Below are 56706 nucleotides of genomic sequence, written 5' to 3' on the forward strand. Positions count from 1 at the left end.
CCATGGCCGCCCCTCGCCTCAGAGCATGGGCGGTTCTCTCTCCAGAACTTTTTGCAGAACCTTCAGGACACTATCCCCGATAACCCGCCGCGGCATGTGCCGGAAGGCCAGCGATCTGGAATAGAGCCGTCGAGTTCCTTCGCACCCCCCTCTGGCCTGCCGGCCATCTCCCCCGCAAGGGGGGAGATCGGCAGTTTCGGCGCTCCGCGCAATTCGCAACGGTGGAGATTTGAGTAAAGCACCTGTGCGCGCGTAATCTCCCCCCTTGCGGGGGAGATGCCCGGCAGGGCAGAGGGGGGTGCTGTCCCTCCAGCGCTGCGGGACATCCCGCGCCGTATTGGGGCTCACAGTTGAACCGCCCGGACCGGGCTCGCCAACGTCAGTCTCCCCATGCCTCGTCGGTGAATGCCTTCATGTCGAAGTTGGGGTCGGATGGCCCCAACGCGGCACACTTCTCCTGCCACACCGCAATCCTGTCACGCAAAGGCTTGCGGGCGTGGTTACGCTCAAGTTCATGCAAGAGTGCAATCCGCACTGCTTCCGTTTTACTGGCAGCGTTGATCTCGCACTGCAATTTTGCGGCCAGCGCATCCACTTCTTTGTCGCGAATATAGATAGGCACTTTTGAATATCTCCTGCTGAACCTTCAACTATTCCATTTTATTGGACATTCAAACAGACGATCCCTTAGGTTCCTCTCGCCGCTCTTGTCAGCAGCCGCTGGTAGAACAGGCCGATGCCGATCAGCACCGCGCCGAGGCCGATGAAGGACAGCGCCCTCAGCACGCCTTCCAGTTCCGACATGTCGAAGAGGAACACCTTCAACACCGCGACCGAGATCAGGGCGGCCGACGCAACGCGCAGCACCTGCGACTTCAGCCAGACGCCGGCGGTTAGCAGCGCCACGCCGATGATCAGCCACAGCGCGGAATAGGTGTAGGTCTCGAGCTGGCCGAGGCCGCTCCACAGGCCGATGAACTCGCCCTTGAACAGCCGCCGCACCGACAGCGTCGCATAGACGAAGGCGAGCAGCGCCGCCACCAGCGCCAGCATCGCGGCATACCATTTCGGCCGCTTGTCACGGGCGTAGAGCGCGAGCCCGCCGGCAGCGAGGGCCGGCAAGAGATAGGCGAGGAACAGCAGGTTGAACACCGGGACCCGGCCGGTTGATTCGTCGGTAAACAGCGGGTTCAGCGCCACAAAATGCTGGATGACGATGAAGGCGACCGAGACGACGCCCGCGGCAAGCGAACCATAGCGCAGCACCAAGCTTGGCGAGCGCATGTCGACGGCGACCAGGATGGCGCCGGCGCCGATGGCGATCAGCGTGTAGATCGCCTGCTCGGCGAGCGTCGCAGCACCCATGTCGATGACGCCGCCATGCATGGCATGGCGCACCAATATGGCAACCGTGAGCACTGCAAACAGTGCTGCGCCCGCTTCCATGGCGAGGCGTGGCCGGCCATTTGTGGTGTGGGCGAGTTGCCAGGCGGCAAAGCCGAAGGCAAGCGCCGGCACGCCGTAGCCCGGCAGCAGCCAGTTGAACACCGGCGTCCTCGACAGGAATTCAGCGCCGACGATTGTCGGATCGAAGGCGATGCGGCCGAGCACCGCGATGACCGCAGCGACCGAAATCCAGCCGAGCACCGGGTAGGCGCGCCAGCGGGTGGCCAGCGCCGGCACGATGGCCGCGGCACCCAGAAGCATGGTCGTCCAGCCGGATCCAAAGGCCATGTAGAGCATCAGCAAGGCAGCGACTGCTGCCCCGCCAAGCGCGAACGAGACGGCAGCACCGCCCTGCAGCGGCGGCTGTTCACCGCGCGCAATCCACTCGCCGCCGGTGGCGAACACCACCACCAGAAGGGCTGCAACCGCCGCGTAGACAAGATCGCGGTCGAGATTGCCGAAGGTGAACCAGAGCGCCAACAGAGTGACCAGTGGTGCGACAACGCCCCATGCTGCCCATGAGGCGGCGCGGATGTGAGCCGATGCAGCAAATTTGCGCGCTGCCCAAAAGCCGGCTGCGATGAACACAAGTCCGAGAAAGATGCCGATCCTGAGCATCAGCGTATCGGCAACTGCCGCCGGCAGGCCATCGACGCCGAGAGCGCCACCCGAAAAGTCTGAAACGACAGAGGTTGGCGGAATGATGCCGAGATAGACCAGAACCGTCGCCAGCCCTGCGGCGTGCAGAAGCGCCAGCGCCAGCGGCCGGTAGAGCGCTACCGCGACCAGGGCTGCGATAAGGGCTGCTCCCGGCAGAGCATCGCCGGCAGCGTATGCGGGGTCGACGAACAGCGCCATCGCCGAAAGGCCGACGAAGAAGCCAGGTGCGATCGATGGCCAGTCGAAGCCCCTGGCGGGTCCTGCTTCGCCACCGCGACGGCCGAGCCAGACGAGGGCGAGCACGGCCAGGGTCACCGCGTTGATAAAGAGGACGACAGGCAGGTTGGTGCCCGGCGCATCGGTCATGTAAAGAATGGTCCACAGGCCAGTGCCGGCGAACGCTGCCGCCATTAGCAATTTCCAGTCGCGCAGGCGGGCGATCACGCCGGTAGCGGCGAGCACAATCGCCAAATAGCCGAACAGCGCCCAAGGATTCGGTGCCTGCGAGGCGACCAGCATGGGCGTGACCACCGCGCCGAGCAGGCCGACGCCGGCCAGTGCCTGGCCATGGACGAGAGCTGCTGCGATCGTCGCCACACCGATGGCGCCGAGCAGCGTGAAGGCGAGCGCCGGCCCGATGAAGCCGTAGACGCCATGCGCGGCATAAACCGTGCCGAACAGGATGAAAGCACCGGCCGCCGTCAGGATCGCCGGAATATAGGCGCCGGCGACGCCCTGCACCGGCACCTTGAAGCCGGTACGGCGGATGAATTCGCCGACGACGACCAGCACCAGCCCGAGCATTGCTGCCATGCTCAGCCGCACGCCGGGACCAAAAATGCCGGCCTCGATGGTGTAGCGGATCAGAAACAGCCCGCCCAGCGCCAGCGCGATGCCGCCGACCCAGACCGCCCAGCGGGTGCCGAGCGCCGTTTCAATATCGGGTTTTTGGGCCGGTTTCGCCGTCGCGGCCTCCGGTTGCGCAGGTGCAGGCCCCGCCGGTGCCGCGTCGCCCGCAGCCCACGGTCCGGATGCAGCCTCCCCGGCTTCAACCTGCGTGGGCGGCTTTTCCTCAGCCTCGCCCGCCGCCGATGGCGGGGCGATGTCGGTCACGGCCGCAACTGCCGCGTCTGCCGGCGTGCTGTCGTTTGCGGCCTGTTCTACCGGCTTGGCCTGCGGCGGGCCAACATCGACACCCGAAAGCACGAGGCTGCGCAGCGCACCAAGTTCGCGCTCGATCAGGCCGATGCGGCTCTGCTGGCGCCAGATAATGACGAACAGCGCGATGATCGCGACGAGGCCGATCAGGCTTTCGAACATGGCGGTTCCCCCAAACCAAGCCAGTAGTGACCGACAAATACGGCGACCAGACGGCCAGCCGAGTCAGCGCGCCGCCAGACTGGCAGCCGGAAAGATCGAGCATGTTTCGGTGCCGAAAGCCAGCGGCGGCGCCTTGTATTTGCTGTCGATAATGCGCTGGAGCAATTCCAGGCCGGTATATTCAGCGATGTCGGCGTGCGAAATGGTGCCGAGGCGGAGCGGCGACACCCGGCCGGGATAGAGTTCCACTTCGCTCATGTAATGGTTTCTCCGGCGATCTCGTTGCCCGCCGCGTGGTGCTTGCGCAGGGCGGCGAGGAAGCCGGCGCGAGCGCCGGGCGCCTCGATACCGCGCGGCTCGTAGACATGGCGGGAAAAAAAGAAGCCGGTCAGCCGGAAGGCGTCCTCGATCGCCGCCGGATCGGCGCGCAGCCCGGAGCCGCGCTGCAGGAATGCAGGGAGCACCAGCATCTTGTCGCGCCATGGCGCGCCTGCGGCGCGCGACACGGCGCGCCCGGACTTCGGCGAGACATAGGCAAGGTCCTGCCTGGCGCCGGTCGCGGCACACTGGCTGAGATCGAGGCCAAAGCCGAGTTCGTCGAGAATCAGCAATTCGAAGCGCGCCACCAGCTCGCCAGCGGCGTCCGCATCGTCGAGATAGGCGATCATCACGGCCAGCGTCTCGTAGAGGCCGTCATGGGCGTCGCGCTCGGGCAGCAGGCGCAGATGCGCCGCCATGGTCTGCAGCCCATAGATGGCGACGGCGCTGTCCATCAGCCGGGCGGCGTTCATCTCGATCGCCTCAGCCTGGAAGGTGCCCAGATGCTCGTCGAGTCGCGCCCGCCACAACAGGTCGACGCGGTTGCCGGGCTGCAGAACCGGCTGCTGCTTGCGCGAGCGGCCGCCGCGCACAAGGCCGAGGTGGCGGCCGTGCGCACGCGTCATGACCTCAAGAATGGCGCTGGTTTCGCCATGCTTGCGGGTGCCGAGAATAATTCCCTCGTCGCGCCATTCCATGAACGCAGCTTGTCACCGCTTCGGTGGCGAAATCAAGTTTTTCAGGCGCTGTGTCGGTGCCCTCCGCGGCGGTCCGCGCGGAGGTGATCGGCAAGCACTTCATCGATCACGCGTCGCGACTTTTCAACCTCAATTGGATTGATGTCTATATGGCCGGCGACCGTAATAAGCGCTTTCCATAGCGTCCAGCCACGGCCTCGCGCCCAGGTTGCCTCGTCGGCCTGAAGACCGGCGCGAAACACCTCTCGGCTTTTGCCTTCGAAGAGCGTCCACGCAATCGCCAAGTCGCACGAGGGATCGCCCACGCCCGAAGTCCCGAAGTCGATCACCGCGCTCAAGGCACCTTGCCTGACCAACAGGTTTCCCCAACTGACGTCGCCGTGGAACCAGACGGGCGCGCCGTGCCATGTCGCGGCAAGCGCTGCTTCCCACACCGCGCTCGCGGCGACCGCGTCGATCCTGCCGTCGAGGGCTGCTATTGCTTGCCGGGTCTCACCGTCGTAGACGCTCAGTGGTCCGCCGCGAAAAAAGTTGTGCTGCCCTGGCGCCGGTCCACCGGCGGGATCGACCCGTTGCAGGGCGACCAGGAATTGGGCCAGGCCGGCCGCGAATTGCGGCAGGCTGGCAATACGCTCCAGCGTCGCCGTCTCGCCTTCGATCCACCGGTAGACGGACCAATGCCAGGGATAGTCGTCGGCCGGGGCTCCCATCGCCAGCGGGACAGGGACAGGCAGCGGCAGCAGAGGCGCAAGCCTTGGCAGCCAGCGATGCTCCTTTTCGACCTGCAAGGCATAGGTCGCCGCACTCGGCAGCCTCACCAGCATATGGTCTCCGAGATGAAAGGTCCTGTTGTCCCATCCGCCTGATGCAACCGGCCGGACAGCAAGATCCTTCCATCGAGGAAATTGCGTGGCGACCAACCGGCTCACGAGGGCTGTGTCGATAGTGACTTCTTGTTCAAGCATGATCTTTTGCGAAAACCGGGTCCCACTTTTCGGGACCATGCTCTAATGCGGAAACTCCAGCCCCATCTCGCGATAGCGCTCGGGGTCGTCGCCCCAGTTCTCGCGCACCTTGACGAACAGGAAAAGATGCACCTTCTGTTCGAGGATACCGGATATCTCCATGCGTGCCGCCTGGCCGATGGCACGGATCGTCTCGCCCTTGTGGCCGAGCACGATCTTCTTCTGGCTGTCACGCTCGACATAGATGGTCTGGTCGATGCGCACCGAGCCGTCCTTCTTCTCTTCCCATTTCTCGGTCTCGATATGGGAGGAATAGGGCAGTTCCTGATGCAGCCTGAGATAGAGCTTTTCGCGGGTGATCTCGGCCGCCAGCTGACGCATCGGCAGGTCGGAGATCTGGTCTTCCGGGTAATACCAGGGGCCGGCAGGCAGGGTTTCCGAGAGATAGTCGAGCACGTCCTTGCAGCCCGACCCGGTTAGCGCCGAGACCATGAAGGTGCGCTTGAAGGGCACCCTTTCATTCGCTGCCGCGGACAGGGCCAGCAGCGCCTCGGGCTTGACCCGATCGACCTTGTTGAGGATCAGCACCATCGGCTGGCGGACATCCTTCAGCCGTTCGAGGATCGCGTCGGCGTCGCCCCTGATGCCGCGCTCGGCGTCGATCAGCAGCAGCACGATGTCGGCGTCCTTGGCGCCACCCCAGGCGGTCGTCACCATCGCCGTGTCCAACCGCCGCTTCGGCCTGAAAATGCCCGGCGTGTCGACGAAGACGATCTGTGCGTTGTTGTGGATGGCGATGCCGCGCACGATGGCGCGCGTCGTCTGCACCTTGTGGGTGACGATCGACACCTTGGCGCCGACCAGTTGGTTGACCAGCGTCGATTTCCCCGCATTGGGCGCGCCGATCAGTGCGACGAAGCCGGAATGCGTGGTGGCAGCTTCTGTTGCCGGCGGGACGTCTTCGGTGGCGGTCATGCCGCGCTCCCCTTGTTTAGCCAGACGCCTTCGCGCAACAGCAGCGCAGTCGCGGCGGTTTGCTCGGCCTCGCGCTTGGAGCGCCCGCTGCCGCTCGCCGGCGGATAGGCGCCGACCTTGACGCTGACGGTGAACAGCGGATCGTGGTCCGGTCCCTCGCGGCTGTCAATTATGTAGACCGGCACGGCGCCTGCCGCCTGATGCGCCCATTCCTGCAGTTCGGTCTTGGCATCGCGGCGGGCGGCGCCGATGGCCTGCGAGCGCGGCCGCCAGTATTTGTGGATGAAGGCGCGGGCCGCCTCCAGCCCGCCGTCGAGATAGAGCACGGCGATCAGCGATTCCAGCGCATCAGCCCGCAGATTGACGCGTTTGCGCCCGTCCAGGCCGCGTACGTCCGAGCCGGCACGGATCAGCTCCGGCAGGCCGATCTCCTCGGCGATCTCGGCCAGCACCTCGGCATTGACCAGCGCGTTGAGCCGGAGCGACAGCTCACCTTCGGCCGCGTCCGGATACGCCGCCAGCAGCATGTCGGCGACGACCAGGCCGAGGACGCGGTCGCCCAGGAATTCGAAACGCTCATAGTCGATGCCGGCATGGCTGCTGCGGGCGCTGGCATGGGTCAGCGCGCGCTGCAAGCGCTGCCGATCGGCAAAGGCGTGGCCGGTGCGCTCCATGAGCGCTTCGGCGAGCGCGTCGACGGTCAGCCGTTTTGTCGCCACCATGACCTATCTGACGAAATGGAGCAGGCGCGACGCGCGCATCTGCGACGGCCATTTCCAGATTTCGAGCGGGCTGGCGCTGCCACCGATCGAGAAGAAGATGAGGTTGGCGCGACCGACCAGGTTCTCGTCGGGCACGAAACCGACGGTGAAGCGGCTGTCCGAGGAATTGTCTCTGTTGTCGCCCATCATGAAATAGTGGCCGGGCGGCACGTCGAATTCCTGGGTGTTGTCACCGATCGAGTTGGGTATCAGGTCGAGCGTGTCATAGCTGACGCCATTCGGCAATGTCTCGCGATAGACGTCGACCGGCCCGCTCTCCTCGGTGATGTCGCGATTGTCGATCTGCCCGACCTTCTGGCGCTGCACGCCGACGCCGTTGATGAAGAGCTGGCCATCCTTGACCTGGATCTTGTCGCCCGGCAGGCCGACGACGCGCTTGATGTAGTCGACGGAGGGGTCCGGCGGGAACTTGAACACCGCCACGTCGCCGCGCTTCGGCTCGGCGCCCCAGATGCGGCCCGAAAACAGGTCCGGCCCGAACGGCAGCGAATAGCGCGAGAAGCCATAGGACCATTTGGTGACGAAGAGATAGTCGCCTTCGAGCAAGGTCGGCCGCATCGACCCGGACGGGATAGAAAATGGCTGGAAAAAAAGCGTGCGGATGACCAGAGCGAGCAACAGCGCCTGGACGATGACGCTGACGGTTTCGCCAAGCCCGCCGGATTTCTTCTGGGATTTTTCAGCCACGCTCATGTCGTCCTCGATTATGCGTTGGTTGGTATAGAGTCTCGGCGCGCGCTGGGCAACGTCATGCCGGTGGTCAGATGCGATCAATATGGCGCTTATTCGACGGGCATCGCCTCGATTATCACAAAGGCTTGAGCAAGCGGAAAATCATCGGTGATGGTGAGGTGGATCGCGGCCCTGTGCCCTTCAGGCAGGATCTTGTCCAACTGCGCCGCCGCCCCGCCGGTCAACGCCATGGTCGGCTTGCCGCTGGCCAGATTGACGACGCCCATGTCGCGCCAGAACACCCCTTGCGCCATACCGGTGCCCAGCGCCTTGGCGCAGGCCTCCTTGGCAGCAAAACGCTTGGCATAAGAGGCAGTGCGAGCGCAGCGGTTTTCGGAGCGCGCCTGTTCGACCTCGGTGTAGATGCGCTGGATGAAGCGCTGGCCATGGCGCTGCAGCGATTTTTCGATGCGTCTGATATCGATCAGGTCGCTGCCGATGCCAATGATCATTGGGCGGGAACTTCCCGTCCGGCCGTTCCAGCTCTGTTCGTCAGGCGCATGGAGCGCGAGAAACAGCGGCGTGGCCACACATGGAGACGCACCCGGTCGAGAAGACCATCAGGCTTGCGGCGTCGAAAAAGCACTCTGTCCCTGTCCTGATCCAATACGCCGGCCCGGCCACCCGGTGCACGCCGGAAGGCAATCAAGGCTTCGATATAGCGACACCCAAGCCCCAAGACAACGAATCGCTGCCGCGATGGTCTGCCACAGGAGGTAACCAAATGCGACGGGTTCGCCTTGCCCCGAAGCAGCAAGTTGCATGGATGTCAGCTTGCGAGCGCCAAGCTTCAGCCGCAATCCTATAGTGCGCGGCCGGCGTTGCCGGTCTCGAAAACCCAGCCGTCGGGGTAATCCTCGGCAAAGCCAGCCTCGGGAATGAGCAGCGTAGCACGGTATGGCACTGTGGGAGCCTCGTAGATGTACTCGGTCTCACTCACACGATGGTAGGTTTGCGGCAGAACAACCAAACTCGACACGCCAGCCACCAGCCAGGCCACCGGAAAATCCGCCTTGTCGCCGACCTTCAGGTTCATTCTGCGAATTTGTTGCAGGTTCGTCGCCGGCGTAAAGCTGTAGTCCAGGTCCACCATCGACTGAACCGCCGGCTGCCGCTGCCCATTGACAGTCCAGCCGGTCTCGTTGCGGATGCCGGTCTCGTTGCGGATTATTGTGAGATCGACTGACTGGGAACCGATGAACCCGCGAACGCTGCCGGATTTGGTCGTCCAATCTTCGGCCAGTTGCACAGTGTAGTCCAAACGTGCCGGGCCCGCATCCGACAGGTATACAGCGGCTCCATTCAAGTGCCAGCCGAGGTCTGTCTGCTTTAGCTGCACGACATCGTGCCCTGGTTCGTCCGTCCTGCGCCAGATAGCGAGTAGAGACATGCTCTCACCTCTCGATTCGTTGTTCATCACCACGATCATTTTTTCGGCCGAGGTTGGATACGAGTTGCTGAAGGCTGCTCCCCAATATGACCAGGCTCACTCCGAGCAAGGCGACATCCTTGATCAGAAAGGCACCTAACCCATTGAGGAAGGGAAACCCTCCGGAGCCCGTTTCCCAGATCGGCAGGGTGAGCATTGTCGAGGATGTCAGCGCGAAGATGACTGAGCCGATGGCACCCCCCACGAGGCCGGCCCAAACGCTGCGGACAGATGCTATCAGCAGAAGCGCTGTGACCAGTTCGACCACGCCCAGGAAGTAGGAGGCTCCCGCAGATCCGAACGCGGGATAGAGCCATGCCAGCCAAGGCGTATTCTCGATGAATGGCCTAAGCGCCTCGATCTCGATTGCAGTAAATTTCAAAATGCCGATCAACAGCAGAGGGAGCACCACCCCCAGAAGGGTTACCGCGCGACCGACGGCAGCAAGGTGGTAGCCAGCTTGATTGATGCGCGCCACGAACGGAGCGTTGGCGGTTGCAGAGGTAAACATGGCCTTCTCCTTTCGATTTGTATGCTCAAAGCATATAATAATTCGACCTTGATGTATATGCTCCGAGCATATATTTTTTGGCGATGACCGATTCCAGGATTGAAAATGTGATTGGCGCTCTAGCGCTCGCCTTTGCGGACATTTTGCAGCGGGACGCTCAGGCCAAAGCACCGGAGCCCGGCCCAGCGGCTTCCGCGATCACCCTCATTGGCCACGTACCGGGCCTGTCGATCGAGAGGCTGCGCCGCGCATTGTCACTGTCCCATTCGGGCACCGTCAGGCTGGTCGATCGACTGGTCGCGGAGGGATTGGCGGCTCGGTTCTCGGCGCCTGACGACCATCGCGCGGTAGCGCTAAGGCTCACTCCTTTGGGCGAGACGACCTGCAGTGCTATTCTTTCCGCTCGCCAGAAAGGGCTCGCGTCAGCGCTCGCTGTTCTAAGTCAGGAGGAGCTGCAGGAATTCGGTAACCTTGCCGCCAAGCTGTTGCGTGGGCTCGTCAGCACCGAGGACCATGCATATCGTATTTGCCGGCTCTGCAACTATACCGCTTGCCTCGACTGCCCTGTGGAGGCGGAACTGGCCTGAGCTATGGCTTTGGCAAACTAAAGCGCGTCGCACCTGGACGATGGCTGCGGCAGGCGTGAACACGGTTGCCCGCAAGCCGACCTTGCCAATGCACTTCGTTTTCGCCGAAAATCCCGGTTACCTGTTGTACCAGCTGATCTCGACGAGATTGCCGTCCGGATCGCGGAAATAGACCGACATCATCGGGCCACGGGCTCCGATCCGCTCGACCGGCCCGACTTCGACCGCAACGCCGTTGGCAGCCAGGCTGGCGCATACCTCTGCGAGCGGGCGCGCGGCGACCAGGCAAAAATCCGCGGAGCCCGGCGTCGGCGCCTTGGCCTTCGGCTCGAAAGTGTGGCCTGCCTCATGCACATTGATCTTTTGCGTTCCAAACAGCAGCGCCGTCGGCCGGTCCGGCTCGTCGAGGCGATTGAAGCCGAGCACGCGCTGATAGAAGGCGCAGGTGTCCTCGACGGAGCTAACCGTCAGCACGAAATGATCGATACCGGCAATCAACGTAGCGCCTCAGTTAATGTTTGTTTTGGCAGGTCGTGTCCCCAAACCGCTGCGCACCCTCGGTTCAAGCCCCGTTCAAGCCCAAGGAGGGCATGCTTTTGGGCGACATGCCTTATATGTTGCGGCTGCCCGGCTTGACCGGCGGTATGGCGGCAAGCTCGGGCGGCAGCCTGTCGGCCGGGTAGGCCGGAACCTCATATTCGGCGAGCGCGATCAGCGGCACGCCGACATCGGTCTTGCCGGCCGAGCGGTCGATGATGCAGGCAGCGGCAACCACCTCGGCGCCAAGCGCGCGCAGGCAGTCGATGGTCTCGCGGATCGACAGGCCGGTGGTGACGATGTCCTCGACGATGACGACGCGCGAACCCCTGGCGATCTCGAAGCGGCGGAGCCTGAACTCGCCCCCTTCCCGCTCGACCCAGATTGCCGGTGCGCCAAGATGGCGCGAGGTCTCGTAAGCCGGGATCAGCCCGCCAATCGCCGGGCCGACGACGTAATCGATCCTGCCGGACACAGCAGCGCGGATTTTTTCGGCCAGCGCCTTGCACAGGCGCTCGGTCTTGTCGGCATGCATGAAGACCCGCGCCTTCTGCAGGAAGACCGGGCTACGCAAGCCCGAAGTCAGGATGAAATGCCCCTCGAGAACGGCACCGGCCTCACGGAAAACGCCCAGCACTTCGTCGGTGTTCATTGTTCGCTCCGTGTGGATGGTGGTGAATGGTGAATAGTCAGTAGTCAGTAGTCAGTAGTCAGTAGTCGGTAGTGAGAGCCAACTTCTTTCACTATTCACTATTCACTATTCACTATTCACCATTCACTATTCACCATTCACTACTCTCACCATTCACCCATTCACGCGCCGTGCATCGCTGACGCTCGAATTGTCCTTGAGCTGCGACAGCAGCCGGTTCAGGTGCTTCAGGTCCCAGACTTCGAGATCGATCAGCATTTCGGTGAAATCAGGCGCGGTGCGCACCATCGACAATGTATGGATGTTGGCATCGTTGGATGCAACGACCTGCGCAATGTCGGCCAGTGAGCCCGGCGCGTTGATGGCGGTGACCGAGACTCGCGCCGGAAACCGCTCCTTGGTGCGCTCGTCAATGTCCCAGCGCACGTCGATCCAGCGTTCTGGCTGGTCGTCAAAGGCCTGCAGCGCCGGCGACTGGATCGGATAGATGGTGATGCCGGTCCCCGGCTGCACGATGCCGACGATGCGGTCGCCGGGCACAGCACCTTCCGGCGCGAAGCGCACCGGCAGGTCGCCGCGCACGCCGCGGATCGGTACGGCGCCGTCCCTTGGCTGGTCCTTGTCCTTGCGTGCGGCGCGGCCCGGAATCTGGAACAGCATGCCGGCGGCGTTGCGGATCTTCGACCAGCCCTCCTCGCGCTGCTTGGGCGCCGCCAGCGTGATGCGCTCGTCCTTGTAGTCGGGAAACACCGCCTTGATGACATCGGTGGAGGCAAGTTCGCCGCGGCCGACAGAGGCCAGCACATCCTCGATGTCCTTTCGTGCCAGCCGATGCAGTACCGATTTCAAGCTTTCCTTGGTAAAAATCTTGCCTGACCGTTCGAAGGCGCGTTCCAGTATGCGGATGCCGAGACCCGAATACTGCTTGCGGATGGCATTCTTGGTGGCGCGGCGGATCGCCGAGCGCGCCTTGCCGGTGACGACGACCGATTCCCACGCCGCCGGCGGCACCTGCGCCTTGGAGCGGATGATCTCGACCTCGTCGCCATTCTTCAGCTCGGTCATCAGCGGCATGATGCGGCCGTTGACCTTGGCCCCTACGCAGGTGTCACCGACATCGGTGTGCACCGCATAGGCGAAGTCGATCGGCGTGGCTCCGCGCGGCAGCGCGATCAGCATTCCCTTGGGCGTAAAGCAGAACACCTGGTCCTGGAACAGCTCGAGCTTGGTGTTTTCGAGGAAGTCCTCGGGATTGTCGCCTTCGGCTAGCTGCTCGATGGTGCGCCGCAGCCAGGCATAGGCGTTGGTCTCCTTCGAGATCGCGTGGGCGGTGCCGTTCACCTTGCCGCCGCTGTCCTTGTAGATCGAATGCGCGGCAACGCCATATTCGGCGATCTTGTTCATCTGATAGGTGCGGATCTGCAGCTCGACGCGCTGCCGCGACGGTCCAACGATGGTGGTGTGGATCGAACGGTAGTCGTTCTGCTTCGGCGTCGAGATGTAGTCCTTGAAGCGGCCGGGCACCATCGACCACGTGGTGTGGATGGCGCCGAGCGCCCGGTAGCAGTCCTCGACGGTATCGACGACGACGCGAAAGCCGAAAATGTCGGACAGCTGTTCGAAGGACAGCGCCTTGGCCTCCATCTTGCGGAACACCGACCACGGCTTCTTCTGACGGCTCTTGACCTCGGCCTTGATCGCATATTTGTCGAACAGCGTGGATAGCGCCTTCTCGATCTCGGACAGCACATCCTTGTTGCGCTCGAAGATTTCCGCGAGCCGCGCGGTGACGGCGCGGTAGGCTTCCGGATTGATGAAGCGAAAGGCGATCTCCTCGAGCTCCTCGCGCATGCCTTGCATGCCCATGCGCCCGGCCAGCGGCGCATAGATATCCATCGTTTCCTCGGCGATGCGCAGGCGCTTGGCTTCGGGCACATGGTCGAGCGTGCGCATGTTGTGCAAGCGGTCGGCAAGCTTGACCAGAAGCACGCGAACGTCTTCCGATATCGCCAGCAACAGCTTGCGCAGGTTTTCCGCCTGCTCGGCCTTCTTGGAGACGAGGTCCAGTTTCTTCAGCTTGGTCAGGCCTTCGACCAGCTTGCCCATTTCCGGACCGAACAGCTCGTCGATCTCGGCCCTGGTCGCCGTGGTGTCCTCGATCGTGTCGTGCAGCAAGGCAACCGCGATGGTCGCCTCATCCATGTGCATTTCGGTGAGGATGGCGGCGACTTCGAGCGGATGCGAGAAATAGGGATCGCCGGAGGCGCGCTTCTGGTGACCATGCTTCTGCATGGCGTAGACATAGGCCTTGTTGAGCAGCGCCTCGTTGACGTCAGGCTTGTAGCGCTGGACGCGCTCAACAAGCTCATACTGACGCATCATGGGCGGGATCTCGCAGTGCTGAAATGAATCATGCGCCGCACTGGCGTACGGCGCATGTCATAGATAACCACGAAACCGCCGGCGCGAAAGTGTCGGCGGCCGGTGGGAAGATCAATAATCGTCGCTTTTTTCCGGCGGCACCAGACCTTCGATGCCGGCCAGGAGGTCTTCCTCGGTCATGCGGTCGAAGGTGATGTTGTCCTCGGTGTCGTCGGCGTCGGTTGCCGCAGCGGCGGTACCGGTCTGGTCGGCGATCGCCTCGCCGTCGGCTTCCGGCTCGTCGACCTCGACATGCTTCTGCAGCGAGTGGATCAGGTCTTCCTTGAGGTCGTCGGGCGACAATGTCTCCTCGGCGATCTCGCGCAGCGCGATGACCGGATTCTTGTCGTTGTCACGAGGAACGGTGATCTGCGCGCCCTGGCTGATCTGACGGGCGCGGTGGCCGGCCAGAAGCACGAGCTCGAAGCGGTTGTTGACCTTGTCGATGCAATCTTCAACGGTTACGCGGGCCATGAGCTGCCCCTTTCATGCCTGGATTTGATGGAAAACAGGCGCGGTCCATAACCCGAACGCCGCCAAAATACAAGCTTTTTGGCAGTGCCGGACAATGCCGGGCCTGGGGGCCTTGGCCCCGGGTCTGGCCAAGGCCAGTCTGGGTGCGCGCCGCCTGCGACATACGGCACCGATCACAATTGCTTGCTATGTAGCATCATACCCTTGGATTGCCGTAAAACCGGCGTTATCTCGAATGACGAAGGTCAGCCGGTTATTTCAAGCCGACCGATAGTCACGCGCATTTAGACGACCGCTTATTTTCGAAAAGGAATATTTCCATGTTCGACCCTCGTGAGAAAATCGCTCTTTTCATCGACGGTGCCAATCTTTACGCCACCTCGCGTGCGCTCGGCTTCGACATCGACTACCGCAGGCTTTTGTCGAACTTCCAGAAGCGCGGCTACCTGCTGCGTGCCTACTACTACACCGCGCTGGTCGAGGATCAGGAATATTCCTCGATCCGGCCGCTGATCGATTGGCTCGACTATAACGGCTTCAAGGTGGTGACCAAGCCGGCCAAGGAGTTCACCGACTCGACCGGCCGCCGCAAGATCAAGGGCAATATGGACATCGAGCTGACCGTCGATGCGCTGGAACTCGCCGATGTCGTCGACCACTATGTCATCTTTTCCGGCGACGGCGATTTCCGCACGCTGGTCGAGGCGCTGCAGCGGCGCGGGCGCAAGGTCTCGATCGTCTCGACCATGGCTTCGCAGCCGCCGATGATTTCCGACGATCTGCGCCGCCAGGCCGATCATTTCATCGACCTGATTACCTTGAAGAGCGATGTCGGCCGCGATCCGTCCGAGCGGCCGGTGCGCCGACCCGAACCGGCCGAAGTCGACGAGGACGAGTATTGACGGCGGCGGTCTTGACCGCTCCCCTGGTCGCGTCCTCCGAGCCCGACCGCGATTGCCCGCTCTGCCCGCGGTTGCATGATTTTATCGCGCAATGGCGGCAGCGCGAACCGTCCTGGTTCAATGCACCAGTGCCGACCTTTCTGCCACCCGAGGGCGAGGATGCGGTGCGGCTGCTGATCGTCGGACTGGCGCCGGGCCTGCGTGGTGCAAACCGCACCGGACGCCCCTTCACCGGCGATTTTGCCGGCGACCTGCTCTACAACACGCTGATCGCACACGGCTTTGCCCGCGGCCAATTCAAGGCGCGGCCCGATGACGGGCTGGAGCTTGTCGGCACGGCGATCACCAATGCAGTTCGCTGCGTGCCGCCGGACAACAAGCCGGCCGGCGCCGAGATTGCCACCTGCCGGACGTTCCTGGTGCCGACGATCGCGCGGTTCAAGAACCTGCGCGCCGTGCTGGCGCTGGGCTCGATCGCGCACCAGTCGACCGTGCGGGCGCTCGGCCAGCGTGTCGCCGCTTATCCGTTCAAGCATGGCGGGCAGCAGCAAACCAATGGCGTGACGCTGTTTTCCAGCTATCATTGCTCGCGCTATAACACCAACACCGGCGTGCTGACGGAAGCAATGTTCGTCAACGTCTTCAGGGAGATAGCGGCGTTTCTGGAGAGATAGATTCGGGCGGTGACGCAAACAGCTCGGCCAATTTCTCCGGCCCGCCCTGAAGCACATTCAGATCGACATCGCCGGTGATGCCGTCGACGCGACCGCTGTCGTGGTACTGCCAATAGATCCAGTCGTCATGACCTGGCTGCAACGCCAGCGAACGAACCCAGCGCCGGCGGCCGACGATCTGGCTGGTATAGGCCCGTGCCGCGTCGTCGGTCACGTAAAGGATCGCCGTCTTGCCGAAAGCTGCCTCGACAGGGCCGAGGAAAGCCGAGAGTTCAACGCTCAATTCTTCGGGCGATGGCCGTCGCGGGCAATTGCCGACGAATTCGATATCAACCACCGGCGGCAGCAGCGCTTGATCGCGCGGCACGACGGAGATGAAATTCTTCGCCTGATCGGAGCCAGGCCTGCAGAAGGTGAAGAAATGATAGGCGCCGACCGCCAGACCAGCCGCACGCGCCTCACGCAGATTGGCGGCGAAGGCATCATCGACGTGGTCGCCGCCTTCAGTTGCCTTGATGATGGCGAAGGCGACATCATCGGCGGCAACACGCCGCCAGTCGATCTGTCGCTGATGATGCGAAACGTCGATGCCCCTGACCGGATATTTGCCGCGGTCCGGAGAAAACGGTCGGAAGTAAAAATAGCCGGCGGCCGTGATAAGGCACGCCAGGATCAGGCTGGCCGCACCCCAAAAGACAATCCGGTTCCTCATCCGGTTCTTCAAAAGAGGCCTATCCCTGTTGAACCGCCCTGCCCTCCGCTATGGCTCCGGGCGTTTGTCGCTCGAAAAGCCAAATCGTTGGGTTTTCGTCCGCTTCGCGGACCGCTCCTCACCCACGCTCCTTCAGCAGCCGGCCCTTTTCGCGCGACCAGTCGCGCTGCTTTTCGGTCTCCCGCTTGTCGTGCAGTTTCTTGCCGCGGCCGACGGCGAGCAAAAGCTTCGCCCTGCCTTTTTCATTGAAATAGATTTTTAGCGGCACCAGCGTCATGCCTTCGCGATCGACGCTCTGCGCAAGCTTGGCCATCTCGCGCTTGTTGAGCAGGAGTTTGCGGCGCCGGCGTGGCTCATGGTTGAAGCGGTTGGCCTGCAGATATTCCGGCAGATAGGAGTTGATCAGCCAGATCTCGCCGCCCTCGACCGAGGCGTAGCTGTCCTGGATGTTGGCCTGGCCCTGGCGCAGCGACTTCACCTCGGTGCCGGTCAGCACCAGGCCGGCCTCGATCGTGTCGAGCACCTCGTAGGAAAACCGCGCCTTGCGGTTTTCCGCAACGGTCTTGTTGTTGGGATCGGCTTTTCTGACCTGGTTCATGATGCGGAGAGGTGGCGCCTTATCCTTAGTTAATCAAGCCGGCGTGCTTCATCGCCGCATCGATCTTCTCGGCGGTCGACTGCTCGACGGTGACCAGCGGCGAACGCAGCACATTCTCGACCTTGCCGAGCTTCGACAGCGCATATTTTGCGCCGGACACGCCGGGTTCCAGGAAAATCGCCTTGTGCAGCGGCAGCAGGCGGTCCTGCAAGTCCAGCGCCTTGGCGTTGTCGCCGGAAAGCGTCGCCTCCTGGAATTCGGCGCACAGCCGCGGCGCGACATTCGCCGTCACCGAGATGCAGCCGACGCCGCCATGGGCGTTGAAACCGAGTGCCGAGGCGTCCTCGCCGGAAAGCTGGATGAAATCCTTGCCGCAGGTGGCACGCTGCTCGGAAACCCGCTCGACCTTGCCGGTGGCGTCCTTGACGCCGACGATGTTCTTGAAGTCATGCACCAGCTGGCCCATCGTCTCGGGCATCATGTCGATCACCGAGCGCGGCGGAATGTTGTAGATGATGATCGGCAGGCTGGTCGCTTTGGCGACGGCAGCGAAATGCGCATAGAGGCCGCGCTGCGTCGGCCGGTTGTAGTAGGGCGTGACGACGAGTGCCGCGTCGGCGCCCGCCTTCTCGGCATATTGCACCAGGCCAACCGCCTCCTCGGTGTTGTTGGAGCCGGCGCCGGCGACGACCGGAACGCGGCCCTTTGCCACCTCGACGCACACTTTGACGACGTGGCGGTGCTCGTCATGCGACAGCGTCGGCGACTCGCCGGTGGTGCCGACCGGAACCACGCCGGTCGTGCCTTCAGCGATCTGCCAGGCGATGAAGGCGCGAAACGCTTTCTCGTCGAAACGGCCGCTCTTTTCGAACGGTGTCACGAGCGCGGTAAGCGAGCCTCTCAGCATGTCGTCCAACTCCTTGGGACTGGCGCACGAGCCCGAAAATCGGAGCCGATTCACGGAAAGATCATGCGCCAAATTTAAAGTGCCACAGCGTCCTTTGCGCATCCGAGATGACGCGCGGTGCTGCAGGTGTTTTGTCTTGCGCGCCTTCTAGCCGAAAGCGAAGCGGCGCACCATAGTCTCGACATTGTTGCGCGGCAAGCATGACAAGAATGCCAGCAAGCGCAATTTGAACGACTTCGATAGCCCCGTTTACAGGCTCTTCACCACAGCCAACTAGGCTTCAGTTGATCTGTGTCTGTTGGTGATTGTGCAAGACAGGAAATGATGAAGACGATGCCGACCCGGCAGCCTCATTTTTTCGCGCTGCTTGGCGCAATTCTCCTGTTGACGCCGACCCTTGTGGCCGCCGGCAAGGTCGATGCACAGGTCACGTCGACCATTCCGAAGCCAAACCTGCTGGATACCGGCCTGCAGGGTCCGGGATCCCCTCCCGCCAGCGTCGCCAGGTTGAAGAGCGGCCTCGATGCGCTGGCGGCAAACGACATTGCCGGTGCGCGCCAGGTGCGCGACGCCCTGCCGGTCAATTCGCTCGACCAGCACATCCTTGCCTGGGCGATCGCGTTCTATGGCGGCGACAAGGTGCCCAGCGGCGACATCGCCGATGCTGCGAAAATGCTGCCGAACTGGCCGGGCATGATCGCCTTGCGCAAGAACAGCGAGCGCGCGCTCTACCGCGAGAACCCCGCGCCTGAGATCGTGGTGCAGGCTTTCGGCGGCAGCCAGCCGCAAACAGCCGAGGGCGTGGTGATCCTAGCCCGCTCCTATGTCTCGCAGGGCAACGTCCAGGCGGCGCGCTCGGTGCTATCGCCTTTCTGGCGCACCGAAAAACTGCAAGCCAGGGACGAAGCGGCGATCATCCAGGAATTCGGCAAGCTGATCCCCGCAGCCGACCACCGCTTTCGCATGGAGCGCATGTTTTATGCCGACCGGGTCAATTCGGCGCTGCGCGTCGCCGGCCTTGCCGGCGCTGAGCAACTGGCCGACGCCTGGGCCGCGGCGGACAAGGGCGACAAGAATGCACCAAAACTGCTGAAGGCGGTGCCAGCGGCGCAGCGTTCGGCCGGCTATCTCTTCGCCCAAGCCCAATTTCTGCGCAAGCAGAAGAAGTTTTCCGACGCCGCCGCAATGGTGATGAAGGCGCCGAGCGACCGCAGCGCTCTGATCGACTCGGATGCCTGGTGGGCCGAGCGCCGGGTGCTGTCGCGCGAACTGGTCGACCAGGGCGACATGAAGACCGCCTACAGGATAGTCGCAGCACACGCCGGCGAAACTGCTGCCAACGCGGCGGATGCGGAGTTTCATGCCGGCTGGTACGCGCTGCGCGGCCTCAACGATCCCACCACCGCTGCCAAGCATTTTGAGCGGATCGCCGGTCTCGCCCAGGGGCCGATATCGCTGTCGCGCGCCTACTATTGGCTCGGCCGTGCCGCCGAAGCCGGCGGCCTCGGCAGCGCCAAGGATTATTTTAGCCGTGCCGCAGGTTACGGCACGACGTTCTACGGCCAGCTCGCCGGTGAGCGCGTCGGCCGGCAGGTCCTCAACATCGCCCATCCGCAGCCAAGCGCCACCGATCACCGGAATTTTTCCAACCGCGAGGCGGTCAGCGCCATCAGGCGACTGCAGCAGGCAGGCTATCAGCGCTACGCCGACACGCTTTACCGCGACCTCGCCGGACAGTTGAGCAGTCCCGGAGAGCTGGCGCTGCTGGCCGCAATGGCGGAAAAGCAGGGCAATCACTTCCTGGCGCTGAAGGTCGGCAAGATCGCCGGCGCGCGCGGCATCGATGTCGGGGCGCTGTCGCATCCGCTCGGCGTCATTCCCGAGACCGCCAATATTTCCGGCTCCGGCAAGGCGCTGGCCTATGCGATCGCCCGCCAGGAAAGCGAATTCAACATCGGCGCCGTCTCCAGCGCCGGCGCACGTGGCCTGCTGCAGCTGATGCCGGCGACCGCCAGGCAATTGGCTGACAAGGCCGGAATGACCTTCTCGCAGGCGCGGCTGACCACCGACGCCGGCTACAACGCAACCTTGGGCGCCGCCTTCCTCGGCGAGCAGCTCGGCCGCTTCGACGGCTCCTATGTGCTGACCTTCGCCGGCTACAATGCCGGCCCCGGCCGCGCCGCCCAGTGGGTGGCCAGATACGGCGACCCGCGCGGCAAGGACATCGACGCCGTCGTCGACTGGATCGAGCGGATTCCCTATACCGAAACAAGAAGTTACGTCCAGCGCGTGATGGAGAATTACGAAGTCTACAAGATGCGTATTTCCGGCAAGTACGACATTGTCGGGGACCTGGTGAACGGGCGGAGTTGATCCGTTCGGGCGAAGGCTGGCTTGGCGAAGCACCCCCCTCTGCCCTGCCGGGCATCTCCCCCTCAAGGGGGGCGCTGTCCCGCCGACATCTTGAAAATGACGCTTCGATTTGACCACCCCCGCCCTCGCCTGTAGCAGTCGACGATCCGGCAACGGCGAGGAATCGAGTCCCAAAATGTCGAGCGGTTTTTCCGACTTCTTCTACGCCTCGCCGGACGGGCTTGAACTCCACGCCCGCATCTATGGCGAAGCGAATTCCGGCCACTGGCCGGTCGTCTGCCTGCCTGGCCTGACCCGCAATAGCCGCGATTTTCATGAGCTGGCGCTGCATCTGTCGCGGCGGGCGCAAACGCCGCGAAAAATCGTCGCTTTCGACTATCGCGGGCGCGGGCAATCCGCCTACGACCCCGATATCGGCCACTACAATATCGGCGTCGAAGCCGGTGATATCCTCGCCGGGTTGGCGGCGCTGGGCATCGAGGAAGCGGCGTTCATCGGCACGTCGCGTGGCGGGCTGATCATCCATGTGCTCGGTTTGATGCGACCGGCAGTCCTGCGGGCTATCGTGCTCAACGATATCGGCCCGGTGCTCGAGGCCGGCGGTCTCGCCCATATCCGCTCCTATCTCGAGCGCGCGCCGAAGCCGAAAACCCACGCCGAGGCCGTCGGCGCCCTGCGCGGCGCGCATGGCAGCGACTTTCCTGCCCTGACCGTGGCGGACTGGGAGCGGATGGCAGCGGCGCTCTACCGAGAGACGGTTGAAGGATTATTGCCGGATTTCGACCCGAAGCTGGTCGAGACGCTGGCGGGACTCGATCTGACCCAGAAGCTGCCAGACATGTGGCCGCAGTTCGAGGCGCTGACGGCGATACCCTTGCTCGCCATCCGCGGCGCCAATTCGAAGCTGCTGTCCGCCGAGACCTTCGAACTGATGCGAAACCGTCATCCCGGTGTCGAGACGATCACGGTCGAGGGCCAGGGCCATGCGCCGATCCTCGAGACCGGCGGCCTGCCCGGCGCCATCGCCGCTTTTCTGGACAGGGCCGAGCAACACTTCGCCGGGAGCCGGTTTTTTCAACGATAATGGGTCAGGCTTGTTGATTGTGCCGGCGCTTTTCTTTATCCACCAGCGCAACGGAGAGGTGGCCGAGTGGTCGAAGGCGCTCCCCTGCTAAGGGAGTAGAGGTCAAAAGCTTCTCGTGGGTTCGAATCCCATCCTCTCCGCCATCCCGCTTCGCGCTTCGCGCTCGCCGCTTTTCGCCATGCGGCGATTCTGCGGCAATGCCTTGGCCGGCGACTCACAGACATCGCCGCAATTGCGGCAGGCCATTGCCGGAATCGGCCGGATTGCAAGGGCTGGCCCAATGGGTCTCCAACCTGTCTCCGGCGGCGCAATGGTTAACGGGAGCTTTCCGAGTGAGGCCAAATCGTGTCATTTGTGCAACAAGGCAGGGTGATAGCGCCTGCACAGACCTTTCGCCGATGCGATGGTTGTTGAACGCCGCCGCCTCATGGGTAATGTCGGGTTCGAAGGAGCGGCGCGGTGCGCATCTTTTTCGGTAGTGGGGATGGGGCAGGGAACGCTGTCCTTCAGCAAAGAATACCCAGACCCGTTTTTTAACTTTTGACTGGAGGTCAGAAAATGAACATCAAGAGCCTTCTTCTTGGCTCCGCTGCGGCTCTGGTCGCAGTTTCCGGTGCGCGCGCCGCCGACGCCGTCGTCGTCGCCGAGCCGGAACCCGCTGAATACGTCCGCATCTGCGACGTCTACGGCGCTGGCTACTTCTACATCCCCGGCACCGAGACCTGCCTGCGCATCGGCGGCTATGTCCGCTACGACATCGGCGTCGGCGACGTCGGCTCGTTCGACGGTGCTGAGAACTTCGACGTCGAGGACGGCGACATCCAGGATACGTACTACAAGCAGGCCCGCTTTAACCTGAAGACCTGGACCGGCCAGGAAACCGAGCTCGGCACCTTGAAGACCTACACCGAGACCCGCTTCAACTTCGGCAACCGGAACCGGCACGTCAGCAGCACATACGTCCCCGGTCCCGATCCGGACGGCCCCGCCGGTCCGCTGCCCGCGCTGCCAGGTGAGACTATCATTGTCGCTAACCCTGCCGAGAATAAAGGCATTTCGCTGAACTTCGCCTGGATCCAGCTCGGCGGCCTGCGCGTCGGTAAAGACGAATCGGCCTACGATACGTTCATCGGCTACGCCGGCAACGTCATCCAGGATACGCTGGTTCCCTACGGCGGTTTCGACACCAACGTCGTCCAGTACTACTTCGACGCCGGCAATGGCTTCTCGGCCGTGGTCTCGCTCGAACAAGGTTATGGCGACTTCACGATCGACAGCTATGTTCCGCATGTTGTCGGCGGCGTGAAGTGGACGCAGGGCTGGGGCGCCATCACCGGCGTCATTGCTTACGACGCCAACTACGAAGAAGTGGCCGGCAAGGTTCGCCTCGACGTCACCCCAATGGAGAACCTGTCGCTGTTCATCATGGCCGGCTACGGCACTGACGACAACTACGAGGATCCCGGCTTCGCAACGCCCGTCGCCGGCGGCCGCGGCATGTACAAGCTGTGGAGCGGCAACTGGGCGGTCTGGGGCGGTGGCACCTACACCATCAATGAGAAGACCTCGTTCAACACCCAGATCTCGTATGACGAAGGCGAAAACCTCGGCATCGCTGCCAACATCGCCTATGACATCGTTCCGGGCCTGACGATTACGGCCGAAGTCGATTACCTGCACGCCGGCGACTTCGACGAGCCCGACTTCTCCAACTGGACCGGTGCGGACGACGAAGACAGCCTCGGCGGCATGCTCCGCTTCCAGCGCTCGTTCTAATCAGCAGCGTTTGACTGAACTCGAACCCGGCGGGCAACCGCCGGGTTTTTTTCGTGTCGGCGTGGCTGTCAAGGCCGGAATGTTTTCAGCCGAATAATGCAGCTGCACAGAATGAAAGCAGCGGCGATCCTTCGCGCCCCCCTCTGTCCTGCCGGACAGGGCTCTTCCTTCTCCCCCTGTGGGAGAAGGTGGATTGGCGCGCAGCGCCAAGACGGTTGAGGGGTGTTGCACGGAGTGCCGGCGGTGCCAAGCTGGAGCACCCCTCATCCGACCGAGCGGAGCCTGTCCTCGGGCTTGCCCGAGGCAAGACCCGTGGACTCGGCCACCTTCTCCTACAAGGGGAGAAGGAGAGAGCCCAAGTCAAATCTCAGCAAGATCGCCCAGCGACTGTATCAGCGGCTGAATTTCGTTTTCATAATTCTTCCAGCGCTTGACCGACGATTTGTAGATCGGTTGGCGAACCTGCCAGCGGCTGGGCGTGTTGACCGAACCATCCCTGTCGAAAAAGCGCAGGCAGGCGTCATCCCAAGGCAGCCCGAGATAATCTATCAGGCGGCGTGACTGGGCTTCCTGGTCATCGACCAGCGTTTCGTAGCGATTTTCGAAGATAAGGCCCGGAAAAACCTTGTTCCAATGCTGCATCAGGCGGTCATACTCGCGATAGTACAGGCCTAGTGTGTTCAGGTCGGTGTTGTAGCTGTGTGCCTCGCTGAAGTTGAGGACGAAGCAGGAGACGCAATTGTCGATGGCGTCACGGCGGCAATGAATGATGCGCGCGTTGGGGAAGAGAAGCCCGATAAGGCCGATCAGTTCAAAATTGTGCGGTGTCTTATCCACGACGCGAAGTGCGGCAGGCGCCCGCTCCCGCAAATAGGACAGATGCTCTTCGGCCAAGGTTCTGGACAGGTCTTCCGTGATCGAGGTGATCGGCTGGTTCAAATCACCAGCCGATGATGTCTTGAGGCCGATCGCATTCGCAACCCGACTCAGCTTGCTAAGCTCCCCTGCGCCATGAACGTCGGGATGGCTGGCGCAGATCTGCTCGGTGAGCGTCGTCCCCGAGCGGGGCATGCCAACCACGAACACAGGCGCTTCGGAAGGATTTCCATAGCCGGCCCTGGCAGCTAAAAAGTCCGGCGTGACGGTTTCAATCATCGAATCGACCCACCGACGATACGAATCGATATCGAAGCTTTGGCCGGAGGCCTGTTTCGCCTTGTTGAAATGGTCGAATGCCTCGTCATAGCGCTTGAGGTCGTTCAGCACCTTGCCGGCGGCGTGATGGAGTTGCTGCGCGCCTTCCGAACCAAGTTTCGGATTACCGAGCTCACGAAGGATGGAGTGGAGCTCCTCGGGCTCCTCGGTGAAGTTTCGCGTCTGTACAAGGTCGTTGTAGGCAGAAGGCACGCCAATACGACGTGCGATTGCTTGCTTCAGATAGGCGGCGGCTTCATCCATACGCCCCAGGCCGCTGAGCGCGCTGGCCAGCCCGGCTCGCACCTTGGGATGATCGGGGTTGATTTTCAGCGCCTTCTCGTAAAGCGGCAGAGCCATGTCGGGCTTGTCAAATGCCGTGTAAGTGCGCCCCAATGCACAAAGTGCTTCGATAAGGCCGGGCTGCAGTTCCAGGGCGTACTGCATATGCTTGATTGCTGGCGCATACTCGCTGACCTTCACATAGGCCTCGCCCAGGCTGAGGTGGTAGTAGGGGTTTTTAGGTTCCTCGCCGACCGCCCGTGCGAAATATCGCAACGCCCGCTCATCGTCGTAACCCAGGTATATGGTCCCCAGGATGTATAAGGCCAGCGGATGGTTTGGCGTGCGCTCCAGAACCCGAAGGCATAGGTCCTGAGCCTCGTCGAGCCGCTTGGCCTGCTGAAAGGCATATGCCTGTTTCAGCAATGCGTCGTCGGCCTGCGCACGCGATTGGGCGCTTGCTTTCTGCGGGCTCACCAAAGGCTTCACTATCGGCCCCTTCACTTTTGGCGCGGGTCCGGGCTTGATGTGCTTTGACCAGGCAGGCGGGAGTCGATTGTTCATGATATCTCGCTAGCAAAAAGAAATATCTCGCTAGCAAAAAGTGCGGTGGGAATCCAGCATGCTGGCTGCAGCCAAGGCGGGAGCTTGCGCGGTTACCTGTGCCGCGCTAGCAAGAAGGCCCTTTTCGAGCGAGCCCCTTTTCGAGCGAGCCTTTGCCATGCGCCAGCGCCCTCCCCTCACGCCGATCGTCAGCGCGCTTCCTTCGACGGTGCCGTTTGTCGGCCCGGAGGCGCAGGAGCGGGATCGCGGCCGCGCCTTTCGCGCCCGCATCGGCGCCAATGAGAGCAGTTTTGGCCCCTCACCGCGCGTCATAGCCCGCATGGCCGGCATCGCCCGCGACATGTGGATGTATTGTGATCCCGACAATCACGATTTGAAGGTGACCGTTGCCGCGCATCTTGGCGTTGGTGCCGAAAACGTGGTGGTCGGCGAAGGCATAGACGGGTTGCTCAGCCTGGTGGCGCGCATGTATGTGGCATCTGGCGACGCGGTGGTCACCTCGCTCGGCGCCTATCCGACCTTCAATTTCCATATTGCCGGCGTCGGCGGCCGGCTGGTCGCGGTCCCCTACGAGAACGACCGGGAAAGCCTCGACGGCCTGTTGGCTGCGGTCACCAGGGACAAAGCGCCGCTGGTCTACCTGTCCAACCCGGACAATCCGATGGGAAGCTGGTGGGAGGCGGCGGAGCTCATCCGCTTCATCGAAGCCCTGCCGGAGACCACCATGCTGGTGCTCGACGAGGCCTATGGAGAATTGGGCCCTGCCTCGGCGCTGCCGCCGATCGACGTGTCACGGCCGAACGTCATCCGCATGCGCACCTTCTCGAAAGCCTACGGGCTGGCCGGCATACGCTGCGGCTATGCGGTGGCCGACGCCCAGGTGATCCGCGATTTCGAGAAGATCCGCAACCATTACGGCGTCAGCCGCATGGCGCAGATCGCCGGCGTCGAGGCGCTGGCCGATCAGGACTATCTGCAAAGCGTGGTGGCGCGGGTCGCTTCCGGCCGCCGGCGCATCGCCGGGATCGCCGAGGCCAATGGGCTGAAGCCGCTGCCCTCGGCTACCAATTTCGTCACCCTGGACTGCGGCGGCGACGGCGCCTTCGCGCTGAAGGTGCTGCAGGCGCTTTTGTCGCGCGATGTGTTCATCCGCAAGCCGATGGTGCCGGTGCTCGACCGCTGCATCAGGGTCAGCGTCGGCCTCGACCACGAGCTCGACATTTTTGCCGAGGAATTGCCGGGTGCACTGGCGGCAGCACGGGGAAGCTAGCGCGCCGTCGTCAAGACCCTGCAGGACCTTTTGATGCCTGCGGGACAGCGCCCCCTTCTGTCCTGCCGGACATCTGCCCCACGAGGGGGGAGGTTGGCGTTTTCGGCGGCTTTCGCCAATCTTCGGATGAAGAGCGCCGTCGGCAAAGCTGCCAATCTCCCCCCTTGAGGGGGAGATGTCCGGCAGGACAGAGGGGGGTCCTCGACCGTAGGGCGGAGAGATCAAAGGCAGTGAACCACTATCCCGTACCTCCGAGCAACCGCGGCAATGCGCGCAAGATGCGCAAGGCGATGACGGACGCCGAGCTGAAGCTCTGGAATGAGATCAGGGCGCACCGTCTCATGGGATTGTCGTTTCGACGACAGATGCCGATAGCCGGCTACATTGTCGATTTTGCCTGTCCGGACAAAAAGCTGATCGTCGAACTTGACGGCTCCCAGCACGCTCAGGCCGAAGCCTCGGCATCGGATGCTTACAGAAGCTCGAGGCTGGAGGCGATTGGCTGGACCATCCTGCGTTTCTGGAACGACGACGTCATTCGCGACATCGACAATGTCTGCCAGCACATCGTGATCGTAGCCGGCCTCGCAGGCGCGGACCCGTGTTGAGTGTTTGTCTCGCGGACCAAGATCGGCAGAGGTCGGCGGGACAGTACCCCCCTCTGTCCTGCCGGACATCTCCCCCTCAAGGGGGGAGATCGGCTGTCACCGCGGCTTTCGCCAATCTTCGGATGAAGAGCGCCGTCGGCAAAGCTGCCGATCTCCCCCTTGAGGGACGCTTGAGGGGAGATGTCCGGCAGGACAGAGGGGGTGGGAAGGATCGCGACGTCTGACATCGGCTCTTGAATTAATTGAACGTTCGTTTTATTCTTACCCTCTCAACGAGGCTTGCATGGCGCGCACGACCGGTTCCGACGGCGAAAAGACCGAAGCAGCGGTCCGCGAGGCGGCGGTCAGCCTGATCGCGCGTCTCGGCTATGAGGCAATGTCGATGCGCCAGCTGGCCGCCGAGGTCGGCGTCCAGGCGGCGGCGCTCTACCGTTATTTTCCGACCAAGCAAGACCTGTTGTTCACGCTGATGCGCGAGCACATGCAAGGGCTGATCGAGGCGTGGGACGCGGCCCGCCCGGCCGCGGCCGATCCGGTGACCCGGCTCGCCGCCTATGTCGAAAACCACATCGCCTTCCATGTCGAGCGCCGCCATTCCACCCATGTCTCGAACATGGAATTGCGCAGCCTGTCGCATGACCGCCTGACGCGGATCCTGCGTATGCGCACCGCCTATGAGAAGGAGCTGCGCGTCATTTTGCGCGACGGCGCAGAAGCCGGCGTCTTCAGCGTCGAAGACACAGGGCTGACAGCCATGGCGCTGATCCAGATGATGACCGGCGTCATCGTCTGGTTCCGGCCGGGCGAGCGGCTATCGATCTCGGAGGTAACCGCCACATATCTTTCAATGACGATGCGCCTGGTTGGAACAAAGGCCCATGGCGCGACAACGCGCCTGCAGCGCCACAGCCGGCGCGCAAAGGACGCTGTAGCACTTTGATTTTGCGCCCTTCCCGAAATCGAATTCGATTTCGGGCCGTGCGCCGGGAGGAACGGCATGTACACGCACACACTCAACTTCGGGCTTGACGAAGACATCGAGGCGCTGCGCGACCTGGTGCGGCGCTTCGCCCAGGACAAGATCGCCCCGATCGCCGCCGAGATCGACCGCTCAAACGAATTTCCGGCGCATCTGTGGGCCGAGCTCGGTGGGCTCGGCCTGCTCGGCATCACCGCCGATCCGGAATTCGGCGGCACCGGCATGGGCTATCTCGGCCATGTCGTGGCGATGGAGGAGATTTCGCGCGCCTCGGCCTCGGTCGGCCTCTCCTACGGCGCCCATTCCAACCTCTGCGTCAACCAGATCAATCGCTGGGCGACACCGGCGCAGAAGGAAAAATATCTGCCTGCGCTGTGCAGCGGCGAAAAGGTCGGCGCGCTGGCAATGTCGGAATCCGGCGCCGGCTCCGACGTCGTGTCGCTCAAACTGCGCGCGGAAAAGCGCAATGATTGCTATGTGCTGAACGGCACCAAGATGTGGATCACCAACGGCCCGGATGCCGAGACGCTGGTCGTCTACGCCAAGACCGATCCGGAACTCCAGTCGCGCGGCATCACCGCCTTCATCGTCGAAAAGGATTTCGCCGGATTTTCCGTCGCGCAAAAGCTCGACAAGCTCGGCATGCGCGGCTCCAACACCGGCGAACTGGTTTTTTCGGATGTCGAAGTGCCGTTCGACAATGTGCTGCATGAGGAAGGGCGCGGCGTCGAGGTGCTGATGTCGGGTCTCGACTACGAGCGCACGGTGCTCGCCGGCGGCCCACTCGGGCTGATGGCGGCGTGCCTCGATGTGGCGGTCCCCTATGTGCACGAACGCAAGCAGTTCGGTCAGCCGATCGGCGAGTTCCAGCTGGTGCAGGGCAAGCTCGCAGACATGTATACGACGACGAACGCCGCGCGCGCCTATGTCTATGCCGTCGCCGCTGCCTGCGACCGCGGCCAGACGAGCCGCAAGGACGCCGCCGCTTGCGTGCTGTTCGCTGCCGAGAAGGCGACGCAGATGGCGCTCGACGCCATCCAGCTGCTGGGCGGCAATGGCTACATCAACGACTATCCTACTGGCCGGCTTTTGCGCGACGCCAAGCTCTACGAGATCGGCGCCGGCACCAGCGAGATCCGCCGCTGGCTGATCGGGCGGGAAATCATGGCGGAAGGAGTCTGATGGCACTATTTCCTGAATTTGCCATGTTGGACAATTTGCCCCATATTTCTCCTGAGATGTCATATTTCCGGACCGGGGCAGAACATGGCGAACGGAACCGAAAAGGTTGGGTTTGACGAGAACCCGCCGACACAATTCGACGCAGGAGCTCAAAAAACTCCGCTCCGGATGCCAGCGAAACGCGAGCGCGTCAGACTTGGCGAGGGCGGACGCTTCGTGATCCCGGCCGCGATGCGCGAGGAAATCGGCGTGAAGCCTGGTGAAGACTTGATCCTTCATGTCGAGAACGGCGAGTTGCGGGTAAGGTCGTGGCTTCGGAATCTGCGGCGCGTCCAGGCCGAATTGTCAGCGTTGAAAAAGCCCGGCGAAAGTGTCGTCGACGAATTTCTGAAGGAGCGGCGGGAAGAACAGCGTCGAAGCGATAGACGTTTGGACCGGCTTCATGCCTTGGGAATGGCGAGGAAGGGAGCGAAGTGAAAGCTTACGTCATGGACAGCTCGGCGGCGCTTGCGATCCTGCTTGACGAGAAAGGCACCGATGTTGCCTTGGGTTTCGCGCCGGATGCGCAATTCAGCTCCGTCAATGCGGCCGAAATTATCGCCAAGCTGATCGACAAGGGACGCAGCATGGAAGAGGCCGCGGACGACCTCGCCAGTCTCGGCATGCCGGTCGCTGCTTTCGACGAGATGATGGGCATCGCCGCCGGTCAGCTTCGCGAGTTGACGCGGCATCGCGGCTTGTCGCTGGGCGATCGGGCCTGCCTGGCCCTGGCAATTCGCGAGAACGCCATAGCCGTCACCGCCGACCGCGGCTGGGGCGACCTGGATATCGGTTGCAAGATCGAACTGATCCGGTAACGCCAATGGCCCCCCTCACCTCGCAAATCTCGCCAGCCTCCGACACCTTCCGCGCCAATGCCGAGCGCATGCGGGCGCTGGTCGCCGACATTGCGCAAAAGGCGGCAACCGTCGAGCGTGGCGGCTCGGAGGAAGCGCGTGAGCGCCACCAGAGCCGCGGCAAGCTTTTGCCGCGCGAGCGCCTCGCCCAATTGCTCGACACCGGCTCGCCATTCCTCGAGATCGGCCAGTTCGCCGCGTGGTCGATGTATGGTGAGGACATCGCATCGGCCGGCATCATTGCCGGCATCGGCCGCGTCGAAGGCAGCGAAGTGATGGTCGTCGTCAATGACGCCACGGTGAAGGGCGGCACCTATTATCCAATGACGGTGAAGAAGCATCTGCGCGCGCAGGAGATCGCGCTGCAGAACAGATTGCCTTGCGTCTATCTGGTCGACAGCGGCGGCGCCAACCTGCCCAACCAGGACGAGGTGTTTCCCGACCGCGACCATTTCGGCCGCATCTTTTACAATCAGGCCAACATGTCGGCTGCTGGCATTCCGCAGATCGCCTGCGTCATGGGTTCGTGCACGGCGGGCGGCGCCTATGTGCCGGCGATGTCGGACGAGACGATCATGGTGCGCAACCAGGCGACCATCTTCCTCGGCGGTCCGCCGCTGGTGAAGGCCGCTACCGGCGAGGACGTCAGCGCGGAGGAATTGGGCGGCGCCGAGGTCCACACGCGGCTTTCCGGCGTGGCCGATCATTTTGCGCTGGACGACGAGCATGCGCTGGCGATCGCGCGCCGCATCGTCAAGAACCTCAATCGAAAGAAGCAGATCGGGCTGGCGCTACGCGATCCGATTGCGCCGCTTCATGCAGCCGAAGAACTCTACGGCATCGTGCCGACCGATCTGCGCCAGCCCTATGACGTGCGTGAAGTGATCGCCCGCATCGTCGACGGCTCCGAATTCGACGAGTTCAAGCAGAACTATGGCACCACGCTGGTCACCGGCTTTGCCCATCTCAACGGCATGCCGGTCGGCATCATCGCCAACAACGGCGTGCTGTTTTCCGAAAGTGCGCTGAAGGGCGCGCATTTCATCGAGTTGTGCTGCCAGCGCAAGATTCCGCTGATCTTCCTGCAGAACATCACCGGCTTCATGGTCGGGCGAAAATACGAGGCCGGCGGCATCGCCAAGGACGGCGCCAAGCTGGTGATGGCGGTCGCCACGGCCCGCGTGCCGAAGGTCACCATGATCATCGGCGGCTCGTTCGGCGCCGGCAATTACGGCATGTGCGGACGCGCCTATTCGCCACGCTTCCTGTGGATGTGGCCGAATGCCCGCATCTCGGTGATGGGCGGCGAGCAGGCGGCCACCGTGCTGGCCGTGGTCAAGCGCGAGGGGATCGAACGCAAGGGCGGGGAATGGAGCGCGGAGGAGGAGGCAAAATTCAAGAAGCCGATCCTGATGAAATACGAGCATGAGGGCCACCCGCTGTATTCCTCCGCCCGGCTCTGGGACGACGGCATCATCGATCCGGCCAAGACGCGCGAGGTGCTGGCGCTCAGCCTGTCCGCAGCGCTGAACGCCGGGATCGAGGAGACAAGCTTCGGCGTGTTCAGGATGTGACCGATGAGCGAGATCGAGGCAAGGATTCGCGTTCATGTCGGCGACATCACCAGGCTGGCGGTCGACGCCATCGTCAACGCCGCCAACACCTCACTTCTGGGTGGCGGGGGCGTCGACGGCGCCATCCACCGTGCGGCCGGCCCCGAACTTCTGGCCGAATGCCAATCCCTCAATGGCTGCAAGGTCGGCGACGCAAAACTCACCAAGGGCTACAGGCTGCCGGCACGCTATGTCATCCACACGGTCGGGCCGGTCTGGCAAGGCGGCGGCAAGGGCGAAGCCGAGTTGTTGGCCTCCTGCTACCGCCGGTCGCTCGAACTCGCCGCCGCCATTGATTTGCGGACGGTGGCATTTCCGGCGATCTCGACCGGTGTATACCGGTATCCAAAGGACCAGGCGACGCAGATCGCCGTTGGCACGGTGAGCGCCTTTGTCAGCCACAATGCGGTTCCTGAAACCGTCATCTTCTGCTGCTTCGACCAACAGACGGCGGACCTATACCAGCAGGCGTTGCTGCTTGGCGGAGCGTGACCGGCACAGGTAGGAAAATCCCTTCATAGTTTCAGACTTATTTTCATTCACCGATCTGGTCAGACGAAAGAATCGCGGTTATTGCTTATCGCAAATACCGTGGGGATTGGGCGAAGATGAGACTGCAGTTTTTTCAAAAAACAACTATGTCAGTACTTTCGACGTTGCTTATATTAGCGACCCCTGGCGTGGGAGCGGCGGAATCGCTGGCGGGAAACAAAGGCGACCGTCGTTTCGCCGTCAATTTTCCGGCAGGTTCGACCGGAGATTGCCCGAAAGCCTACAAATCCTATGTCGCGGCCAGCGGCCATTCGGCCTATGCGACGACGTTCTATTCGCGCGTCAGCGACCTCTACATCATCTGTGGTTCCACGCTCAACGCCCCCTCGCAACAGGCCGCGGAAGAGAGAGCGTTGCGCAATTGTCAGGCCGGCTTGACGAGGTGGAAACTCAAGACGGCGGCAGGCGGCTGCGCCATCGCCGCCTCCAAGTAGGTTGCTGCAGCAACGGGCGCAAATACCAGCGGGATGGGGCGAAGATGACACTGCAACGTTTTCAGACGTAAGCGGGCCTGGCTTACCGATCCTTTGACAATGGCCGGACTGCAAAGCAGGGTGTTGCCACAGCCCGCGTGAAGGAGCATTCGCGCCGTTGGCGGCAAGCTCTGGCTTTGGAGGTCCCATGTTCGCCAAAATCCTGATCGCCAACCGCGGCGAGATCGCTTGCCGGGTGATCCGCACCGCGCGCAGGATGGGCGTGCGCACGGTCGCCGTCTATTCCGATGCCGACGCCGGCGCCTTGCATGTCGAGATGGCCGACGAAGCGGTGCATATCGGACCCTCGCCGGTCGGCGAAAGTTATCTGCGCGGCGACAAGATCGTCGCGGCGGCTTTGGCCACCGGCGCCGAAGCCATCCATCCCGGCTACGGTTTTCTGTCGGAAAACCCTGATTTCGTCGATCAGGTGACAGCGGCCGGGCTCGTCTTCATCGGCCCGTCGGCCGCCTCGATCCGCGCCATGGGGCTGAAGGACGCGGCCAAGCGGCTGATGGAGAAGGCCGGCGTGCCGGTTGTCCCGGGCTATCACGGCGAGGCGCAGGAGATCGTGCTGCTCGCCTCCAAGGCACGCGAGATCGGCTATCCCGTGCTGATCAAGGCGCGCGCCGGCGGCGGCGGCAAGGGCATGCGGCGCGTCGAACATCCCGACGACTTTTCCGAGGCGCTGTCGGGTGCGCGGCGCGAGGCCAAGGCCGCGTTCGGCGACGACCGCGTGCTGGTCGAGAAATATGTCGACAAGCCGCGCCACATCGAGGTTCAGGTTTTCGGCGATATCTTCGGCAATGTCGTGCATCTCTACGAGCGCGACTGCTCGGCGCAGCGGCGTCACCAGAAGGTGATCGAGGAAGCCCCCGCCCCCGGGATGACGCCGGCATTGCGCAAGGCAATGACGGAGGCGGCGGTGAAGGCCGCCAAGGCGATCGACTATTCCGGCGCCGGCACGATCGAGTTCATCGTCGACGCCTCGCAAGGGCTGAAGGCCGACCGCTTCTGGTTCATGGAAATGAACACTCGCCTGCAGGTCGAGCATCCCGTCTCCGAAATGGTCACCGGCACCGATCTGGTCGAATGGCAGTTGCGGGTGGCGTCCGGCGAAAAGCTGCCGAAGACGCAGAGCGAGATTGCGCTCTCCGGACATGCCTTCGAGGCGCGCATCTATGCCGAAGACGCGGCAAAGGGTTTTTTGCCGGCGACGGGCACGCTGCATCACCTGAAATTTCCGCATACAGCGCCCGAGGGCGCCAGCATGCGGATCGAGACCGGCGTGCGGACCGGCGATGCCATCTCGCCGTTCTACGACCCGATGATCGCCAAGCTCGTCGTCCATGGCAAGAACAGGCAGGCGGCGCTCGAAGCACTGGGCATTTCCCTTTCGCAAACCGAGATCGCCGGCTCGACCGTCAACACCGCCTTTCTCGCGGCTCTCGCCGCTGACGCGGACTTTTCGGCAGGTGACGTCGACACCGGGCTGATCGGCAGGCACCAGCAAGCGCTGACCGCAGTGCCGCCGCCGAGCAGCGAGATCGTCGCCGCGGCCGCACTTGCAGCGTCCGGCGCCGGGGCTCAGGCGCCGACCCGCGAGCCGTGGTCGTCGCTTGCCGGCTATGCGCATTTCCACGCGATGGCGCGGCGCACGCGGCTTCGCTACGGCGAGGACGATATCCTGGCGCTTGTATCGATGCGGCCGGACGGGCGCTTCCAGGTGGCACTGGACGCACCTTATGACAGCGCGCTTGATCTTCGCGCTGCCCCTCGCCTCGCCCGCTGGCCAGGCCATGTCACTGTCTTTTCAGGCGCCGTCGGCTACAGCTTCGCGGTGCCGGACCCGTTGGCAAGAGCCGACGAAATCGCCGCCGGTGCCGACAGCCTGCGCGCGCCGATGCCGGGCTTGGTCAAGCTGGTGCGCGCGGCAAAAGGCGAAACCGTCATCAAGGGCCAGCCGCTGTTGATCCTCGAAGCGATGAAGATGGAGCACACGATTTCCGCCACGCATGACGGGACGATCGCCGAGATCGCAACAGAGGGCGCACAGGTCACCGATGGGACGGTGCTGGTGCGTTTTGCCGAGGAAGCCCACGGCTGACGCTGTTCATCCAAGGAGAGGCGACGACGGAAGACGCGCGCCGCAAACGCATGACCAAATGAAAATGGCCGGATCTGCCCCGGCCATCTCCGATTGTCGCCAGGCGCTAAAGCGCGTCGCAGGCGACGCGCTTTAGTTCTTGTTTTTGTGCATGTCGTTTTCGCAAAACCGCTGCGCACTTTTGCGCGACATGCAATGGCGATCAAGGCTGGATCGGCGCGTATTTGCCGTCGTGCCACTGGTTGATGTCGTAGCTGACGTTCTTGAGGTCGCCCTTTTCATCGAAAGTGACAGGGCCGACGACGGTGCTGATCGGCTCACCGTTCTTCAGCGCTTCGGCAACCTTGGCCGGGTCGTCGCTGCCGGCGCGCTTGATGCCCTCGGCAAAGGCCTGGATCACGGCATAGGAGAACAGCGTAAAGCCCTCGGGCACGAAGCCGCCCGCCTTGATCTTTTCGATGGCCTGCTTGGCTTCGGGCTTCGCCTGCGGATCCGACGGGAAGACGAACATGGTGCCTTCGCCGGCCGGGCCGGCAACCTGCCAGAATTCCGGCGTGGCAATCGAGTCCGGCATGATCAGCTGGAACTTGAAGTCCTGTTCCGCCGACTGGCGCAGGATGAGGCCGGCCTCTGGGTGGTAGCCGCCGAAATAGACCACATCAGCCTTCAGTTCCTTGAGCTTGGTGACAAGCGCCGAGTAGTCCTTTTCGCCGGCGTTGATGCCCTCGTAGAGGATCTCGTTGAGGCCGTTCTGGTTCATCGTCGCCTTGACGGCATCGGCCACGCCCTGCCCATAGGCGCTCTTGTCATGCATGATGACGACCTTCTTGCCGGCGTATTTCTTGGCGATCCATGGACCGATGAAGGCGCCTTGCGCATCATCGCGCGTATAAAGGCGCATGATCGTCGGCCAGCCGGATTTCGCCGCCGCGTCTGTCAGCTCCGGGTTCGACGAAGCCGGACTCATCATCATCGCACCGGCTTCGGCATAGACGGCCGAGGCCGGGATGCTCGAGCCCGAGCAGGCATGGCCATCGATGAACTTGACGCCGTTGGCGACGATGCGGTTTGCGACCGAAACCGCCTGCTTCGGATCGCACTGGTCATCCTGGACGTCGAGCTTGATCTGGCGGCCGTCGACGCCGCCGGCGGCGTTGATCGCGTCGGCGGCGGCTTGCGCGCCCTGCTTGAACTGGTCGCCGATGGTGGCAAGCTGTCCGGTCATCGGTCCGACCACCGAAAAGGTGATGTCTTCGGCGAAGGCCGGCGCGCTTATCACCAGGCCGACAATGGCCGCGCTCAAAATACCCAACTTTTTCATGGCGATACAACTCCTCCACTCGCGCGCGGCCGCTCCGACCGCGCCTCTTCCAGATTAGGTGGGAGAATTTCACCGTTCGCCAAGCCTGTCTTGGCGCATCGGCGGCACTCGATTGGGCCTGCCGGCTTTCTGTTTGACCATGATCTTTTCCAAAAACCAGTTTCCACTTTTTGGGACCATGGTCCGAAAACGCGAAAAGCCGCGCCGGCCTTGTTCCGGCCGGTCGCGGCTTTTGTCGATCGAACAATCCCGAACGCTACGCGCGCCCCGAAAACCGCTCGCTTCCCTGTCCGTCGCGCAGCTGGGCTGTATCCGGCCTGCGGCGTTCTTGTCATTGTTGGTCCGGCCGTCTTCCCGCAGCCTTGTTCTTGCCGGTCCGGCCGTCTTCGCGCGGCCTTGAAGCGTCCCTGTCGGTGATTTCAGTACATGATGAGTTCAGGTGAGACTTAGTGCATCGTCATCCATTCGCGGGCTTCGCGCAGCGCCCTGGCGATCTCGACTTTCGACATGGCGGCCGACAATTCCGAGCGCAGTTCCGCGGCGCGCACCGAGCCCTTGATCGCAGCGATGTTGAACCATTTGTGGGCGGCGACGACATCGGTCTCGCAATCGCGGCCGGTCGCATACATCATGCCCAGTTCGAAAAGAATGTCGGCCTGGGCAGTTGCCCCCATGGCGCCGAAGCCGGCTTCAGGCATTTCAAAACGTGCCATTTCAATCCCCTGTTCTAGCCCCTGTCAGGCTCCCGAGAGCTGCCTCGTTCTGTCCCTTGGAAACCCTTGGGGCGGCTGCTCTTTCGATGCTTTCGAGAATGAACCGAAGGCTTGAATCCGTCGTTAAACGGCGTGCTTAATTTGAGGAAAACAAAGCTAAAACAAGAGGTAAACGCCGAAATTCATTAACGATGCAAAGCCAGCAATTGCGCCGGTTTGCGCCAAAATTGATGAAAATATGCAAGGCGCAAATCAAGACTCCGCTAACCACGGAAGACAAAGCCAGCATGCCCGGTGTTTCATTTCTCGCCGACCAGACCGCTTCGGGCGGCCGGGAAAAATCCCGAAGTCTTCCGCAGCGGCACCGCTTTTGTTTTGCCGGGAGGTGGATTAGCTTACGTTTGCGTAAGAGGCAGACTGGCGGGGCGGAACGTTCGTCCGGATGCCCACAGGGAGGAGAAGCATGTTTCGCAAAATCAGCATGGCCCTCGCGGCCACATTGATCATGGCCGGCACCGCTTGGGCCGACCCGATCGAAGGCAACTGGAAAACGCAAGCCGGTTCGACCGCCGCCATCACGGGCGGTGGCGACGCATTTTCCATCACGCTCAAATCCGGCAAGTTTGCCGGCAAGCGCATCGGTTCGTTCAAGGTGTCCGGCGCCAACAAATACACGGGTACGATAACCGACCCGGAGACCGACAAGACCTATTCGGGCAAGGCCTCGGTCTCAGGCGCTTCGCTCAAGATGAGCGGCTGCGTGCTGGGCGGGCTGATCTGCAGGAGCCAGACCTGGCACAAGCTCTGATCGTTTCGACTGCCGCACAATGAAAACGGGGCCGCAAAGGCCCCGTTTTTGTTCGCGCCTCTGTGTTTGGGAACACCGATCGATCGCGCAGGCTGCGCCTTCTGCGCCTAACAGTCCAAATTTGAACCGCAGATGAACGCCGGCATCAGAACCGGTTCAGTTGCATCAGGGCATTCTCATGCGTGTCGAAGGAGACACCACGCCATGTTCGCCCGCCGCTTCACCATCGTCTGCCTGCTGATGAGCCTGTTCGGCATGTCGTTCGCCATCCTCGTTGCAGAGGCCGGCCGGCCCAACCGGCAGGAATTGGCCCGCTCCTGGAACCAGGCCAATTCCTGCCGGTTCGATTGCGTGAACCATTTTCGCCCCTGAACCGACAAAGTCTTCGAGAGGAGAAAGCAAAAACCATGGACCGCATCGTCGCCAACGCCCGCAAGACCCTTCGGCTTGTGCCGCGGGCGACGCTCATCCTGATGGTTCTTGCGGCCCCGGTTCTGGCCGTGCCCTCGATGCGCGCCGATGCCGGCTCGACAATCGAAGCGCCGGCGCTGAAGAAGACCGGCGTCGGCTTTGTGCTGCTGATCAGCCTGCGGCGCGGCTAGGCAATCGGCCTTCATCGAAACCATGCAAAATAAAAAACGATCCTTCGGCCCCCTCCCAACCGCATGGCCAAGCCTCTATATTGGGTCATGGAAAAGCGAATCTATCCCCAAGCCATAGACTCAGTCGTGATGCCGGAGCCGTTTGGCCGGCAGATCTTCAATGATGCAGCAAAGGCCGTCGCGGCCTTGCAGGCCCTCTACGACCGCAACACCAAATTCCTGCGCGATTCGTTTACGGCGCTCGCCGCAGGCGGCGACAACAACAAACGCTACCGGGCCTTTTATCCGGAGGTCGGTGTCACCACGACTTCGTTCACCCAGATCGACTCGCGGCAGGCTTACGGCCATATGCCGACGCCCGGGCATTTCTCGACCACCATAACCCAGCCCGCCCTTTTCGAACGCTATCTCATCGAACAGCTTCGCCTGATCATGCGCAATCACGGCGTTCCGGTCACGGTTTCGGAATCGACGACGCCCATCCCGCTGCATTTCGCATTCCTGGAAGGCTCGCATGTCGACGGCGCGGCAGCCGAGCGCATCAGGCGGCCGATCCGTGACCTGTTCGACGTGCCGGATCTCGACGGCACCGACGACCAGATCGCCAACGGCACGTTCGAAGTGGCGTTAGGCGAAGCCAGGCCGTTGGCGGCGTTCACGGCGCAACGCATCGACTACTCGCTGCACCGGATGTCGCACTACACGGCGACCAGTCCGCAGCATTTCCAGAATTTCGTGTTGTTCACCAACTACCAGTTCTACATCGACGAATTCGTCGCACGTGCGCACGATCTGATGGCGAAAGGCGGCGGCGGATACGTCGAATTCGTCGAACCGGGAAACGTCGTCACCAAGGCTGGACAAAGCGCGCCCAGCCATGGCGTGGCGCCGCCGCGCCTGCCGCAGATGCCGGCCTACCATCTGAAGAAGCCGAACCATGGCGGCATCACCATGGTCAATATCGGTGTCGGCCCCTCCAACGCCAAGACGATCACCGACCACATAGCGGTGCTCAGGCCGCATGCCTGGGTGATGCTCGGCCATTGCGCCGGCCTGCGCAACACCCAGGCGCTGGGCGACTATGTGCTGGCGCACGCCTATGTGCGGGAAGACCATGTTCTGGACGACGATCTTCCGGTCTGGGTGCCGATCCCGCCGCTGGCCGAAATCCAGGTGGCGCTGCAGGAGGCGGTCGCCGAAGTCACCGGCCTTTCCGGCTATGACCTCAAGCGTATCATGCGCACCGGCACAGTCGCTACCATCGACAACCGCAACTGGGAGTTGCGCGACCAGCGTGGGCCAGTGCAACGGCTGTCGCAGTCACGGGCGATCGCGCTCGACATGGAGTCGGCGACGATCGCCGCCAATGGCTTCCGCTTCCGCGTACCCTACGGTACGCTGCTTTGCGTCTCCGACAAACCGCTGCATGGCGAATTGAAGCTGCCCGGCATGGCGACCGAGTTCTACAAGCGGCAAGTGGCACAGCATTTGACCATCGGCATCAGGGCGATGGAAAAGCTGGCCGAGATGCCGATGGAACGGTTGCATTCGCGCAAGCTCAGAAGCTTTTCGGAGACCGCGTTCCAGTAGGAGCGAGCGGCCTGCGACCCTGGTAACAGCGCGGCAGGGCATTTCATAATCTTGCTTTGGGCTGCATTTCTGCCGATAAGCAAAGTAGATGGGACCCGTTCGAAACATGATGGCGTCGGCAGCATTCGTCGCAATGCTCGTCTTCTCGGCCGCGCTGGTGGCCGGGTTTTTCGGAACGCTGCATCCGGCCTTCGATTCCTTCGCTCATTTCCGCGTTCATCTTGCCGTGCTGATGGCGCTTTGCGCGCTGCCGCTGCTGGCGACCTCGTTTCGCCTGCAGGCGGCCACAGGGCTGCTCTTTGCGGTGGCTGCCTTTGCCACCACGTCGAACGCCCTGTCGGTGCCCCGCCTGTGGCCGGTCCAGGCAGCCTACGAAGTCGACGCCGGCGATCAGGCGGTCTACCCCGGTGATCAGCCGATCCACCCCGGTGACCAGGCGGTCTACCGCCTGCTGCAGATGAACCTGCGGTTCAACAATTCAACGCCTGAAAAAGTCCTGTCGCTGATCGGCCGGACCCAGCCTGATGTGATCACCCTCGACGAGGTGTCCGACATGTGGAAGGCGAAGCTTGGACTTCTCGCCAGCGCCTACCCCCACCGGATCCTCTGCCCCTACCCCAATGGCGTGTTCGGCGTTGCGCTGCTGTCCAGACGGCCGTTTGCCGCCGGCACGCAACCGCGCTGCTATGGCCGCGGCGCGATGGCCATCGCGACGGTCGATTTCGGCGGAACCGACGTCGACGTCGCCGCCATGCACCTCACCTGGCCATGGCCGCGCAACCAGTCACGGCAGATCGGCGGATTGTCGGGGGAGTTCGCCTCGCTTGGCGAGATATCGATCATGGCATGCGACTGCAATGCAGCGCCGTGGAGCGCCGCCGTCCGGCGCGTCGCAGGTCTTGGCAAGCTGACCGTGGCGCCTTCGCCGGGGCCGACCTGGCTCCCTATCAAGCTGCCGGAATTCCTGCGCTTCGCCGGACTGCCGATCGACCTTGTTTTCAGCAAGGGCGCAGTTCTCATCCATTCGGTGTCGAGGCTGGATAACGCCGGCTCCGACCATCTTCCGCTGATGGTGGAGTTCTCGCTCAGGCAGGAACAGAAAAAGCCGGTCGACGAACAAGAAGCCGCGACGGCATCGGTGAGACAGAACGGCAGGACCCGAGGCTGAGCTACTGCTTGCGCAACAGCGCCCTGATGAGGTGCTCGACATGGCCGCCGTCGCGATGCTCGCGCGCGTCGAAGGCGTTCTGTTTCGCCTCGTATTCGGCATAGACGGCCTTGATCCGGCGCCTCGCCTCGCGGTGCGTCTTGCTGCAAAACAAGTTGTCGGCGAACTCCAGTCCAGTGATCGATTTCTCGGTCGCCCGCATCATTGCCCTGGCGATGCGGCCATGGTTATGCTCGTGCGCACGAACGCCCGCGAAAAACCGCTTCCAGCGCTTCTGCAGTGCCGGCGTCGCGGCCGAGGCCAAACGCGGCAAGGTGTAGGTGAGATCGAGCGTGCCATTGGCCTGCCGCAGACGGCAGACACCACCCTCCCTCGTAACGTCGAGGTCCCAATCTACGGTATAGGCGGCCAGCGCGATGGCGTGCGTCATGAAGCCGTGCCGCTTCGGACCGTTGCGGTCCATGGCCTCGATCAGGGCGGCGCCCGTGGTTCCAGTGATGTCGTAGGTCCGGGTCTTGACCAGCACCTTGGTGTCGGCCAATGCCGACGGTGCGAAGCCGCACAAACCGCCAATCGCCGCAAGGCACGTCAGAACCGCCAGGCGCATGGTCATCTCCCGGGTCAGAAAGAATGGAACCACAGGCGCCGCCCCGCTTCAACTTCTTTTAGACGCCGCACATATAATAGGCCTTCACGCGCCTTCATTTGATCGGCGAGCGAGACGGCCGCCGGGCCGTTCTGGCTTGCTGGGCTACATGTTTTGGTAGACTGGTCCCTCTCCACCTTGTGGCGGCACCCAGGTAATGTTTCGGTTCGGATCCTTGATGTCGCAGGTCTTGCAGTGGACGCAGTTCTGCGCGTTGATGACGAAGCGCACGTCCTTCGCCTCGGGATCGGCGGCGGCGTTGCCATCCTTGTCGACCCATTCGTAGACACTGGCCGGGCAGTAGCGTGTCGATGGCCCGGCATAGACATCGTGTTCGGAACGCTGCTGCAGGTCCATATCCGCGACCAGCAGGTGGACAGGCTCGTTTTCCTCGTGGTTGGTGTTGGACAGGAACACCGAGGACAGGCGGTCGAAGGTGAGCACGCCATCCGGCTTCGGATAGGCGATCTTCTTATGCCTGGCGGCCGGCTCCAGCGTCGCATGATCGGCCTTGCCGTGCTTCAGCGTGCCAAAAGGCGAGAGCCCGAACAGCGAATTCAGCCACATGTCGAGGCCGCCGATGCCGACGCCGACGACGGTGCCGAAGCGCGACCACAACGGCTTGACGTTGCGCACCTTCTTCAAATCCTTGCCGATGTCGGTTGCCCGCCATGCCGCCTCGTAAGAAGCCAATTCGTCATTGGCGCGGCCGGCGCCGATCGCCTCGGCGACATGCTCGGCCGCCAGCATTCCGGAGAGCACGGCATTGTGCGAGCCCTTGATGCGCGGCACGTTGACGAAGCCGGCAGCACAACCGATCAGCGCGCCGCCGGGGAAGGACAGTTTCGGCACCGACTGCCAGCCGCCCTCTGTGATGGCACGGGCGCCATAGCCGAGCCGCTTGCCGCCCTCGAATGTGCCCCTGATCGCCGGGTGGGTCTTGAAGCGCTGGAACTCGTCGAACGGCGACAGATAGGGGTTCTTGTAGTTGAGGTGGACGACGAAGCCGACCGCCACCTGGTTGTCCTCCAGATAGTAGAGGAAGGAGCCGCCGCCGGTCTTCATGTCGAGCGGCCAGCCGAAGGAGTGCTGGACAAGGCCCGGCCGATGGTTCTCCGGCTTGACCTGCCAGAGCTCCTTGAGACCGATGCCGTATTTGCCGGGCTCGCGGCCGTCGGAAAGATGGTATTTGGCGATCAGCTGCTTGGCCAGCGAGCCGCGCGCGCCCTCGCCGATCAGCACATATTTGCCCATCAGCGCCATGCCCGGCGCGAACCCCGGGCCAGGCGTGCCGTCCTTCTCGACGCCCATATCGCCGGTGACAACGCCGGTGACCGCGCCCTCGTCGTTGTAAATGAGGTCCACGGCGGCAAAGCCCGGATAGATCTCGACGCCCAGCGCCTCGGCCTTGGTCGCCAGCCAGCGGCAGACATTGCCGAGCGAAACGATGTAGTTGCCGTGGTTGTTCATCAGCGGCGGCATCAGGAAATTGGGCAGACGGAACGAACCGGCGGGGCCGAGGACCAGGAAATGGTCTGCGGTGACCGGCGTCTTGAAGGGATGTCCCTCTTCGTCACGCCAGCCCGGCAGCAGCCGGTCGATGCCGATCGGATCGACGACGGCGCCGGACAGGATGTGAGCGCCGACTTCGCCGCCCTTTTCCAGGACGACGACGGAAAGCTCGGGATTGACCTGCTTGAGACGGATCGCGGCAGCGAGGCCGGCCGGCCCGGCGCCGACGATGACCACGTCGAATTCCATGCTTTCGCGTTCGATCTCGCTCATCAACCCCTCACTGCCCAGAGTGCCGCGCCCATTGGACGCGCAAAGGACACTCTGGCAACTTTTATTTTCGCATGATCCTTTCCAAAAAGTGATTTCACTTTTTGGGGTCATGCGAGCGCATTTGCGCATCTTGCTGGCTTATCCGCTGCATAGCGCATCAATTCGCGACGCGAAACCGGCGCTGACGTGACAATGCCGATTTCGTCAAAAAGGCCGCGCATCGTACTACAAAATCGCGATTTGCTGGTCCACCAACATCGATCCGGGTCCAAAGAGAGCCGTTGCCCTGATTTTTTTTAATTGTTCGACGGCTTGCTTATCGGCCATACTTTGCACCATGCGCACATACGGGCCATCCGGCTTTTCATCGACGCGCTTTTTTTCGTCGCCCGGACGGATTTGCCGGGCGCTCGTTTTGGCCCTTTTGCCGCTGGCGTCCGTTGGCGCCCACGCCGAGCCGCAAAGGGTCTGGGTGGCCGGAGCCTACTCCTTTTCCGACGAGCTGGGCGGCTTCCGCATCACCAGCGCCTCGGGCATCGGGACAAAGGAGGACCCGCTTGTCATCACCGAAGAGTTGAATTCGGCGACACCAGTGACACTGACGATCCGCACGACGAAGCCGATCCACCCCTTCGGCACTGCGGGCCAATTTGCCAACGGCCTCATGTATATGCGCATCGACGTGCTCAACAACAGCGGCCAGGCCTGGGTCGAGTTCCAGTTCGAGCTCCAGGAGATACTCCACCGGCCGAGCGTGTTCGGCGACGGCCTGTCGTTCGACCAGCGCAACAAGACGCCTGACAACATCTGGTCGAGCAGCTTTGCCGATTTCGATCGCGACTTCGAACCCTATGACCGGCTGCTGTTCAAGAGCGGCAAGATCGACCCGTTGAAGACAGCAAAATTCGATTACCTGATCACTGACTACACACCCCGCTGGACGTTCTACCTGGTGCAGGATCCGCGTATACCGTCGAGCTGAGCTACTTCATCGTTCCAGGGCGAAGCAGTAGCGAAGCGACGTCGCGGAGACCCTGGATGACGAAATCATCAAGCATCGCGCCAGTCACGATGTTGCAAATTCCTGCGGCGCGGCTGAATGTGGAAGCATGACTGCTGTTTCCCGAGACAACCGACCTGATATTGCCGACCTGCTGGCCTTCTACGCCAGCGCCGGCGTCGATGAAGCGCTCGAAGAGGAGCCGCTGAACAGGTTTGCCGAGGCTGCGTCAAAGCCGCCTGCGCGGGCGCCAGCGACAGTTACGCCGCCAACCGGTGAAAACGCAGCGCTGCCACGCTCGACAAGCCTGTCACGCGCCGGAATGGGCGAAAGGCAAGCTGCGGCGCCGGCGGTGCGCGCGCCGTCCGGTACGGCGACAGTGCCCGACGAGCAGCAAGCGGCATTGGCGCGACACCTGGCGACGACGGCGGCAACCCTGGACGAACTTCGCCAGCACATGGCGGCATTCGACGGCTGCAACCTCAAATTCACCGCCAAGAACCTGGTGTTCGCCGATGGCAATCCGAATGCCGCGGTGATGCTGGTCGGCGAGGCACCCGGGCGCGACGAGGACATCGAGGGATTGCCGTTCGTCGGCCGCTCGGGCCGGCTGCTCGACCGGATGCTGGCCGCGATCGGCCTCGACCGGACCTCGGCCTACATCGCCAATGTGATTCCCTGGCGGCCGCCGGGCAACCGCACGCCGACGCCGCACGAGACCGAGATTTGCCGGCCGTTCATCGAACGGCAGATCGAGCTGGTCAATCCGAAGGTGCTGGTCAATTTGGGCGGCCCCTCGGCAAGCACCCTTCTCAACACCACAGAGGGCATCCTGCGGCTGCGCGGCAACTGGCGCGTCCACACGACCGCCGCCGGCATTGCCATCCCCGCCATGCCAACGCTTCATCCGGCGTATCTCTTGCGAACCCCCGCGCACAAGAAGCTGGCGTGGCGGGATTTCCTTGAAGTGAAGGCGAAGCTTCGGGCGCTGGGTTGAGGTGGGCGTCTTCCCTTCTCCCCTTGTGGGAGAAGGTGGATTGGCGCGCAGCGCCAAGACGGTTGAGGGGTGTTGAAAGAAATGAGGCGCGGGTGATTCTGTCGCCGTGCGCCAGCTTCTCGACTTGGATGAGGGTGTTCGCCAAGCTGGAACACCCCTCATCCGACCGAGCTTCGCTCGGCCACCTTCTCCCACAAGGGGGAGAAGGGAAGAGCGGCGCTATAACCTCCCCGGTAATTGAAATGCATCTGCGGCCGGCCTAGTCATGCGCCCATGACCGCAACCCAGACTTCCGCCGGCAGCCTCATTCGCGAATGGCGCACGCGCCGGCGCATGAGCCAGCTCGATCTCGCCATGGAAGCCGAAATCTCGCAGCGGCATCTGAGTTTCGTGGAAAGCGGCCGCGCGGCACCCTCGCGCGACATGGTGCTGCATCTGGCCGAGCAGCTGTCGATCCCGTTGAGGCAGCGCAACCAGCTCCTGCTGGCCGCGGGCTTTGCCCCCAGCTTCAGCGAGCGTCCGCTCACCGATGCCTCGCTGGCGCCGGCGATGGCGGCGGTCGAGATCGTGCTCAAGGGGCACGAACCCTTCCCGGCGCTGGCTGTCGACCGGCACTGGAACCTGGTGTCGGCAAATGCTGCCATCGGCCCGTTCCTCGCCAACGTCGCCGAGCCTTCCTTGCTGAAGCCGCCGGTCAACGTGCTGCGGCTCAGCCTGCACCCGGGTGGCGTCGCGCCGCGCATCGTCAATCTGGCCGAATGGCGCGCGCATCTTCTCGACCGGCTGAAACACCAGAACGACGCCACTGGCGACCCGGTTCTGGTCGAACTGGAGCGCGAGCTTCGGACCTATCCGTCCGGCCTGAACGGCGCACGGCCGGTGCCGGTCGAGCCGAACGCGATCGTGCACCCGCTGCGGCTTGCGCATGGCGATGCCGTGCTGTCGTTCATCAGCACCATCACCGTGTTCGGCACGCCGCTCGACGTGACGCTGTCGGAACTGGCGATCGAATCTTATTTCCCCGCCGATGAGCAGACAAGGACGGTGCTGGTGCGATTGGCGAACGAGCGGGCCGAGCCGTCCTGATCATCCTTGCGGTGGGGTCGCCTGGCGGGTGCGGGCGCGTTCGAGGCCAAGCTGGCGCTCGCGCCAGATGATGAAGATGCCGGCGGCAACGACGATCACGCCGCCGATGAGCATATGAACCGTCGGGACGTCGCCGAAGGCGAGATAGCCTACGACGATGCCAAGCAGCATCGACGTGTATTCGAAAGGCGCCACGACCGAGGCCTCGGCATGACGATAGGCTGCCGTCATCAGAATCTGGGCGAGCCCGCCGCAAAAGCCTGCAGCAATGAGCAGGCCCGCCTGCGCCGGTGTCAGCGCCTGCCAGCCGAACGGCAGCGACAGCAAGGCCAAGAGGCTCGCCGTCACCGAAAACCACAGCACGATGGTTGCCGTCGGCTCGCTCTGGACGAGGTTGCGCACCAGCAGCATGGCGACGGCCGAGATCGCTGCCGCGACCAGTGCGGCGATGACGCCGAGCACCTCCTGATCGCCGAGTGCTGCGCCCGAACCCAGCAGCGTCAGTTCCGGCCATGAGATGACCAGCACCCCGACCAGTCCGACCGCAACCGCGCTCCAGCGATAGACGCGGATCGCTTCGCCGAGAAAGATCGAACTGAACACCACCACCAGCAGCGGCTGTGCGTAGTTCAGCGCGATCGCTTCCGGCAGCGGCAGCCGAATCAGCGCGAAGAAGCCGAGCCCCATGGCGCAGACGCCGACAACGCCACGCGCAATGTGGTTGAGCGGGCGCTTGGTCGAAAACGCGGTGCCAAGCTTTCCCTGAAAGGCCAGGAAGACGACGATCGGAAAGATGGCAAAGAACGAGCGGAAGAAGACGATCTGGCCCGCCGGCACCGTGCCCGCCGCCTTGATGCAGGACGACATGGCGACGAAGACCGCCACCGAGACGATCTTGAGCATGATCCCGGTCAGCGTGTTGTGCCCGCCGGGATGGTCCGTCGGGTTCACTTGGCAGCTGCTTCCTGGATCGCCGTCCAGATGCGCGCCGGCGTTGCCGGCATGTCGATGTGCCTGATGCCGTAGGCGCGATAGAGCGCATCCGTCACCGCGTTGAGGGCGGCCGGCGTCGCTCCGATCGTGCCCGCCTCGCCTGCCCCCTTGATGCCGAGCGCATTGGTGGTCGAGGGCACGTTGCGGGTCTCGAAATGGAAGAACGGCAAATCGTCGGCGCGCGGCATGGCATAGTCCATGAAGCTTGCCGTCAACAGCTGCCCGTCCTCGTCATAGACCGTGTTCTCGGTCAGCGCCTGGCCGATGCCCTGGACGACGCCGCCATGCACCTGGCCTGCCAGCAGGACAGGGTTCACGGTGACGCCGAAATCGTCGACAATCGTATAGCGGACAATTTCCGTCACGCCGGTGTCGGGATCGATCTCGACCTCGCAGATGTGGGTGCCGTTCGGATAGGTGCATTCGTCCTGCACGAACTCGCCAAAGCCCTTGAGATCGTCCGGGTTCTTGGCGGCCTTGGCGATGCTCGAAAAATCGATCGTGCGGTCGGTGCCGACGATTCGGGCAACGCCGTTGGACAATTCGATATCGTCGGCCGAGGCTTCCAGCTCATCGGCGGCGATGCGCCTGATCTTGATGGCCAGATCCTCGCCGGCGCGAGAAGCTGACACACCGCCAAGCGGAATGGAGCGCGAGCCGCCGGTGCCACCGCCGGCCTTCAGTTCGTCGGTGTCGCCCTGGCGGACATGAATCTTGCCGATGTCGAGATGAAGCTTTTCCGAGAGGAACTGCGCATAGGCGGTCGCATGCCCCTGCCCGTTGGTCTGGGTGCCGATCTTCAGCGTCACCGTGCCGTCGCCGTTCAATTCGACAAAGGCCGGTTCGGAGCCGGGAAAGGCACAGGCCTCGATATAGGTCGCCATGCCGATGCCGCGGATTTTGCCTTCCGCCTTCGACTGCGCCAGTCGCTCCGGGAAGGCCTGCCACTCCGCTTGTTCGATGGCGCGGTCCATATGGCCTGCGAATTCGCCGGTATCATAGAGGCGGTCGGTCTGCGTGCGGTATGGGAACTGCTCGGGCCTGATGAAATTGCGCCGGCGGATCTCTTCGACTGGCAAGCCCAGATCGTGGGCGCAGGCGTCGACGAGCTTTTCCAGCAGGAATGCCGCTTCCGGACGGCCGGCCCCGCGGTAGGCATCGACCGGGCAAGTGTTGGTGTAGAGGCCGGTCACCGAAACGTCGAGCGCCTGGATGTCGTAGACGCCGGTCGACATGGTGACGCCGATATAGGGGATGAACGGGCCGTATTGCGAGATATAGGCGCCGATATTGGCGAGCAGATCGACCTTCATGCCGAGAAAGCGGCCGTCCTTGTCCATCGCCATCTCGGCGGTCACGACATTGTCGCGGCCTTGCGCATCGGTGAGGAAATGCTCGGTGCGGTCGCCGGCCCATTTCACCGGGCGGCCAAGGCGCCTGGCGGCCTCCAGCACCAGCGGATGCTCGCGATAGACGAAGCTTTTCGGCCCGAAGCCGCCGCCGACATCCGGCGTGATGACGCGCAGCTGGTTCTTCTTGATCTTGAATATGTCGGCCAGGATGTACTGCATGGAATGCACGCCCTGCGAGCCTGTGGTCAGCACGAAGCGGTTCTCCTGCGTGTTCCACTCGCCGATCGCCGAACGCGGCTCCATGTAGTTGCAGACCAGCCGGTTGTTGATGAATTCGATGCGGGTGACATACGCCGCCCTGGCGAATGCCGCCGCGGTCTTCGCCTTGTCGCCGATGTGGTAGCTGAAGGCGCGGTTGGAGCCGAGTTCCGGCCAGACCAGCGGCGTGCCTTCGTCAAGCGCGGTGGCGGTGCCGGACGCGGCATCCTCGCCCTCATAATCGACCTCGATCAGTTCGGCCGCGTCCTGCGCCAGCGCGCGGCTGTCTGCGACGACGAAGGCGACGGCGTCGCCGACATAATTGACCCGGTCGCGGCAAAGGACCGGAATGTCGCGGGTCGGCGCCTTGGTGCCGTCCGGCTGCCTCTGCATGACGCCGGATTTCAGCTTGCCGAGATGAGCAAGATCAGCACCGGTCAGCACCAGATGGACGCCAGATGCCGCCTTGGCCGCCTCGGTCGAACCGAGGGTGAAGCTTGCCTTGGCCACCGGCGAGCGCAGGACATAGCCGTGCAGGAGACCGGCCGGCTGGATGTCGTCCGTATAGCGACCGAGACCCTTTAGGAAGGCCTGGTCCTCGCGACGCAGCACAGAGGCGCCCATGCCGAATTTCGGTGTGACGACGGTCATGGATACCTCGCGACGATGATTGGAAAACGAGTGCCTGAAATAGGCGCTGCGCCAGTTTTGTCGAGTGACGGTTTCGTGTAAAGAGCGCGTGCTTCACATTTCTTCGACCAGCGGATCCACCTGCCGCTGCGGGAATCGACAGGAAAACCAACGGAATGCGCACGGACACCGGCCAGGTCTTTAAGCTCGAAGACTATCGCCCCACCGACTATCTCATTCCGGAAACCGGCCTGACTTTCCGCCTGTCGCCGGAAGCCACGCGCGTCATCGCCGTGCTGACGGTCGAGCGCCGCGACGGCGTAGCGGCGTCAATGCCGCTGGTGCTGGACGGCGATGGCCTGACGCTCAGCCGCATCGCAATCGACGGCCAGACACTCACGCCGACCGATTTTTTCGCCACGCCCGATCAGTTGACGATCACCACGCCGCCCGTAGCAGCCCGCTTCCAGCTCCTGATCGAAACCGAGCTGGCGCCGGCGCACAACGAAGCCCTGATGGGCCTCTATCGCTCGAGCAACGTCTATTGCACGCAATGCGAGGCCGAGGGCTTTCGGCGCATCACCTATTTTCTCGATCGTCCGGATATCCTGTCGGTCTATACGGTGCGCATCGAGGCGCCGCACCACGAGGCGCCACTGCTTCTTTCCAACGGCAACCCGGCTGGCGGCGGCGAACTTGCCGACGGCTGGCACTATGCAGTCTGGCACGACCCCTTCCCCAAGCCGTCCTATCTGTTCGCGCTGGTCGCAGGCGCTCTCGGCAAGGTCGCGGACAGCTTCGTCACATTGTCCGGCCGCGAGGTCGAGCTCGGCATTTTTGTCGAACCGGGCAAAGAGCAGCTCGCCGGCTACGCCATGGACGCCCTGAAACGGTCGATGAAATGGGACGAGGAGGCATTCGGCCGCGAATACGACCTCGACGTCTTCAACATCGTCGCCGTGTCCGACTTCAACATGGGCGCGATGGAGAACAAGGGCCTCAACATCTTCAACGACAAGTATGTGCTGGCCGACCAGGAGACCGCAACGGACGCCGATTTCGCCAATATCGAGGCGATCATCGCGCATGAGTATTTCCACAATTGGACCGGCAACAGAATCACTTGCCGCGACTGGTTCCAGCTTTGCCTGAAGGAAGGGCTGACGGTTTTCCGCGATCACGAATTCTCCGCCGACCAACGCTCGCGAGCGGTGAAACGCATTGCCGAAGTGCGCACGCTCAAGGCACATCAGTTTCCCGAAGACCAGGGACCGCTGGCGCATCCGGTGCGACCGCGCCGCTACCGCGAGATCAACAATTTCTACACGGCGACAGTTTACGAAAAGGGCTCGGAAGTGGTGCGCATGATCCGCACCATTCTCGGCGCCGAGACGTTCCGGGCCGGCATGGATCTCTATTTCGAGCGCCATGACGGCGAGGCTGCAACCATCGAGGACTTCATCAAGGTGTTCGAGGATGTGTCCGGGCGCGACCTCGCGCAATTTTCGCTGTGGTACCATCAGGCCGGCACGCCCAATCTGACCATCAGTTCGACGCACAATGCGGCGGCCCAGGAATTCACGCTCGAGATCGAACAGTCGGTGCCGCCAACGCCGTCCGAAAGCCGCAAGCGGCTGATGCATATTCCGCTGGCCTTCAGCCTGGTCGGCACCGACGGCAAAGCGATAGAATATGGCGGCGTCGAGGGGGCCAGCGTCGAGGACGGCGTCATCCATATCCGCAAGCGCCGGCACATGGTGCGCTTCTCGGGCGTCGCCGCGCGCCCGGCGATGTCGCTCAACCGCGGCTTCTCGGCGCCGGTGACGCTTTCCGTCGAGCAGAGGGCCGACGATCAGTTCTTCCTTGCTGGCCATGACAACGATACCTTCTCGCGCTGGCAAGCGTTCAACACGCTTTTGACCGAGGCTCTGATATCCACCTTCCGCCAGGTCCTTGACGGTAAGCAGCCCGGTTTCGCATCGCGGTTGATCGAGCTTGCCGGCAAAATAGCCGGCGACGAGACACTCGAACCGGCCTATCGGGCGCTGGCCCTGGCGCTTCCAAGCGAAGCCGATATTGCCCGTGACATCGGCAAGAACATCGACCCCGATGCCATTTTCTCGGCCCGCGAGGCGCTGACGGTCGCGATCGCCGAGGCGAATCGCGAGATATTCTCCGACCTCTACGATCGACTGACCGACAAGGACGCTTTCAGTCCTGATGCGGCAAGCGCCGGTCGCCGGGCGCTGCGCAACTCCTTGCTCGACTATCTTTCGCTGCTGCATGGAGGTGCGGCGCTTGCGGCCCGGCATTTCCAGTCCGCGACCAACATGACCGACCGGGCCGCCGCATTGAGCGTGCTTGCGCTGCGCCATAACGGTTCGCCCGAGACGGTCAAGGCGCTGGCGGAGTTCGAAGCGAAATATGCGACCGATCCGCTGGTGATGGACAAATGGTTCCATATCCAGGCCAGCGTGCCGGGCCCGCAAACCATTCATGCGGTGCGCGCCCTGACCAGCCACCCGGCCTTCTCAATGGCCAACCCGAACCGGGTGCGCTCGCTCGTCGGCACGTTTTCCAGCGCCAACCAGACCGGCTTCCATCGCGCCGACGGCGAAGGCTACCGGTTTTTTGTCGAAACGGTCCTGCAGGTCGAAAAGCGCAACCCGCAATTGGCCGCCAGGCTGGCGACGGCACTCAGATCATGGCGCTCGCTGGAACCTGCCCGGCAGGGCAAGGCAAGGGAAGCGCTGCTTTCGATTGCCAATACCGAGAACCTGTCGGCCGATTTGCGGGACATCATTGAGCGGACCTTGGCGTAGGGTTCCCTCCCCCTCGAGGGGAGGGTGGACAGCCGCCGAAGGCGGATGGACGGGTGGGGTCGCTGCGGCAGTGCGCGGCCTCGATCGACCTCACTCGCCCTACTTTTGATTTAAAGATGGAGCGCTTCGCCGAGGACCCCTCCCGGCCCTACGGGCCAACCTCCCCTCAAGGGGGAGGGAGATCGGCGGCTTTAGCCATTATTTTAGTCGATTTTTAATCTTTTTTCGCTGCGCCTATGGACAAGCCGAATCACCTTTGATTCTTTAGCTGAAGATTCGGAAGTGCGGCGTCGCCGGATCGTCAAGCAGATTTAAGATCGGGGAGAGCCATTTATGGCGAAGGCGGACGCGTGGGGCGCGCCCGGAGGGACGGGTTTTGAGCAGCGTGAGGCGGGAAGCGACGGTCTCGCCGGCAATGCGCGGCTGATCGCCGAACCCGCCTACCGACGGCTCCTGGCAGCCGAGCCATTGCTGCGGCGATCGATACCGGCCCTGATCATCATTTTCCTGATTGTCATCGCGGCACTGCGGTTCCTGTCGCTGATGCACGAGCGCGACGACGTGGAACGCGACGCCAAGGCGATCCTCTCGCTCGCGGCGGGCCAGTTGGCCAGTTCGATCAGCGTCGATGCGAACCTGGCCTCGACGCCTGGCGCGACGCAGGACCTGTTGGAGGGCATCAGCCGTCAGGGCGCCATGGGCCGAAGCCACGTGCTTGCGGTCACCGACAGCGCGTTCAAGATCGTTGCCGTGACACCGCAATCGACGGGCTGGGAAGGGCGGTCGCTCGACGCCATCGCCCAGGGCGGTCAACCGCTGTTCATGTTCGGCGACCGCGCCGGGGTGATGGAGGTCAGCATCGGCGGCCAGGACTGGTATGCGGCGGTGAGCCTGGCAAACGGCAGGAATGGTGCTGCCGCAGCGCTCGTCCCGCAGGATGCGGTCTTCGACACGTGGCGCAAGACCGTTTCGCTCAACGTCACGCTGTTCGTGCTGACGGCCGGCGTGCTGATCATCGTCCTCTATGCCTATTTCGGCCAGGCGGCGCGCGCCCAGACCGCCGACCGCATCTATCTCGAAGCGCACCAGCGCATCGACATGGCGCTGGTGCGCGGCCGCTGCGGCCTGTGGGACTGGGACATGGTGCGCGGCAAGATGTACTGGTCGCGTTCGATGTACGACATGCTGGGCTATGAGCCCTGCGACACGATGCTGTCGTTTGGCGAGGTCGACGGGATCATCCACCCGGAGGACGGCGACCTGTTCCAACTCGCCAACAGGATCGTCGCACGCGAGATCGACCACATCGACCAGGTGTTCCGGATGCGCCACGCCGACGGGCAATGGGTGTGGATGCGCGCAAGAGCGCAGGTGATCGACCCGGAAGCGCCGGAGATCCAGTTGATCGGCATCGCCGTCGACGTCACCGAGCAGCGGCATTTGGCGCTGCGCTCCGAGGCCGCGGATCTTCGCCTGCGAACGGCCATCGAAAACATCAACGAATCCTTCGTGCTGTGGGATTCGGCCCAGCGCCTGATCATGTGCAATTCCAAGTACCAGCAGGACAACGGACTGTCGGATCGCGACGTTATGCCGGGCGCCTCGCGCGCCGTTCTCGAAGATCGCATGCTTGCCTTCGCCTCGGAGCGCCGGCTTGCCAACACCAACGGGCAGCAAGGCGGCGTGACCTTCGAGCGGCAGCTTGCCGATGGCCGCTGGCTGCAGGTGAACGAATTGCGGACCAGGGACGGCGGCACCGTCTCGGTCGGCTCCGACATCACCCAGATCAAGCTGCACCAGGAGAAGCTGGTCGACAGCGAGCGCCGGCTGATGGCGACGATCCACGATCTCAGCCTTGCCCGCCGGGCAGAGGAAGAGCGGTCGCGCGAACTGGTCGAGCTCAATCACAAATACATGAAGGAAACCGAGCGCGCCGAGGCCGCGAACCGGGCCAAATCCGAGTTCCTGGCCAACATGTCGCATGAATTGCGCACGCCGCTCAACGCCATCATCGGCTTCTCCGAACTGATGGAACAGGCGCTGTTCGGGCCCCTGGGTTCGCCGCGCTACGAGGAATACGCCACCGACATCAACGGCAGCGGCAAATATCTTCTGGGCGTCATCAACGACATCCTCGACATGTCGAAGATCGAGGCCGGCCAGTTCTCGATGGATCAGGAGGAAATCGACCTCTGCCCGCTGATGCGGGAAACGGTGCGCGTCATCTCGCTGCAGGCGGCGGAAAAGTCGATCACCGTCGAAACACGCATCCCAGACTCACTGACGCTGTTCGCCGACCGCCGGGCGATCAAGCAGATCATCATCAACCTGCTGTCGAATGCGGTGAAATTCACCGGCCAGGGCGGCCGCATTGCGGTAAGGGCCCGCAACACCTCCAGCGCTCTGGTCCTGACGATCGAAGACAATGGCTGCGGCATCCCGAAGGAGGCGCTGAGCAAGCTCGGGAGACCGTTCGAGCAGGTGCAGAACCAGTTTTCCAAGAGCCATGCCGGTTCCGGCCTTGGCCTTGCCATCTCACGCTCGTTGGCCGAGCTTCAGGGCGGCGCCTTGAAAATCCGCTCCACCGAAGGCACCGGCACGATCGTGTCGGTGCGCATTCCGACCAGGAAGCCGACGCAGCCGGTCAGGGCCGCCGCCTGACTAGTGAATAGTGAATAGTGAATAGTCAGTAGTGAATATCTAATTCCATTCACCATTCACTACTCATTCGCACGAAGCAAAAAGCCAAAATTATTCCTGACATTTTGCGACGTCTCCTTGAGGTGCGCTTCCAGCACGCCGAAATCCGGCAGGTCGGTGACCGCCAGCAGCAGATCCGAAAGCCCCGGCGGAACGTCGTCGCGTTCGAATACGCCGGTGAGGCAGAGCCGCGTCATCTGGGTCAGCGCCAGATAGAGCGCATAGGCATCGCAAAGCTCCTGCCTGATCTGCGCCTCGGCGAAATCCGGCGTCAGCCTCGACAGCACGTCTGACGTCCCGGTGACCCGGCGGCCGGCTTCGACCTTTTCCGTGATCACCGCCACCTGCGCGATGAATTCGAGATCGATGAGACCACCCGGGATCAGTTTGATGTCCCAGAGATCGCGCGGCGGTTTTTCCTTCTCGATCATCGCGCGCATCTCGGCCGCCTCGGCCATCACCTTGGCGCTGTCGCGCGGCAGGGCAAGCACCTGTGCCACTTCGGTCTCGACCTCGGCGCACAGCGCTTGATCGCCGCCGATCGCGCGGGCCCTTGACAGCGCCATATGCTCCCAGGTCCAGGCGTCCTTGCGCTGGTACTTCTTGAACGCATCGACATGGGTCGCCACCGGCCCCTTGTTGCCGGACGGCCGCAAGCGAAGGTCGAGTTCGTAGAGAACGCCCTCGGCGGTCGGCGCGGACACCGCAGCGATCAGCCGCTGCGTCATCCTGGCGAAATAGTGCGACGGGGCGAGCGGCTTGTCGCCATCGGATTCTTCGGCATCGGCATGGTGATCATAAAGCAGGATGAGGTCGACGTCTGAGCCGGCCGTCAATTCGCGGCTGCCGAGCTTGCCCATGCCGAGCAGCGCAACCGTGCCGCCGGCGATGCGACCGTGGCGTAGCGCGAACTCGGCGATGACCGCCCGCAGCGCCGCGTCGATGGTGAGATCGGCCAGATCGGAAAAGGCACGGCCGGCGC

At 62.9% G+C, this 56706-nt stretch carries 52 protein-coding genes and 1 tRNA gene (1 of these 53 only partly in view); 27 read left to right on the forward strand and 26 right to left on the reverse strand.

All coding sequences use genetic code 11. The features are described from left to right. Positions 1–379: 379 nt before the first annotated feature. From AC0L17_RS17520 to AC0L17_RS17570, 11 genes are all read right to left on the reverse strand, one after another. Entirely contained in the window at positions 380–622 is a 243-nt protein-coding gene (locus tag AC0L17_RS17520) for a type II toxin-antitoxin system VapB family antitoxin (protein ID WP_473516761.1), read from the reverse strand. 65 nt (positions 623–687) lie between these two features. Continuing rightward, entirely contained in the window at positions 688–3426 is a 2739-nt protein-coding gene (locus AC0L17_RS17525; protein ID WP_473516762.1) for a DUF2339 domain-containing protein, read from the reverse strand. 63 nt (positions 3427–3489) lie between these two features. After that, a complete protein-coding gene (locus tag AC0L17_RS17530) occupies positions 3490–3684 on the reverse strand; it encodes a hypothetical protein (RefSeq protein ID WP_473516763.1) in 195 nt (64 codons plus the stop codon). Next, positions 3681–4442 carry a DNA repair protein RecO gene (recO, locus tag AC0L17_RS17535; protein ID WP_473516764.1) on the reverse strand — a complete coding sequence of 254 codons (762 nt, stop codon included), beginning with the start codon at positions 4440–4442 and terminating at the stop codon, positions 3681–3683. Before recO ends, AC0L17_RS17530 begins: the two co-directional genes overlap by 4 nt. Before the next feature lie 41 nt (positions 4443–4483). Then, the gene (locus AC0L17_RS17540) at positions 4484–5407 is read right to left on the reverse strand and encodes an aminoglycoside phosphotransferase family protein (RefSeq protein WP_473516765.1); all 924 of its coding nucleotides are present in this window, start codon (positions 5405–5407) and stop codon (positions 4484–4486) included. Positions 5408–5449: 42 nt separating this feature from the next. After that, the gene (era, locus tag AC0L17_RS17545; protein WP_473516766.1) at positions 5450–6382 is read right to left on the reverse strand and encodes a GTPase Era; all 933 of its coding nucleotides are present in this window, start codon (positions 6380–6382) and stop codon (positions 5450–5452) included. Beyond that, positions 6379–7104: a ribonuclease III gene (gene rnc, locus AC0L17_RS17550; protein ID WP_473516767.1), complete on the reverse strand. Its 726-nt coding sequence runs from the start codon at positions 7102–7104 to the stop codon at positions 6379–6381. Before rnc ends, era begins: the two co-directional genes overlap by 4 nt. Before the next feature lie 3 nt (positions 7105–7107). Then, entirely contained in the window at positions 7108–7857 is a 750-nt protein-coding gene (gene lepB / locus AC0L17_RS17555; protein WP_473516768.1) for a signal peptidase I, read from the reverse strand. Positions 7858–7946: 89 nt separating this feature from the next. Beyond that, entirely contained in the window at positions 7947–8348 is a 402-nt protein-coding gene (acpS, locus tag AC0L17_RS17560; protein WP_473516769.1) for a holo-ACP synthase, read from the reverse strand. A gap of 350 nt (positions 8349–8698) precedes the next feature. Further along, complete coding sequence (locus tag AC0L17_RS17565) at positions 8699–9325, reverse strand: putative glycolipid-binding domain-containing protein (protein WP_473516770.1); 627 nt, start codon at positions 9323–9325, stop codon at positions 8699–8701. Then, positions 9291–9836 carry a DUF417 family protein gene (locus AC0L17_RS17570; protein ID WP_473516771.1) on the reverse strand — a complete coding sequence of 182 codons (546 nt, stop codon included), beginning with the start codon at positions 9834–9836 and terminating at the stop codon, positions 9291–9293. Before AC0L17_RS17570 ends, AC0L17_RS17565 begins: the two co-directional genes overlap by 35 nt. Positions 9837–9919: 83 nt before the next feature. On the opposite strand from AC0L17_RS17570, the gene AC0L17_RS17575 reads away from it, so the two are divergent. Continuing rightward, the gene (locus AC0L17_RS17575; protein WP_023800768.1) at positions 9920–10423 is read left to right on the forward strand and encodes a MarR family winged helix-turn-helix transcriptional regulator; all 504 of its coding nucleotides are present in this window, start codon (positions 9920–9922) and stop codon (positions 10421–10423) included. A 117-nt stretch (positions 10424–10540) separates the two neighbouring features. Here the strand turns inward: AC0L17_RS17575 and AC0L17_RS17580 are convergent, their stop codons facing one another. From AC0L17_RS17580 to rpoZ, 4 genes are all read right to left on the reverse strand, one after another. Beyond that, on the reverse strand, positions 10541–10921 hold the full coding sequence (locus AC0L17_RS17580) for a VOC family protein (RefSeq protein WP_027152729.1): 381 nt from the start codon (positions 10919–10921) through the stop codon (positions 10541–10543). A 112-nt stretch (positions 10922–11033) separates the two neighbouring features. Continuing rightward, positions 11034–11612 (reverse strand): orotate phosphoribosyltransferase, encoded by a 579-nt coding sequence (pyrE, locus tag AC0L17_RS17585; protein WP_287254768.1) that lies wholly within the window; start codon positions 11610–11612, stop codon positions 11034–11036. Between the two features lie 153 nt (positions 11613–11765). Next, on the reverse strand, positions 11766–13994 hold the full coding sequence (locus tag AC0L17_RS17590; RefSeq protein ID WP_023800771.1) for a RelA/SpoT family protein: 2229 nt from the start codon (positions 13992–13994) through the stop codon (positions 11766–11768). A gap of 111 nt (positions 13995–14105) precedes the next feature. Beyond that, positions 14106–14507, reverse strand: a complete 402-nt coding sequence (gene rpoZ / locus AC0L17_RS17595; RefSeq protein WP_023800772.1) for a DNA-directed RNA polymerase subunit omega — start codon at positions 14505–14507, stop codon at positions 14106–14108. A gap of 320 nt (positions 14508–14827) precedes the next feature. On the opposite strand from rpoZ, the gene AC0L17_RS17600 reads away from it, so the two are divergent. Together AC0L17_RS17600 and AC0L17_RS17605 are read left to right on the forward strand one after the other, a co-directional pair. Beyond that, a complete protein-coding gene (locus AC0L17_RS17600; RefSeq protein WP_023800773.1) occupies positions 14828–15409 on the forward strand; it encodes a LabA-like NYN domain-containing protein in 582 nt (193 codons plus the stop codon). Continuing rightward, entirely contained in the window at positions 15406–16083 is a 678-nt protein-coding gene (locus AC0L17_RS17605) for a uracil-DNA glycosylase (RefSeq protein ID WP_373420431.1), read from the forward strand. Before AC0L17_RS17600 ends, AC0L17_RS17605 begins: the two co-directional genes overlap by 4 nt. Here AC0L17_RS17605 and AC0L17_RS17610 read toward each other — a convergent pair. The 3 genes from AC0L17_RS17610 to dapA form a co-directional block, all read right to left on the reverse strand. After that, complete coding sequence (locus AC0L17_RS17610) at positions 16052–16795, reverse strand: glycoside hydrolase family 25 protein (protein ID WP_473516772.1); 744 nt, start codon at positions 16793–16795, stop codon at positions 16052–16054. The genes AC0L17_RS17605 and AC0L17_RS17610 overlap by 32 nt on opposite strands. A 118-nt stretch (positions 16796–16913) precedes the next feature. After that, positions 16914–17393 carry an SsrA-binding protein SmpB gene (smpB, locus tag AC0L17_RS17615; protein WP_236388460.1) on the reverse strand — a complete coding sequence of 160 codons (480 nt, stop codon included), beginning with the start codon at positions 17391–17393 and terminating at the stop codon, positions 16914–16916. A 25-nt stretch (positions 17394–17418) separates the two neighbouring features. Next, positions 17419–18300, reverse strand: a complete 882-nt coding sequence (gene dapA, locus AC0L17_RS17620) for a 4-hydroxy-tetrahydrodipicolinate synthase (protein ID WP_023800777.1) — start codon at positions 18298–18300, stop codon at positions 17419–17421. A 333-nt stretch (positions 18301–18633) separates the two neighbouring features. On the opposite strand from dapA, the gene AC0L17_RS17625 reads away from it, so the two are divergent. From AC0L17_RS17625 to AC0L17_RS17640, 4 genes are all read left to right on the forward strand, one after another. Continuing rightward, entirely contained in the window at positions 18634–20673 is a 2040-nt protein-coding gene (locus AC0L17_RS17625) for a lytic transglycosylase domain-containing protein (protein ID WP_473516840.1), read from the forward strand. A gap of 175 nt (positions 20674–20848) precedes the next feature. Then, the gene (locus AC0L17_RS17630) at positions 20849–21757 is read left to right on the forward strand and encodes an alpha/beta fold hydrolase (protein WP_473516773.1); all 909 of its coding nucleotides are present in this window, start codon (positions 20849–20851) and stop codon (positions 21755–21757) included. Between the two features lie 52 nt (positions 21758–21809). Further along, positions 21810–21900: transfer RNA gene (locus AC0L17_RS17635), tRNA-Ser, on the forward strand. Positions 21901–22315: 415 nt separating this feature from the next. Next, positions 22316–23533, forward strand: coding sequence for a porin (locus AC0L17_RS17640; RefSeq protein WP_473516774.1), 1218 nt, complete (start codon positions 22316–22318; stop codon positions 23531–23533). Positions 23534–23893: 360 nt separating this feature from the next. Here the strand turns inward: AC0L17_RS17640 and AC0L17_RS17645 are convergent, their stop codons facing one another. After that, entirely contained in the window at positions 23894–25573 is a 1680-nt protein-coding gene (locus AC0L17_RS17645; protein ID WP_473516775.1) for a tetratricopeptide repeat-containing sulfotransferase family protein, read from the reverse strand. 157 nt (positions 25574–25730) lie between these two features. Here AC0L17_RS17645 and AC0L17_RS17650 point away from each other — a divergent pair, with 157 nt between their 5' ends. The 10 genes from AC0L17_RS17650 (at position 25731) to AC0L17_RS17695 (ending at position 35253) form a co-directional block, all read left to right on the forward strand. Beyond that, positions 25731–26843 (forward strand): pyridoxal phosphate-dependent aminotransferase, encoded by a 1113-nt coding sequence (locus tag AC0L17_RS17650; RefSeq protein ID WP_473516776.1) that lies wholly within the window; start codon positions 25731–25733, stop codon positions 26841–26843. A 230-nt stretch (positions 26844–27073) separates the two neighbouring features. Continuing rightward, complete coding sequence (locus AC0L17_RS17655) at positions 27074–27451, forward strand: endonuclease domain-containing protein (protein ID WP_473516777.1); 378 nt, start codon at positions 27074–27076, stop codon at positions 27449–27451. A 283-nt stretch (positions 27452–27734) separates the two neighbouring features. Continuing rightward, positions 27735–28391: a TetR/AcrR family transcriptional regulator gene (locus AC0L17_RS17660; RefSeq protein WP_473516778.1), complete on the forward strand. Its 657-nt coding sequence runs from the start codon at positions 27735–27737 to the stop codon at positions 28389–28391. Between the two features lie 57 nt (positions 28392–28448). Beyond that, positions 28449–29612, forward strand: coding sequence for an isovaleryl-CoA dehydrogenase (locus AC0L17_RS17665; protein WP_473516779.1), 1164 nt, complete (start codon positions 28449–28451; stop codon positions 29610–29612). Between the two features lie 84 nt (positions 29613–29696). After that, a complete protein-coding gene (locus AC0L17_RS17670) occupies positions 29697–30089 on the forward strand; it encodes an AbrB/MazE/SpoVT family DNA-binding domain-containing protein (protein ID WP_473516780.1) in 393 nt (130 codons plus the stop codon). Then, positions 30086–30469, forward strand: a complete 384-nt coding sequence (locus AC0L17_RS17675; protein WP_128168076.1) for a type II toxin-antitoxin system VapC family toxin — start codon at positions 30086–30088, stop codon at positions 30467–30469. Before AC0L17_RS17670 ends, AC0L17_RS17675 begins: the two co-directional genes overlap by 4 nt. A gap of 5 nt (positions 30470–30474) precedes the next feature. Continuing rightward, on the forward strand, positions 30475–32082 hold the full coding sequence (locus AC0L17_RS17680) for a carboxyl transferase domain-containing protein (RefSeq protein ID WP_473516781.1): 1608 nt from the start codon (positions 30475–30477) through the stop codon (positions 32080–32082). A 3-nt stretch (positions 32083–32085) separates the two neighbouring features. Further along, positions 32086–32613: an O-acetyl-ADP-ribose deacetylase gene (locus AC0L17_RS17685; protein WP_473516782.1), complete on the forward strand. Its 528-nt coding sequence runs from the start codon at positions 32086–32088 to the stop codon at positions 32611–32613. Between the two features lie 116 nt (positions 32614–32729). Beyond that, positions 32730–33107, forward strand: coding sequence for a hypothetical protein (locus AC0L17_RS17690; protein WP_473516783.1), 378 nt, complete (start codon positions 32730–32732; stop codon positions 33105–33107). Between the two features lie 187 nt (positions 33108–33294). Next, positions 33295–35253 (forward strand): acetyl/propionyl/methylcrotonyl-CoA carboxylase subunit alpha, encoded by a 1959-nt coding sequence (locus AC0L17_RS17695; RefSeq protein WP_473516784.1) that lies wholly within the window; start codon positions 33295–33297, stop codon positions 35251–35253. Positions 35254–35455: 202 nt separating this feature from the next. Here the strand turns inward: AC0L17_RS17695 and AC0L17_RS17700 are convergent, their stop codons facing one another. Further along, the gene (locus tag AC0L17_RS17700) at positions 35456–36574 is read right to left on the reverse strand and encodes an ABC transporter substrate-binding protein (RefSeq protein ID WP_473516785.1); all 1119 of its coding nucleotides are present in this window, start codon (positions 36572–36574) and stop codon (positions 35456–35458) included. A 446-nt stretch (positions 36575–37020) separates the two neighbouring features. Further along, positions 37021–37287, reverse strand: coding sequence for an SEL1-like repeat protein (locus tag AC0L17_RS17705; protein ID WP_027152750.1), 267 nt, complete (start codon positions 37285–37287; stop codon positions 37021–37023). A 463-nt stretch (positions 37288–37750) separates the two neighbouring features. On the opposite strand from AC0L17_RS17705, the gene AC0L17_RS17710 reads away from it, so the two are divergent. The 5 genes from AC0L17_RS17710 (at position 37751) to AC0L17_RS17730 (ending at position 41455) form a co-directional block, all read left to right on the forward strand. Further along, positions 37751–38095, forward strand: a complete 345-nt coding sequence (locus AC0L17_RS17710; RefSeq protein WP_027152751.1) for a DUF2147 domain-containing protein — start codon at positions 37751–37753, stop codon at positions 38093–38095. Between the two features lie 204 nt (positions 38096–38299). After that, positions 38300–38467, forward strand: coding sequence for a hypothetical protein (locus AC0L17_RS17715; protein WP_473516786.1), 168 nt, complete (start codon positions 38300–38302; stop codon positions 38465–38467). Positions 38468–38502: 35 nt separating this feature from the next. Next, entirely contained in the window at positions 38503–38697 is a 195-nt protein-coding gene (locus AC0L17_RS17720) for a hypothetical protein (protein ID WP_473516787.1), read from the forward strand. 129 nt (positions 38698–38826) lie between these two features. Continuing rightward, complete coding sequence (locus tag AC0L17_RS17725; protein ID WP_236371758.1) at positions 38827–40287, forward strand: AMP nucleosidase; 1461 nt, start codon at positions 38827–38829, stop codon at positions 40285–40287. Between the two features lie 88 nt (positions 40288–40375). Then, a complete protein-coding gene (locus AC0L17_RS17730) occupies positions 40376–41455 on the forward strand; it encodes an endonuclease/exonuclease/phosphatase family protein (RefSeq protein ID WP_473516788.1) in 1080 nt (359 codons plus the stop codon). A gap of 1 nt (position 41456) precedes the next feature. Here AC0L17_RS17730 and AC0L17_RS17735 read toward each other — a convergent pair whose 3' ends face one another. Together AC0L17_RS17735 and AC0L17_RS17740 are read right to left on the reverse strand one after the other, a co-directional pair. Next, a complete protein-coding gene (locus tag AC0L17_RS17735) occupies positions 41457–42062 on the reverse strand; it encodes a DUF922 domain-containing protein (RefSeq protein ID WP_473516789.1) in 606 nt (201 codons plus the stop codon). Positions 42063–42206: 144 nt separating this feature from the next. After that, positions 42207–43886: an electron transfer flavoprotein-ubiquinone oxidoreductase gene (locus tag AC0L17_RS17740; protein ID WP_473516790.1), complete on the reverse strand. Its 1680-nt coding sequence runs from the start codon at positions 43884–43886 to the stop codon at positions 42207–42209. A gap of 337 nt (positions 43887–44223) precedes the next feature. On the opposite strand from AC0L17_RS17740, the gene AC0L17_RS17745 reads away from it, so the two are divergent. The 3 genes from AC0L17_RS17745 (at position 44224) to AC0L17_RS17755 (ending at position 46969) form a co-directional block, all read left to right on the forward strand. Beyond that, positions 44224–44868 carry a hypothetical protein gene (locus AC0L17_RS17745; protein ID WP_287212996.1) on the forward strand — a complete coding sequence of 215 codons (645 nt, stop codon included), beginning with the start codon at positions 44224–44226 and terminating at the stop codon, positions 44866–44868. 127 nt (positions 44869–44995) lie between these two features. Next, positions 44996–45883, forward strand: coding sequence for a uracil-DNA glycosylase (locus AC0L17_RS17750; RefSeq protein ID WP_473516791.1), 888 nt, complete (start codon positions 44996–44998; stop codon positions 45881–45883). Positions 45884–46156: 273 nt separating this feature from the next. Then, entirely contained in the window at positions 46157–46969 is an 813-nt protein-coding gene (locus AC0L17_RS17755; protein WP_473516792.1) for a helix-turn-helix domain-containing protein, read from the forward strand. Here the strand turns inward: AC0L17_RS17755 and AC0L17_RS17760 are convergent, their stop codons facing one another. Beyond that, positions 46970–47872, reverse strand: a complete 903-nt coding sequence (locus AC0L17_RS17760) for a DMT family transporter (protein WP_128172792.1) — start codon at positions 47870–47872, stop codon at positions 46970–46972. Positions 47873–47916: 44 nt separating this feature from the next. Then, positions 47917–50223, reverse strand: a complete 2307-nt coding sequence (locus AC0L17_RS17765) for a xanthine dehydrogenase family protein molybdopterin-binding subunit (RefSeq protein WP_473516793.1) — start codon at positions 50221–50223, stop codon at positions 47917–47919. Between the two features lie 155 nt (positions 50224–50378). On the opposite strand from AC0L17_RS17765, the gene pepN reads away from it, so the two are divergent. Both pepN and AC0L17_RS17775 read left to right on the forward strand, forming a co-directional pair. Next, positions 50379–53024, forward strand: coding sequence for an aminopeptidase N (gene pepN / locus AC0L17_RS17770; protein ID WP_473516794.1), 2646 nt, complete (start codon positions 50379–50381; stop codon positions 53022–53024). A 333-nt stretch (positions 53025–53357) separates the two neighbouring features. Then, positions 53358–55685 carry a PAS domain-containing sensor histidine kinase gene (locus AC0L17_RS17775; protein WP_473516795.1) on the forward strand — a complete coding sequence of 776 codons (2328 nt, stop codon included), beginning with the start codon at positions 53358–53360 and terminating at the stop codon, positions 55683–55685. A 59-nt stretch (positions 55686–55744) separates the two neighbouring features. Here AC0L17_RS17775 and AC0L17_RS17780 read toward each other — a convergent pair whose 3' ends face one another. After that, positions 55745–56706, reverse strand: partial view of a bifunctional [glutamine synthetase] adenylyltransferase/[glutamine synthetase]-adenylyl-L-tyrosine phosphorylase gene (locus AC0L17_RS17780; RefSeq protein ID WP_473516796.1) — the 3' end only. It continues 1996 nt past the right edge of the window; 962 of the gene's 2958 nt are visible here — the last part of the coding sequence; its start codon lies off the right edge, out of view — the gene reads right to left on this strand; the stop codon is at positions 55745–55747.

It is taken from the genome of Mesorhizobium sp. WSM4829, from assembly GCF_055811475.1.

Bases quoted from the DNA above. Each gene is read 5' to 3' on its own strand.
- AC0L17_RS17525 (WP_473516762.1), bottom strand. From the start codon at position 3,426: ATGTTCGAAAGCCTGATCGGCCTCGTCGCGATCATCGCGCTGTTCGTC.
- AC0L17_RS17530 (WP_473516763.1), bottom strand. From the start codon at position 3,684: ATGAGCGAAGTGGAACTCTATCCCGGCCGGGTGTCGCCGCTCCGCCTC.
- recO (WP_473516764.1), bottom strand. From the start codon at position 4,442: ATGGAATGGCGCGACGAGGGAATTATTCTCGGCACCCGCAAGCATGGC.
- AC0L17_RS17540 (WP_473516765.1), bottom strand. From the start codon at position 5,407: ATGCTTGAACAAGAAGTCACTATCGACACAGCCCTCGTGAGCCGGTTG.
- era (WP_473516766.1), bottom strand. From the start codon at position 6,382: ATGACCGCCACCGAAGACGTCCCGCCGGCAACAGAAGCTGCCACCACG.
- rnc (WP_473516767.1), bottom strand. From the start codon at position 7,104: ATGGTGGCGACAAAACGGCTGACCGTCGACGCGCTCGCCGAAGCGCTC.
- lepB (WP_473516768.1), bottom strand. From the start codon at position 7,857: ATGAGCGTGGCTGAAAAATCCCAGAAGAAATCCGGCGGGCTTGGCGAA.
- acpS (WP_473516769.1), bottom strand. From the start codon at position 8,348: ATGATCATTGGCATCGGCAGCGACCTGATCGATATCAGACGCATCGAA.
- AC0L17_RS17565 (WP_473516770.1), bottom strand. From the start codon at position 9,325: ATGATCGTGGTGATGAACAACGAATCGAGAGGTGAGAGCATGTCTCTA.
- AC0L17_RS17570 (WP_473516771.1), bottom strand. From the start codon at position 9,836: ATGTTTACCTCTGCAACCGCCAACGCTCCGTTCGTGGCGCGCATCAAT.
- AC0L17_RS17575 (WP_023800768.1), top strand. From the start codon at position 9,920: ATGACCGATTCCAGGATTGAAAATGTGATTGGCGCTCTAGCGCTCGCC.
- pyrE (WP_287254768.1), bottom strand. From the start codon at position 11,612: ATGAACACCGACGAAGTGCTGGGCGTTTTCCGTGAGGCCGGTGCCGTT.
- AC0L17_RS17590 (WP_023800771.1), bottom strand. From the start codon at position 13,994: ATGATGCGTCAGTATGAGCTTGTTGAGCGCGTCCAGCGCTACAAGCCT.
- rpoZ (WP_023800772.1), bottom strand. From the start codon at position 14,507: ATGGCCCGCGTAACCGTTGAAGATTGCATCGACAAGGTCAACAACCGC.
- AC0L17_RS17600 (WP_023800773.1), top strand. From the start codon at position 14,828: ATGTTCGACCCTCGTGAGAAAATCGCTCTTTTCATCGACGGTGCCAAT.
- AC0L17_RS17610 (WP_473516772.1), bottom strand. From the start codon at position 16,795: ATGAGGAACCGGATTGTCTTTTGGGGTGCGGCCAGCCTGATCCTGGCG.
- smpB (WP_236388460.1), bottom strand. From the start codon at position 17,393: ATGAACCAGGTCAGAAAAGCCGATCCCAACAACAAGACCGTTGCGGAA.
- dapA (WP_023800777.1), bottom strand. From the start codon at position 18,300: ATGCTGAGAGGCTCGCTTACCGCGCTCGTGACACCGTTCGAAAAGAGC.
- AC0L17_RS17625 (WP_473516840.1), top strand. From the start codon at position 18,634: ATGCCGACCCGGCAGCCTCATTTTTTCGCGCTGCTTGGCGCAATTCTC.
- AC0L17_RS17630 (WP_473516773.1), top strand. From the start codon at position 20,849: ATGTCGAGCGGTTTTTCCGACTTCTTCTACGCCTCGCCGGACGGGCTT.
- AC0L17_RS17640 (WP_473516774.1), top strand. From the start codon at position 22,316: ATGAACATCAAGAGCCTTCTTCTTGGCTCCGCTGCGGCTCTGGTCGCA.
- AC0L17_RS17645 (WP_473516775.1), bottom strand. From the start codon at position 25,573: ATGAACAATCGACTCCCGCCTGCCTGGTCAAAGCACATCAAGCCCGGA.
- AC0L17_RS17650 (WP_473516776.1), top strand. From the start codon at position 25,731: ATGCGCCAGCGCCCTCCCCTCACGCCGATCGTCAGCGCGCTTCCTTCG.
- AC0L17_RS17660 (WP_473516778.1), top strand. From the start codon at position 27,735: ATGGCGCGCACGACCGGTTCCGACGGCGAAAAGACCGAAGCAGCGGTC.
- AC0L17_RS17665 (WP_473516779.1), top strand. From the start codon at position 28,449: ATGTACACGCACACACTCAACTTCGGGCTTGACGAAGACATCGAGGCG.
- AC0L17_RS17670 (WP_473516780.1), top strand. From the start codon at position 29,697: ATGGCGAACGGAACCGAAAAGGTTGGGTTTGACGAGAACCCGCCGACA.
- AC0L17_RS17680 (WP_473516781.1), top strand. From the start codon at position 30,475: ATGGCCCCCCTCACCTCGCAAATCTCGCCAGCCTCCGACACCTTCCGC.
- AC0L17_RS17685 (WP_473516782.1), top strand. From the start codon at position 32,086: ATGAGCGAGATCGAGGCAAGGATTCGCGTTCATGTCGGCGACATCACC.
- AC0L17_RS17690 (WP_473516783.1), top strand. From the start codon at position 32,730: ATGAGACTGCAGTTTTTTCAAAAAACAACTATGTCAGTACTTTCGACG.
- AC0L17_RS17695 (WP_473516784.1), top strand. From the start codon at position 33,295: ATGTTCGCCAAAATCCTGATCGCCAACCGCGGCGAGATCGCTTGCCGG.
- AC0L17_RS17700 (WP_473516785.1), bottom strand. From the start codon at position 36,574: ATGAAAAAGTTGGGTATTTTGAGCGCGGCCATTGTCGGCCTGGTGATA.
- AC0L17_RS17705 (WP_027152750.1), bottom strand. From the start codon at position 37,287: ATGGCACGTTTTGAAATGCCTGAAGCCGGCTTCGGCGCCATGGGGGCA.
- AC0L17_RS17710 (WP_027152751.1), top strand. From the start codon at position 37,751: ATGTTTCGCAAAATCAGCATGGCCCTCGCGGCCACATTGATCATGGCC.
- AC0L17_RS17715 (WP_473516786.1), top strand. From the start codon at position 38,300: ATGTTCGCCCGCCGCTTCACCATCGTCTGCCTGCTGATGAGCCTGTTC.
- AC0L17_RS17720 (WP_473516787.1), top strand. From the start codon at position 38,503: ATGGACCGCATCGTCGCCAACGCCCGCAAGACCCTTCGGCTTGTGCCG.
- AC0L17_RS17725 (WP_236371758.1), top strand. From the start codon at position 38,827: ATGCCGGAGCCGTTTGGCCGGCAGATCTTCAATGATGCAGCAAAGGCC.
- AC0L17_RS17730 (WP_473516788.1), top strand. From the start codon at position 40,376: ATGGGACCCGTTCGAAACATGATGGCGTCGGCAGCATTCGTCGCAATG.
- AC0L17_RS17735 (WP_473516789.1), bottom strand. From the start codon at position 42,062: ATGCGCCTGGCGGTTCTGACGTGCCTTGCGGCGATTGGCGGTTTGTGC.
- AC0L17_RS17740 (WP_473516790.1), bottom strand. From the start codon at position 43,886: ATGAGCGAGATCGAACGCGAAAGCATGGAATTCGACGTGGTCATCGTC.
- AC0L17_RS17745 (WP_287212996.1), top strand. From the start codon at position 44,224: ATGCGCACATACGGGCCATCCGGCTTTTCATCGACGCGCTTTTTTTCG.
- AC0L17_RS17750 (WP_473516791.1), top strand. From the start codon at position 44,996: ATGACTGCTGTTTCCCGAGACAACCGACCTGATATTGCCGACCTGCTG.
- AC0L17_RS17755 (WP_473516792.1), top strand. From the start codon at position 46,157: ATGACCGCAACCCAGACTTCCGCCGGCAGCCTCATTCGCGAATGGCGC.
- AC0L17_RS17760 (WP_128172792.1), bottom strand. From the start codon at position 47,872: ATGCTCAAGATCGTCTCGGTGGCGGTCTTCGTCGCCATGTCGTCCTGC.
- AC0L17_RS17765 (WP_473516793.1), bottom strand. From the start codon at position 50,223: ATGACCGTCGTCACACCGAAATTCGGCATGGGCGCCTCTGTGCTGCGT.
- pepN (WP_473516794.1), top strand. From the start codon at position 50,379: ATGCGCACGGACACCGGCCAGGTCTTTAAGCTCGAAGACTATCGCCCC.
- AC0L17_RS17775 (WP_473516795.1), top strand. From the start codon at position 53,358: ATGGCGAAGGCGGACGCGTGGGGCGCGCCCGGAGGGACGGGTTTTGAG.